Source organism: Dyadobacter chenhuakuii (assembly GCF_023821985.2).
Lineage (GTDB): Bacteria > Bacteroidota > Bacteroidia > Cytophagales > Spirosomataceae > Dyadobacter > Dyadobacter chenhuakuii.
The window spans coordinates 519,042-576,712 of sequence record NZ_CP098805.1 but is presented as its reverse complement, the minus strand read 5'-3'; the positions used below and the strand labels follow the sequence as shown (position 1 = coordinate 576,712).

General features: G+C 48.1%; 37 protein-coding genes (2 of these 37 cut by a window edge). 10 read left to right on the top strand and 27 right to left on the bottom strand.

Annotated features, from left to right (window positions below):
• From NFI80_RS02405 to NFI80_RS02385, 5 genes are all read right to left on the bottom strand, one after another.
• Positions 1 to 1,485, bottom strand: the 5' portion of a protein-coding gene (locus tag NFI80_RS02405; RefSeq protein WP_235165039.1) for a sensor histidine kinase. 273 nt of this gene lie to the left of the window's left edge; the window shows 1,485 of its 1,758 coding nt (coding positions 1-1,485); it begins with the start codon at positions 1,483 to 1,485; the stop codon falls past the left edge of the window.
• A gap of 28 nt (positions 1,486 to 1,513) precedes the next feature.
• Positions 1,514 to 2,161 carry a response regulator transcription factor gene (locus NFI80_RS02400; RefSeq protein ID WP_235165040.1) on the bottom strand — a complete coding sequence of 216 codons (648 nt, stop codon included), beginning with the start codon at positions 2,159 to 2,161 and terminating at the stop codon, positions 1,514 to 1,516.
• A 149-nt stretch (positions 2,162 to 2,310) separates the two neighbouring features.
• The gene (locus NFI80_RS02395; RefSeq protein WP_235165041.1) at positions 2,311 to 6,105 is read right to left on the bottom strand and encodes a hybrid sensor histidine kinase/response regulator; all 3,795 of its coding nucleotides are present in this window, start codon (positions 6,103 to 6,105) and stop codon (positions 2,311 to 2,313) included.
• Between the two features lie 185 nt (positions 6,106 to 6,290).
• The gene (locus tag NFI80_RS02390; RefSeq protein WP_235165042.1) at positions 6,291 to 6,791 is read right to left on the bottom strand and encodes a cupin domain-containing protein; all 501 of its coding nucleotides are present in this window, start codon (positions 6,789 to 6,791) and stop codon (positions 6,291 to 6,293) included.
• A 58-nt stretch (positions 6,792 to 6,849) separates the two neighbouring features.
• On the bottom strand, positions 6,850 to 8,511 hold the full coding sequence (locus tag NFI80_RS02385; protein WP_235165043.1) for a carboxylesterase/lipase family protein: 1,662 nt from the start codon (positions 8,509 to 8,511) through the stop codon (positions 6,850 to 6,852).
• Between the two features lie 294 nt (positions 8,512 to 8,805).
• Between NFI80_RS02385 and NFI80_RS02380 the strand changes: the two genes are divergently transcribed.
• The 4 genes from NFI80_RS02380 (at position 8,806) to NFI80_RS02365 (ending at position 10,740) form a co-directional block, all read left to right on the top strand.
• Positions 8,806 to 9,465, top strand: coding sequence for a flavin reductase family protein (locus NFI80_RS02380; RefSeq protein WP_235165044.1), 660 nt, complete (start codon positions 8,806 to 8,808; stop codon positions 9,463 to 9,465).
• A gap of 165 nt (positions 9,466 to 9,630) precedes the next feature.
• Positions 9,631 to 10,059, top strand: coding sequence for a helix-turn-helix domain-containing protein (locus NFI80_RS02375; protein WP_235165045.1), 429 nt, complete (start codon positions 9,631 to 9,633; stop codon positions 10,057 to 10,059).
• A 66-nt stretch (positions 10,060 to 10,125) separates the two neighbouring features.
• A complete protein-coding gene (locus NFI80_RS02370) occupies positions 10,126 to 10,404 on the top strand; it encodes a type II toxin-antitoxin system RelE/ParE family toxin (RefSeq protein ID WP_235165046.1) in 279 nt (92 codons plus the stop codon).
• A 12-nt stretch (positions 10,405 to 10,416) separates the two neighbouring features.
• Positions 10,417 to 10,740 (top strand): HigA family addiction module antitoxin, encoded by a 324-nt coding sequence (locus NFI80_RS02365; protein WP_235165047.1) that lies wholly within the window; start codon positions 10,417 to 10,419, stop codon positions 10,738 to 10,740.
• 111 nt (positions 10,741 to 10,851) lie between these two features.
• Here the strand turns inward: NFI80_RS02365 and NFI80_RS02360 are convergent, their stop codons facing one another.
• The 4 genes from NFI80_RS02360 to NFI80_RS02345 are packed head-to-tail and all read right to left on the bottom strand — an operon-like array spanning position 10,852 to position 14,399.
• A complete protein-coding gene (locus NFI80_RS02360; protein WP_235165048.1) occupies positions 10,852 to 11,814 on the bottom strand; it encodes an alpha/beta fold hydrolase in 963 nt (320 codons plus the stop codon).
• A 14-nt stretch (positions 11,815 to 11,828) separates the two neighbouring features.
• The gene (locus NFI80_RS02355) at positions 11,829 to 12,758 is read right to left on the bottom strand and encodes a ClpXP adapter SpxH family protein (RefSeq protein WP_235165049.1); all 930 of its coding nucleotides are present in this window, start codon (positions 12,756 to 12,758) and stop codon (positions 11,829 to 11,831) included.
• Between the two features lie 4 nt (positions 12,759 to 12,762).
• Complete coding sequence (locus tag NFI80_RS02350) at positions 12,763 to 13,332, bottom strand: DJ-1/PfpI family protein (RefSeq protein WP_233796421.1); 570 nt, start codon at positions 13,330 to 13,332, stop codon at positions 12,763 to 12,765.
• Positions 13,333 to 13,376: 44 nt separating this feature from the next.
• Positions 13,377 to 14,399, bottom strand: coding sequence for an LLM class flavin-dependent oxidoreductase (locus NFI80_RS02345; protein ID WP_235165050.1), 1,023 nt, complete (start codon positions 14,397 to 14,399; stop codon positions 13,377 to 13,379).
• 136 nt (positions 14,400 to 14,535) lie between these two features.
• On the opposite strand from NFI80_RS02345, the gene NFI80_RS02340 reads away from it, so the two are divergent.
• Positions 14,536 to 15,561, top strand: a complete 1,026-nt coding sequence (locus NFI80_RS02340) for an LLM class flavin-dependent oxidoreductase (protein WP_235165051.1) — start codon at positions 14,536 to 14,538, stop codon at positions 15,559 to 15,561.
• A gap of 32 nt (positions 15,562 to 15,593) precedes the next feature.
• On the opposite strand, the gene NFI80_RS02335 is transcribed toward NFI80_RS02340, so the two are convergent.
• From NFI80_RS02335 to NFI80_RS02270, 14 genes are all read right to left on the bottom strand, one after another.
• The gene (locus NFI80_RS02335; protein WP_235165052.1) at positions 15,594 to 19,040 is read right to left on the bottom strand and encodes a VCBS repeat-containing protein; all 3,447 of its coding nucleotides are present in this window, start codon (positions 19,038 to 19,040) and stop codon (positions 15,594 to 15,596) included.
• Positions 19,041 to 19,185: 145 nt separating this feature from the next.
• Positions 19,186 to 20,727, bottom strand: coding sequence for a RagB/SusD family nutrient uptake outer membrane protein (locus NFI80_RS02330; RefSeq protein WP_235165053.1), 1,542 nt, complete (start codon positions 20,725 to 20,727; stop codon positions 19,186 to 19,188).
• A gap of 28 nt (positions 20,728 to 20,755) precedes the next feature.
• Positions 20,756 to 23,899 (bottom strand): SusC/RagA family TonB-linked outer membrane protein, encoded by a 3,144-nt coding sequence (locus NFI80_RS02325; RefSeq protein WP_235165054.1) that lies wholly within the window; start codon positions 23,897 to 23,899, stop codon positions 20,756 to 20,758.
• Between the two features lie 228 nt (positions 23,900 to 24,127).
• Positions 24,128 to 26,305 carry an alpha-glucuronidase family glycosyl hydrolase gene (locus NFI80_RS02320; protein ID WP_235165055.1) on the bottom strand — a complete coding sequence of 726 codons (2,178 nt, stop codon included), beginning with the start codon at positions 26,303 to 26,305 and terminating at the stop codon, positions 24,128 to 24,130.
• An 18-nt stretch (positions 26,306 to 26,323) separates the two neighbouring features.
• Positions 26,324 to 28,993 carry a sialate O-acetylesterase gene (locus NFI80_RS02315; RefSeq protein ID WP_235165056.1) on the bottom strand — a complete coding sequence of 890 codons (2,670 nt, stop codon included), beginning with the start codon at positions 28,991 to 28,993 and terminating at the stop codon, positions 26,324 to 26,326.
• Between the two features lie 22 nt (positions 28,994 to 29,015).
• The gene (locus NFI80_RS02310; protein WP_235165057.1) at positions 29,016 to 30,101 is read right to left on the bottom strand and encodes an endo-1,4-beta-xylanase; all 1,086 of its coding nucleotides are present in this window, start codon (positions 30,099 to 30,101) and stop codon (positions 29,016 to 29,018) included.
• Between the two features lie 24 nt (positions 30,102 to 30,125).
• Positions 30,126 to 32,060, bottom strand: coding sequence for an alpha/beta hydrolase-fold protein (locus NFI80_RS02305; RefSeq protein ID WP_235165058.1), 1,935 nt, complete (start codon positions 32,058 to 32,060; stop codon positions 30,126 to 30,128).
• A gap of 37 nt (positions 32,061 to 32,097) precedes the next feature.
• Positions 32,098 to 32,610, bottom strand: a complete 513-nt coding sequence (locus NFI80_RS02300) for a VOC family protein (protein WP_235165059.1) — start codon at positions 32,608 to 32,610, stop codon at positions 32,098 to 32,100.
• Positions 32,611 to 32,619: 9 nt separating this feature from the next.
• Positions 32,620 to 34,299 (bottom strand): glycoside hydrolase family 43 protein, encoded by a 1,680-nt coding sequence (locus NFI80_RS02295; RefSeq protein ID WP_235165060.1) that lies wholly within the window; start codon positions 34,297 to 34,299, stop codon positions 32,620 to 32,622.
• 33 nt (positions 34,300 to 34,332) lie between these two features.
• A complete protein-coding gene (locus NFI80_RS02290; protein WP_235165061.1) occupies positions 34,333 to 36,765 on the bottom strand; it encodes a glycoside hydrolase family 95 protein in 2,433 nt (810 codons plus the stop codon).
• Positions 36,766 to 36,803: 38 nt separating this feature from the next.
• The gene (locus NFI80_RS02285) at positions 36,804 to 37,892 is read right to left on the bottom strand and encodes a Gfo/Idh/MocA family protein (RefSeq protein ID WP_233796434.1); all 1,089 of its coding nucleotides are present in this window, start codon (positions 37,890 to 37,892) and stop codon (positions 36,804 to 36,806) included.
• Between the two features lie 48 nt (positions 37,893 to 37,940).
• Positions 37,941 to 38,999, bottom strand: coding sequence for a glycoside hydrolase family 43 protein (locus NFI80_RS02280; RefSeq protein WP_374759675.1), 1,059 nt, complete (start codon positions 38,997 to 38,999; stop codon positions 37,941 to 37,943).
• Positions 39,000 to 39,012: 13 nt separating this feature from the next.
• Positions 39,013 to 40,827 carry a RagB/SusD family nutrient uptake outer membrane protein gene (locus NFI80_RS02275; protein ID WP_235165062.1) on the bottom strand — a complete coding sequence of 605 codons (1,815 nt, stop codon included), beginning with the start codon at positions 40,825 to 40,827 and terminating at the stop codon, positions 39,013 to 39,015.
• Between the two features lie 7 nt (positions 40,828 to 40,834).
• Positions 40,835 to 44,074 carry a SusC/RagA family TonB-linked outer membrane protein gene (locus NFI80_RS02270; protein ID WP_235165063.1) on the bottom strand — a complete coding sequence of 1,080 codons (3,240 nt, stop codon included), beginning with the start codon at positions 44,072 to 44,074 and terminating at the stop codon, positions 40,835 to 40,837.
• 316 nt (positions 44,075 to 44,390) lie between these two features.
• On the opposite strand from NFI80_RS02270, the gene NFI80_RS02265 reads away from it, so the two are divergent.
• The gene (locus NFI80_RS02265; RefSeq protein ID WP_235165064.1) at positions 44,391 to 48,503 is read left to right on the top strand and encodes a hybrid sensor histidine kinase/response regulator transcription factor; all 4,113 of its coding nucleotides are present in this window, start codon (positions 44,391 to 44,393) and stop codon (positions 48,501 to 48,503) included.
• On the opposite strand, the gene NFI80_RS02260 is transcribed toward NFI80_RS02265, so the two are convergent.
• Together NFI80_RS02260 and NFI80_RS02255 are read right to left on the bottom strand one after the other, a co-directional pair.
• Positions 48,476 to 49,330 carry a helix-turn-helix domain-containing protein gene (locus tag NFI80_RS02260; protein WP_235165065.1) on the bottom strand — a complete coding sequence of 285 codons (855 nt, stop codon included), beginning with the start codon at positions 49,328 to 49,330 and terminating at the stop codon, positions 48,476 to 48,478. The two genes, NFI80_RS02265 and NFI80_RS02260, sit on opposite strands and share 28 nt — an antisense overlap.
• A 108-nt stretch (positions 49,331 to 49,438) precedes the next feature.
• Complete coding sequence (locus tag NFI80_RS02255) at positions 49,439 to 50,455, bottom strand: SDR family NAD(P)-dependent oxidoreductase (protein ID WP_235165066.1); 1,017 nt, start codon at positions 50,453 to 50,455, stop codon at positions 49,439 to 49,441.
• Between the two features lie 181 nt (positions 50,456 to 50,636).
• On the opposite strand from NFI80_RS02255, the gene NFI80_RS02250 reads away from it, so the two are divergent.
• Together NFI80_RS02250 and NFI80_RS02245 are read left to right on the top strand one after the other, a co-directional pair.
• Positions 50,637 to 51,188: a YciE/YciF ferroxidase family protein gene (locus tag NFI80_RS02250; RefSeq protein ID WP_026629808.1), complete on the top strand. Its 552-nt coding sequence runs from the start codon at positions 50,637 to 50,639 to the stop codon at positions 51,186 to 51,188.
• Positions 51,189 to 51,209: 21 nt separating this feature from the next.
• The gene (locus NFI80_RS02245) at positions 51,210 to 53,399 is read left to right on the top strand and encodes a catalase (protein ID WP_235165067.1); all 2,190 of its coding nucleotides are present in this window, start codon (positions 51,210 to 51,212) and stop codon (positions 53,397 to 53,399) included.
• A gap of 85 nt (positions 53,400 to 53,484) precedes the next feature.
• Here NFI80_RS02245 and NFI80_RS02240 read toward each other — a convergent pair whose 3' ends face one another.
• Together NFI80_RS02240 and NFI80_RS02235 are read right to left on the bottom strand one after the other, a co-directional pair.
• Entirely contained in the window at positions 53,485 to 54,240 is a 756-nt protein-coding gene (locus NFI80_RS02240; RefSeq protein ID WP_235165068.1) for an SDR family oxidoreductase, read from the bottom strand.
• Positions 54,241 to 54,431: 191 nt separating this feature from the next.
• The gene (locus tag NFI80_RS02235; protein ID WP_235165069.1) at positions 54,432 to 56,045 is read right to left on the bottom strand and encodes a sigma 54-interacting transcriptional regulator; all 1,614 of its coding nucleotides are present in this window, start codon (positions 56,043 to 56,045) and stop codon (positions 54,432 to 54,434) included.
• A gap of 140 nt (positions 56,046 to 56,185) precedes the next feature.
• Here NFI80_RS02235 and NFI80_RS02230 point away from each other — a divergent pair, with 140 nt between their 5' ends.
• Positions 56,186 to 57,067, top strand: a complete 882-nt coding sequence (locus NFI80_RS02230) for a lysophospholipid acyltransferase family protein (RefSeq protein WP_235159963.1) — start codon at positions 56,186 to 56,188, stop codon at positions 57,065 to 57,067.
• A gap of 149 nt (positions 57,068 to 57,216) precedes the next feature.
• Positions 57,217 to 57,671: the 5' portion of a DUF808 domain-containing protein gene (locus NFI80_RS02225; RefSeq protein ID WP_233796444.1), read on the top strand. Its footprint extends 430 nt past the window's final position; 455 of the gene's 885 nt are visible here — the first part of the coding sequence; it begins with the start codon at positions 57,217 to 57,219; its stop codon lies off the right edge, out of view.

Sequence of the window (57,671 nt, the reverse complement as noted above, 5' to 3'; positions counted from 1 at the left end):
GACCCGGTAAATCATCACGGCAGCTTCGTCGCTCAAAGGCGGCATTTCGCCATAATGGTCTAAAATAAGGTTTGTTTGATTAACGAGATTCAGTTTTTGCACCAGATCTTCCAGCGCCGGAACGAGGCCGAATGTCGACAGCGCATACGGGCGCAGATCGTTTGAGATCAGCCGGGTTTCGGCGCAGGCTTCATCCAGAAACTGGTTCAAGGGTTCTTTGACGGTTGAAGGCAATTCTTCCTGATGTGCTTCAATGAACAGTTTAATTCGTGACAATTGAATTCCCAGACCATCATGCAGATCGCGGGCGATCCGACTCCGTTCGCCTTCCTGACCTTCGATCATGGCCCGAAGCGATTTTAGCTCTAATTGCCGGATTTGTTGCTGGGCGATGACGGTGTGCTGATGATCGATCAATGTTTGCTGACGTCTTAAATACACAAGTGTGAACACACCTATAACGCTGATGATCAGACCAATGAAAAGCGCCGAGTTTAAAACATGCTGGTTGCGACTTTGTTCTTCAACGAGTTGCTTTTCAACTGCCAGCGTCTTGATCTGACTATCCAGTTCCTGCAAACGAATACTTTTTGTTTGCTCGGATGCGTAAAATTGAACCGTATAATCTAGCGTTTTTTGTGACCAGTCATATGCCTTATTATAGTCGCCCATGCGCGAATAACTGTCTGCTGTATGCCGTGACAATTCCCGCATCATGCCCAGACTATTTTCCGCCTTCGATAAGTTGTAGCTCTTCTGATATTCTTCAATAGCAGCCATACTATTATTTCTAAACTGCTCAACCAGGCCCAGGTAAAAGTGATTTAATGCAATTAACCAGTTAACTTTTAATTGATTAGATATGATCAAACTTCGGCTGGCAAAATAATATGCAGAATCGGGCTGCTTGTCCCTGGAATAGGTATTGGCCAGCAAACTAAGCGCATAAGCCTGAGAATAAGGTCGTTGGTACTTTACGCTAAGTCGTTCCGTTTCGCGCAGGTGCGTTTTCAAACCGGGCGGCGTGGGTTCTATATGTTGGGCGATATTGTCCAAACCCAATCGAGCCTCGATGACTTTCGGCATGTTTTGGGTTCGCTTGAAATATTGCTGGGCTTTTTTGAGATATTTTTCGGCGTAGGCATGCATAAAATAGTCCTGCGAATAGTAGTCTCCAATCACCAGATACTGATTGAAATACCCCAGTGAATCGCCCATCAGACTGTAATATTTCAAGCTGCTTAAATAAGAATCCATCGTGTACTTGTTGTACCCGTACTGCCGGTGGTAAATCTTGCCCAAAGAATCATAAGCCTTTGCAGCCTGACTGTAATGCTTATCCTGAACCAACAGATTGATCTGTTTTTTCAAGCTGTCAACGGACGTTGTGTCAGATTCTGCCTGCACAGATTGAAACCCGCCATTCAGGAAAACCAGGAAGAGCAGAATGATCCGCCAACCAGACCGGGGAGAACAAAATCTCATGAGCATCGCTTGTTTTGCCAAAATAAAACTAATCGATCATTTGCATCTCCATAGCCGTCTTGATCAACAGGGCTGTGTTGGGAACGCCGAACTTCATCAGCAGACTGCTTCGGTGAAATTCGATTGCTTTGGCGCTCACAAACAACTGAGTGGCCATTTGCTGCGTGGTCAATCCTTGCGCAATGCGGGTCAGCACTTCCGATTCGCGCGGACTGAGGTGCGGTTTCACGCCATTACCGGCCGTTGACCTTCTGGTCTTTGGGCTATCGTTCAGCAGAATTTGCGTAATTGATTCGTTGAAATATTGCTTGTCGTTGTGAACCGCCTGGATAGCTTGAAGCAACTCTATTTTTGTAGTATTCTTTAACAAATAACCTTTCGCGCCTTTTTTCACGATCCGCTTAATGAGACTCGCATCGTCGTGCATGGTCAATGCTACCACTTTCGTTTCCGGAAACGTGCGGCCTATATACTCACAAAGCCCAAGCCCGTCTTCAATGTTAGGAAACGAAATATCAAGTAACACGACATCGATCGCCGTCTGGCTTAACCGCTCAATGACCGACTTTACCGTGTAGCAGCGCGCAGTCACTTCAATGTCGGGTGACCCTGAAATAAGCGACTCAATGCCTTCAACAAAAACATTATGGTCATCCGCGATGAGGACTCGTATCATGAATGTATACAATATAAATTTATATCACTCCATCGAAAGTACGATGAATCAGCCGTTAACATAAAGCAAAAAGTCCCTTTCTCATAATTCTTAGGGAAAACCCTATTAGGGCACAGGCCATAAGAAGTTGATCGGTGATTAACTGTGCATTAGCCGTTGATAGCTGCCTGCATCTTCTGCGACAGCTCTTTCAGCATCTCCATCAAATCTTCCAGATCAACCGGCTTACTGATATAATTATCCATCCCCGCAGCCGTGCATCGTTTCCGGTCCTCCTGTAAGGCGTTGGCGGTCATGGCGATGATGTAAGGCCGGGTTGGGTTCTCTGTTCTGATTTTCCGGGTTGCTTCCAAGCCATCCATGACGGGCATTTGGACATCCATGAGTATGAGATCAAATGCTTTTTGCTGGTTCCTATTCACTGCTTCCAGGCCGTCAATGACCAGTTCAGCATGATAGCCCAGCTTGGCCAGCACATTCATGATCACAATTTGATTCACCTTATTGTCTTCTGCAACCAATATTTCCAATGGGTATTTTGACGAAAAACTGGCATATAACAGCTTCCCGGGAACGTCCGGGTGTGGCAGTATTGTGGCGGGCCCAACAGCAGGCTGTAAAAATTCCCCATCAGCCAAAACTTGCTTCCGCAAAAGGATTGAAAATGAAAACGTGCTACCTTTCCCTTCCTGGCTTGTCACACCCATCGTCCCACCCATCATATTTACAAGCTTTTGACAGATCACCAGCCCCAGCCCGGAACCGCCGTATTGACGGCTTGTGGAGGAATCTACCTGCGAAAACGATTTAAACAGACGGCCCATCTTACTCTCGGAAATGCCGATCCCTGTGTCGCGGATTGCAAAATGCAGCCCTACCAGATCACCGTCATCTTTGCCGTTACGGCTTACGGTCAGGGCTACCTCGCCCTCTTTGGTAAATTTAATGGCATTGCCGATCAGGTTGATCAGGACCTGACGAAGCCTTTGTCCATCGCCAATGAGCTGTTCGGGCACATCCAGACCGATGTTATATGACAGATTGAGCTGATATTTAACTATTTTGGGAGTAAAAACGGCCATCACATCTTCAATGCAGCTTCTAAGATTGAATGCCCTTTCTTCCAGCTCCATATTTCCGGACTCTATTTTGGAAAAGTCAAGAATGTCATTGATCACAGCCAGCAAGCCGCTGCCGCTTGACTGTATACTTTTTGTATAACCGAGCTGTTCCTCATCCAGATCAGTCTCCGCTAACAAGGAGGCCATACCCAGCACACCATTCATAGGCGTGCGTATTTCATGACTCATCACTGCCAGAAAAGAGCTCTTCGCCTGGCTTGCCAGCTCAGCCTGCTGCTTGGCTTTTTTCTCTTCTTCGATAGCGACTTCCGCCATACGCTTGGCTTTCCGCTCTTCCTCGATCGCCACTTCAAGTTGGATAGTGCGCTCCCTGACCTTCGTCATAAGCAACCTTTTCTGCCTGCGGTTGGATTGGGTGCGGAGTTTATAAATAAAGATCAGCAAACCTGCAATGCCTATCACCGAAATCAGCCTGAACCACCAGGTAAGCCAGAATGGCGGGGTAATCGTAATGGTCACGAAGTTTCCCTTCATGTTCCATACACCGTCGTTGTTGGATGCTCTGAACCGGAACGTGTAAGTGCCGGGGTCAAGATTGGTGTAAGTTGCTGTTCGCTTTTCTCCCACATAGCTCCAATACGGATCAAATCCTTCCAGTTTATAGGCGTATTGATTTTTCTCAGGAATGATATAACTGAGCGAAGCGAATCCAAATGTGATGACAGACTGCTTGTAAGATAGCGTAATGGACTTCGTGCCGCTGATATCACTTTTCAGAATGCCCGATTTATCACCTACGGAAACCGGTTTGTTAAAAATCTGGAAGCTGGTCAGATAGACAGGAGGAACAAAGGTGTTATACTGGATACTATCGGGGTGAAAAGTACTGAACCCGTTCACTCCCCCAAAAAACATTTGTCCGTCTGCCGTAACAAAGCACGAATTGTCCCTGAATTCATTGCTCTGCAGCCCATCCCGCACACCAAAATTACGGAAGGATTTCCCGGCGATATTAAACCGTGAAATGCCTTTGTTTGTACTCAACCACAGGTTTTTATGCCGGTCTTTCAGCATGGCAAAAACAACATTGCTGGCCAGGCCGTCCTTTTCGGTAAAAGCTTTAAATGTTTGTGTGTGGGTATCAAAATAATTGAGTCCGCCGCCCACAGTGCCGATCCACAAGTTACCGCCATCGGCTTCCCGGATGCATTGCACCTTGTTTTGTGACAAAAAAGAGATGTCTTTGGGGTTTTGCTGATAATGCGTAAAATACCGGCCCGTGCTATCCAGCTTGTTCAGTCCGTTATAAGTCCCCACCCATATTGCCCCATTCTCATCCTGAAAAACACAAGTCACAATGTCGGAGCTAATGCTGGTGCGGTCATCCGGATCGGCACGATATTGCCTGAATTGCTTGCTTTTGACATTATAGTAATTCAATCCGCCTCCCCAGGTTCCTATCCACAGGTTGCCGTCCTTGTCCTTGAAAAGATTGTTTACATCAGCAATGGATAGGCTGTTCGGGTCCCTGGGATTGGGCAAATGGTGTTCTGCTATGCCCGTTTTAGTATTAAAAAGATCAAAGCCGCCATCGTGAAATCCCAGTGCAAGAACATCGGTGGAAACCTGTACAATGGAGATAACAAAGTCATTGCTGATTGAATTTTTATTCTTTGGATCGTGCCGGTAACTGGCAAAAGTGTTGTTTCGATGATCAAATACATTCAGCCCGCCGCCATCGGTCCCGATCCAAATTCTCTCGCCCGAGCTGTCCCCGCACAAGGCGAGCACCACATTGTCGGTGAGGCTGTTCGGATCTCCCTGTATGTGCCTGTAAGAGAGAAATTTTTCACCAAACTTCGGCAGCATGTCTACGCCGCCGGCATAGGTTCCTACCCACGTGTTTTCCGCGTTGTCCTGGTAAATCGCATACACAGAGTTATTGCTGAGCGACGTTGGCTGGTTGGCCCGGTGCTCATAAGTCTCGAATTGTCCCTTCCCGTCATAGACGCTGATCCCTCCATTTTCGGTCCCTATCCATAGCTTGCCGTCTTTGGTTTGAAGAATAGAAAGAATGTCGTTGTGGGCGACGGAGTTCTTATCGGATGGTTTGTGCAGAAAATTGCGGAAAGACCGGTCTTTCAGATTATATCGAAACAAACCGCTTCCCTTCGTACCGATCCACAAATGGCCCTCACGATCCATCCGCAACGCCCTGATCGCGGGTGCCGGAGCACATTGTACGCAGTTAATGTCAACCCTTCTGCTGGTATACGAGTCGTCGCCGATTGTGATTTGAAAAAGTCCTTTCTCAGTTCCTGCCCACAACGAACCATCGCTATTTTCTTCAATGCGGTAGACTGGGTTTCTGGTTTTGCTGCCTTTGGTCTGCCCTGCGTTCAGAAGGAGCCTGAAACGCTTTTTATTTGGGTAAAAAACAAACAATCCTACCTGAGTGGCCAGCCATATCCTGCTCTTGCTATCCTCAAAAAGGTCGTTGATATCCTGGGTAATGTAATGTTTAAAGCCATTTTTCGTCCGGTCAAATCGGTCCAGTCCGTTGGAAGTGGCAACCCATAAATTGCCCTGCTTATCTTCCAGTAAATCCTGAATATAGCTATCAGAAATGCTGCTTTTGTCGTAAACGTCATGTTTGTAATGCGTAAAAACATAACTGTCATACTTATTCAATCCATCTTCGGTCCCAAACCACATGAAACCCTCCCTATCCTTTAATATCGCCGAAACGTGGCTTTGAGCCAGTCCTTCATTGGTGGTAAGGTGGTTGAACTTTACATTTTGCGCTTGTGAAAGACTATGTTGTATCCACCAAATCAATGCGATAGCTAGTGCGTGCCTCATATCATTTTGTTATGAACAAAAATCTAGTGTATAGATACTCCGGATTCATTCATTGCTGCATACTCAAAAAAGAAGCTGGCTTACAACAATTCTTTCAAGATATAAAATTAGTTCTATGAAAAAAAGTGCTGCGGAAGCAGATATCTTCACGCAGCACGATTGTTTTGCATAACCGCCAAACCGGGTCATTGTTTATTTAATGCATTGTATTCCTTGTCGGTAACGGGTTGCAGCCATTCAACAATCCCTTTTTCCGTGTTGGGAATAATGTACATTTGGTGCAGAGCGCTGTTGGGACTCGCACCATGCCAGTGCTCCACATTAGGCGGACATTTCACAACATCGCCTTTCCTCATTTTTTCTATCGGCCTTCCCTTTATCTGGTGATATCCCTCGCCGGCCGTAATAACCAGGATCTGACCGGCCGGATGCCTGTGCCAGTTTGAGCGGGCACCCGGTTCGAAATAAACGTTTCCTACGACTGTATGATAGGTAGAGTCATTTGCTACCAGCCCGTAGTTAAAGGCTTTACCCGTAAAATTTGAAGCGGGTCCTTGTTCGCCTTTTGGAAAAATAGCCTGCTTGGCGTCTGCATTGGATTGCGAAAATCCCTGAATTGTGAATATTAAAGCCGCAGCCAAGGTCAATATAAGTTTTGTACGCATCTTATTTCTGGTCTTTTTCATTTGTTAATTTTTAGGTGGAACATTGGCGCTGGATTATCTATTCCCCATAGCCATAAGGTTAAAGCTTCCCAAGTGCTCTCCACGTGGCGAGCTCCTGTGCGAAGCGGTCGTTGATGATCTCGCATTTTGTATCAATGCGCATCGTGGGCCGGTCTTTCAGATTGTAAGCGGGCCATTCAGGGACGTCCTTTGCGGCTGGTTTGCCGGTTCTGGCGAATGTAGTCCAGAGCTCAGCGAAATGATTGGAAGCAACAAAACGGTCGGGATTGTTTCCACCGAAGAAACTTTCCTTTGGCGCAGAGCCGTCGCGCGGCGGGATCTCATTGTTGAATTTGAATGAAATGTCCATCGCATGCGGTGTGCCCATGGCGTAGTCCGTGCCAGGGATCTTTTTCTCAGATTTATATCCGAAATTATACAGGTAAACGGGTGCCCCGCCTTGTTTAACTTTTCTTTCTGCAATGGTCACGGAGCCTAGTCCCATCATGGCAATGGAAGAGATCGCCACAAAAACATCCGGTGCCGAGGCATTGGGATTGGCTTTCCGATAGGTTTCAATCAGCTTGTCGGTATTCTCGCCATATCTGGGTTCGAGTTTCTTTTTCAGTCCTTCAAAATCGATTTTAAACGATTCCGTATCCTTGCGTTCCCAGGCAAAAAAAGTGTGCTCATCCTCATTCCAGCCAACCAATAACGGTTTGCTTTTGGAGATCTCAGGCGCCACCGGATCAAAAGGATGCTGCGGCAAAACAACGCCATCCACAACCGGCCCGAAACCGCCTGCGCTGCGCTGCATAGCTTCCCTATTATTCGTTTTTTCAATAAATGGCGGAACAAACGGCAGCTTAGCCTGCATCGCCAGTAAGTCAGCAGCCGGAATGTTGAGTAATTTTTTCCAATCTTTTGCAGCAATGTTCAACTCCTTCAAAAGCATTGCCGTTGTCTCTGCCGCAGTTTCCTTGGTCGTCATCCGCACACCCGGTCCACTTTCGATAGAGGCTTTGTTGAAGTAAGGCGCTGCGGCCGGCATGGTGTACAAGCAGGATGTTTTGGCTCCCCCACCCGATTCCCCGAAAATCATGACATTATCAGGATCACCGCCAAATTGCGCAATGTTCTGATTCACCCATTTCAATCCGTCCGCAATATCGAGCATGCCCATGTTGCCCGAGCCTGCATATTCAGGACCGGCGATTTCGTCCAGATAAAGGAAGCCAAGCAAACCCAGGCGGTGATTGGTCTGCACGACAACGACATCAAAATTCCGGGCAAGATTGGACCCATCCTGACTCTGCGAAGCCCCCGATCCGCCTACAAAACCGCCTCCGTGACTGTAAAACATCACAGGCCGCTTCCTATTGTCATTCGCCGGTGTCCATACATTCAGAAACAAACAATCCTCCGAAGGCGCGGGCTCATTCCGCCTGGGTGGCTGCATGGCGGGTGCCCCAAATTGCGTGGCATCCCGCACACCCGTCCACGGCTGCAAAGGTGCCGGTCGCCGAAACCTTCGGTTCCCTGAAATCTTACCGCCATAAGGCACGCCTTTGAACACATTCACACCATCATTGCGAACACCCTTGATTTTTCCTGTATTAATCTCTGTTTCAATAAACTCGTCAGGCCTGCGCGCTGATGTAAAACCGAATCCTGCCGTAGCGGCCGCGGCGCCTGCCAACGAGAGTTGGGATAGAAAAACTCTTCTGTCAATGATGTTCATAGTAATCAAAAAGGATGGTTAGGTTCAAAAGCTGGAAATGCCTGAATAGCAAGAGTGCAAGATAATACAGAAAAAGTCTAATCGACTTATACATATTACTGAATCCCCTACCACTTTTACTGGTTATGCTATTTTGTTAAAGGTTGAAAAACTGATCTTTTAGGGATACTTTTTATTTATACCAAAACATTCCAACACCCATATTTGTAATGCGATATCGTGTTACATTTGGAATAAAGACACGCGTGATAGTTATCATAACAAGGCGGTCTGGGTAAATAAAAGGAGATTAACATGAGTAATATCAAAAGCGGGAAAGTAAGCGCAACAGACATTGCCGCAATGGAAAAACAATATCGGATTTGCCTGATCAACAGTCTGCTAAGCTACAAATCACTGAATTTACTGGGCACGATCAGTGAGGCCGGAACGACAAATTTGTGTGTGATCAGCTCTGCTTTTCACCTGGGTGCCAACCCGCCGCTCATTGGAATGGTCATGCGGCCTGCACGCGAACACAACGACACGCTTCGCAACATCAAAGCAACCGGACAATTTACCCTGAACAATGTCCTGCCCGACTGGTATAAGCAGGCGCATCAGACCAGTGCCAGCTATCCTTCCGGTGTTTCGGAATTCGGGACGTGTGGATTTGATGAACACTACGTCGCCGGGTTCAATGCACCTTTTGTGGCACAATCAACCGTCCGTGTTGGCCTGCAACTCCGCGAGATTATTCCGATGGAAATCAACCAGACCAGCATTGTAATCGGGGAAATTGTTGAAGTTATAGTAAACGATGTCCTGATGGGCAAGGACGGCACCATCGATCATGTTGAGGCTAAAACAGTGACCGTAGCAGGTCTGGACGCTTATTTTCTTCCGCAATCCATCGCAAGGCTGGCCTACGCCAAACCCGGGATTGAGCCACAGGAATTAAACCAGCCTAGCTGAAAGATGATGATCCTAACCAGATTTTCATGCAACAAGCTTCTTATCGCGACGGGTCAGCTCGCTGTACATTATGGAAAAACGGCTCGGCTGATCTGAGAACAAAATATCCGGAAGGATTCCGGCGGATTTACATAAATTGCTTTTTTTAATCAAACAGCCTTTCACATGACACATGCTAACGCCAACCCAAAAATTCACGAAGGCCGTAACATCAGGCGATTCCGGGAAATGCTGGCGATAAAACAGGACACCCTCGCATTTCAGCTTGGCCAGGATTGGAACCAGCAAAAAGTCTCTTTACTCGAACAAAAAGAAAAGATTGACTCTGATATTTTAGAACAAATCGCTTCAATTCTGAAAATTCCGGCTGAGGCGATTCAAAATTTTGATGAAGAGAAGGCGGTCACAATTATTTCCAACACATTTAATACCCATGACCAATCGAATGGGATGAATGTGTATCCGACAATCTACAACAATCCCGTTGAAGAAATAAGAAAGCTGCATGATGAAAAAATGGACCTGTACGAGCGAATGTTGAAAGAAAAGGATGAGATGATTGGGAGGTTAGAGCGCTTGATTGGCAGGGAATAATAACAAATCAAAAAAGCACACTATAAAATCGATGACACGTGACACGTTTCGTGTTGCACTTACGTTATGATTATAAGTTTTCGACATAAAGGTTTGCAGCTTTACGCAACCAAAGGTGACCGCTCAAAGCTACAACAAAACCACGTTTCAAGAATCAGACTGATTATTAGCCGTCTTAACAGGGCAACGGAACCAGAAATGATGAACCAAGCCGGATATTATTTTCATGCTCTAAAAGGCGATTTTAAGGGTTACTTTTCGGTTAGAGTATCAGGAAATTGGCGTATTATCTTTCGTTTCGATGGAGAGAATGCCGCAGACGTTGACTACATAGACTATCATTAGAAAAAAAATACTATGGTTTTATTTGACCCCGCCCATCCGGGCGAACTGATCCGTGAAACGCTTGATGGGATTTACGAGGAGACAGGGAAAAGACTTACTGTCGAGCATGTTGCCGAAATCTTAGGGACTACCCGTAAAACCCTGTCCGCTATTATTAATGGAAAATCTGCAGTGTCGCCTGAAATGGCAATTCGACTGGGTGCAGCCTTCCCTAATACTACTGCGGAATTTTGGCTAGGTGTGCAGAAAGACTATAACCTGGCGCAAGCTAGAAAACGCGTAGATGCATCTAATATTCGTGCAATATGGGAACCAAAGGCGATGCAGCCAGCATAATAATTGCAAAGTCGGATCTGCCACAAGCCTTGCTCTCACCAATGCCCGTGCCAAGATTTACCCTCGACGCTGTATGACCGATGGAAACTCTTCTTCATAACAAATTCACACCTACCTAACCGACCCTACCCAAGAACTTATCGCATTTAAAAATGCCTCCTGCTGGTCAATGAACAATGTGTGGGAGCAATTATCGAGGTATTTAATATGGTTATCTCCGATTATATTGCTGAGTTCGGAGATCTGGTCGGTTGAATAGAGACCGTCCTGTTTTCCATATAGGGCAAATATTGGGAGTCCTTTTTGATGTAAATATTCCAATTGTGGCGTAACATCAATGTTGTGCCTGGGTTCGTGCTCCCAGAACGTTGATACGGCGCGCTCGTTTTTTACGTATCCGGTGATCAGCGGGTTAGTTTTGTAAGTTTCGTAAATGGCTTTTGCACGGTCGTTTGGCTCTTTCAGGTTGAAGAATCCGTTCGCTGATGCGTGTTTGAAAACCAATGTTCGATAGGCCAGCGAGTTTGTATCCATCTTTGCTATCGATGCGAGCTCGTTTAAGTTTGAGGAGTCTTTTTTGTTCTCATAAATGGCTCCCACAGCACGAAGAATTGTATCATAGGATTTTTGCTGTGATACCAACGCGCTGCACAATGTCAGTGATTTCACCATATCGGGATGCTTTTGAGCAAATTGCGCAGCAACCAAACCGCCAAAGCTGAAAGCAAGCAACGAAGCCTTTTTTAAATTATAATGCTTGTAAATCCCTCTCAGATCATCAAAAGCTTCATCAAAATTCATTTCTGCATTACCATCAGCAGACCGACCTTCGCCCCTGCGGTCATATATGATGACGTAAAATCCTCTGTCAGCGAGTAACTGAGCCGTAGTTGCCTCGAAAAATACGCTGCTGCCGCCCGGGCCGCCATGCAGAAATATGACAGGATGCGCTTTTTTATCACCAAATGAACGACTATACAAGGCCTGTGACAGACTTACCGTTGGAAATGCAAAAATGAAAATGACAATTAGCCGGATGAAGGCCGAAATACCTGATGGTGACTTTGGAAACATTCTTTTTTTGGTGATTATGAGCCGTGCTGGCCCAATATACGCCATAGCGAACCATTCTTCGTGACCACTTCATCTAAGTTTCCGGACTTGACCAATGTTTGCAGGAACTGCCCGGCCTGCTCCCGCGGCATTTCGGAAAGTTCAGAAAACTCTCTCGCAGTCAGCGTGTTGTATTTGGTGAATAGCTTTTGCCAGTCCGTGTCAATGCTCTTTTTGGATGCGGCGGGGAATTGTTTTAGCAATGCTTCTTCGTATACGGCATAAGGTTTGGTACCATAAACTTTTTCCTGATTACCCTCGCTGTCAACGAAAAACATGGTCGGGAAACCTCTGACGCCCAGTTGTGCTGCTAATTGTAAATCCTCCTCAAACAGGCCCTTGGCCTCACCATTGTAATCAATCTCAAACTGTTCCACATTCAGGCCGGCCTTTTCTGCTGCCGCTGCCATATGTTCCCATTTTGCAATGTTGATCTTTTCCAAAAAAAGCATTTCTCTCGACAACCGGAGAAAGTGGATGGCCTTGTCGTGACCTTGCAATTGGGCTGCCTTAAATGCGATGGATGGAGGATAGGACGAATTGAGCGGATCTTCCAGCCACACGTCCCCATCGATAGGCATGTCATAATGCCGGCTTACCTCATCCCAATGATGCGCCACGTCGGAAGGTTTACTGATCCCGCCGCTGTTATAACTCCAATCCGGCAGCAGGCCGCCCATACGGTAATCGATCTCGAAGTAATCCCCATACTCCAATTTCAGCTTACGCAGCTGAGGCTCAATGCCCCAGCAGGAAGAGCAAATCGGGTCGGTGAAATAAATGACTTTAACTGGCTTATGAGTGGCAGCTTCCGTTTGCACGGTTGTTTCTAAAGAAGAATCAGGCATTTCACAAACGCCTGATTCTATATCGCATAAAAGCGGATTACTATTTGTCGTTTCCATGATACTACGCTTGCACTTCCTCCACCTCTTTGAAACAGGTAAAAACTTCGCGATAAAAATCCGGGTGCGATTGCCAGGTTTGGCCGGTCACAATGTTCCCGTCGCGCACAGCTTCCAGCGTCGAGTAAGTGCCGCCACCCATTTCAATTTCAGTCCTAACGTGCTCATAGGCGGTGAGCGTCCGGTCCTTGGCTAATCCGGCCGTAACCAGGATCTGTATGCCGTGGCAGATGGCGAAGACCCATTTACCCTGTCTGTCAAACTCACGGACCACTTCCAGCAGCGCGGCATGGTTGCGCAGATATTCCGGAGCGCGGCCTCCCAGCAGCAGAATGGCATCGTAGTCGCTTACTACAACGTCCTCAATCGTCAGGTCCGAAGCCAGGCAGTAACCAGGGCGCTCCACATATGTATCCCAACCAATTTCAAAATCGTGCATTACCAGATTAAGCCTGCGCTTGCTTGGGGCGGCTATCACGGCAATGTCACCTTCTTCCTGAAAGCGGTGAACGGCATAGAGGGTTTCGTAACTTTCGCCACCATCACCGGTAACGATCAATATTCTGCGATTCATAGTAAAAGGATTTTAAGACAATTCTGTTTGAACTTTACCTACTTTCATCGCCATCCCAGCCCTGGTACAACGTGCTCCAGAATCGACGACAGCACATGCACATTATAATCCACTCCCAGTGTATTCGGAATGGTTAAAAGGATTGTGTCCGCTTCCTGAAGTGCTTCGTCCTGTGACAATTCTTTGATAAGCTTATCCGGCTCTGCGGCGTAACTTCTGCCGAAAATAGCGCGTTTATCTTGTTCGATCATGCCAATCTTGTCACGATCGCGGTTTTCATGCCCGAAGTACATGCGGTCCTGATCGTTCATCAATGCAAAAATCGACCGGCTCACCGAAACCCTCGGTTCCCGTTTGTGACCCGCTTTTTTCCAGGCATCTTTGTATAACCTGATCTGCTCGGCTTGCTGCACGTGAAAAGGCTTGCCGCCTTCATCGTATTTCAATGTTGAACTTTGCAGGTACATCCCGTTTTCGGCAGCCCATACAGCAGTAGCATTGGAAGCCGCGCCCCACCAGATACGCTCGCGCAGACCTTCGGAGTAAGGTTCCAGACGCAGTAAGCCCGGCGGGTTCGGGAACATCGGGTAAGGATTAGGCTGTGCGAATCCCACACCATTCAGCCTTTCCAGAAATTCAAGTGCTTTGCGACGTCCCATTTCTGCGTCGGTTTCTCCGTCAGCGGGTTCATATCCGAAATAGCGCCAGCCGTCGATCACCTGCTCCGGCGATCCTCTGCTGATGCCGAGTTGCAATCGCCCTTCGGAAATAAGATCCGCAGCGCCTGCATCTTCAACCATATAGAGCGGGTTTTCATAACGCATATCAATGACGCCCGTTCCGATTTCAATCTTGCTTGTTTTGGCACCAACGGCCGAAAGCAAGGGAAAAGGCGATGCTAACTGAGATGCAAAATGATGTACCCGAAAATAAGCACCGTCTAAACCGATCTCCTCGGCCGCAACAGCCAGATCAATGGATTGAAGCAATGTATCGCTCGCAGTTCGGGCGTTGTATGCCGGATGGTTTGACCAATGCCCGAATGATAAAAATCCTATTTTTTTCATAAGTTCCTTTCACAGTCATTTACATATTAGACAGATAATCCAGCCTTAAAAGTTCCTGACAGCAGTAAGCCGAACGCGTTATCTTTGGGTGAAGAACAAGTACATTTGCAGCGCTTTTAAACAAAAGGTAAATAAAATGGAAATTGGAATTGATAGTTTCGCATCCGCCATGTACGGCAGCGATGCCCTCGAAGGTGTGGACGCAATGGAGCAGTTACTGGATAGGATCTCAATGGCAGATCAGTCCGGACTGGACGTCTTCGGCATTGGTGAACATCATAAAAAAGAATTTCTGGATTCGGCCCCTGCTGTAATCCTCGCGGCAGCTGCCGCCAGAACAAAAAATATTCGCCTTACCAGCGCTGTAACCGTTTTAAGCACGTCCGACCCTGTCCGGGTTTATCAGAGTTTCGCCACACTGGACCTCATTTCCAAAGGACGGGCAGAGCTCGTGGTAGGTCGTGGCTCAGCAATTGATGCCTATCCGCTTTTTGGATTTAACCTCAATGACTACGATGCACTGTTTAAAGAAAAACTGGATCTCTTGCTGAAAATCCGGGAAAACGAATTTGTCACATGGTCAGGCAAATTCAGGCCGGCTTTAAATAATCAACCTGTTTACCCAAGATCGCTTCAAGAGAAATTGCCTGTATGGCTGGGTGTAGGCGGCACGCCCGAATCATTCGCCAGAGCGGGGAGATTGGGTTTGCCGTTAATGGTGGCAATCATTGGCGGCGAAACGGAGCGCTTCCGTCCGTTGATCGATCTGTATCGCGAAGAAGGTCACAAGGCAGGTTTCAGACCGGATCAATTGAAAGTAGGGTTACATTCACCAGGCTATGTTGCGGCAACGGACGAGCTGGCCATCGACGAATATTATCCGGGTTATGCCGAACTCTGGACCAAGCTGGGCAGAGAAAGAGGCTGGCCACCGGTTACGAGACGGCAATTCGACGCACTGATCGCGCCCCGGGGCGTTCTGGTTGTTGGCGGACCGGAAAAAGTGGCGGAAAAGTTGCTTAACCACAGCAAGGCACTCGGCGGTGTCGACCGGTTTACATTTCAAATGGATAATGCAGGACTTACGCACCAGCAGCTAATGCGTTCCATTGAACTGATCGGCACAAAAGTTATCCCGCTGCTAAAAAGGAATGTTGACTGAGCTGAATTGAATGACGCGCCTGCCGGATGATCTTATCGGGATGCGGCTGCATGCGCTGCCTGGACTAAGCTTCCTTTTTTAGGTTTTACACTATTTAATCTGCTGACCTGTATCGTGCCCGAATTGATCGCCGTCAATAGGAGCCGTTGCTGGTCAGCAGTTTTTATAAAAATACTTTTCCGGGCATCGCCTCTGATCATCAGCCCGCTTTCGGCGCAGTTTGTTGGTGTAAACTTCCCTTTTCCATTCCCTAGCAACAGCAATCCCGTGGATGCATCCTGTCTGCCCATATTTACTTCATTGGGATAAAAGTTGCCGGTCAGGATCACATCTTCATGCCCGTCTGCATTCACATCGGCCGTCGCAATGCCAAATACGGGTGATTTTTGCGCTTCGACAGGCAATGCTCGTATCTTAAAATTCCCTTGTCCGATGTTCTCAATGTAAGCGCTTTGGAGGTAAGTCGCTTCTGCGGAATAGGCATCTTTAATTTCATCGCCCGAAAGCAAATCGTCGAAAGTAACCTGCGCATAGTCTGCATAATGCGGGAATTTGCGACGGAACTGTATCACCTGCTGATTCAACGCGTCGCGGGGGACGCTTGGATAGCGCTTACCCTGAATGAAATAGCCCATTAAGGGGTCAAAAGTGCCATCACCGTTGAAATCTTTTGCCACAATCTTGATCGGTTCCTTCTCAGAAGCACGATAAAATGTATTCAAACCCTCATTACCGGCAACAAAATCAATGTCTCCATCATGATCAAAATCGACAGCTGCAATGCTGTTCCACCAACCCGTGAATTGACCCAAGCCGGTTGTCTTTTGAGATTGCAGTGATTTTCCTTGTTTGTTCTCAAAAATGCGGATCGGCATCCATTCACCCGCCAGCACGAGGTCATCAAATCCATCCTGATTGGTATCAGCCCACAATGCACTGCATATCATGCCCACATTGCGGAGCTCGGGACAAAATTGGGAGGTGACATCGCTGAAATGCGGCTGACCGTTTTTCGAGTCATTCCTGAGCAGATAGCTGCTGGCAGGAAGCGGATATTTCCCCGGGATACTGCGACCGCCAATGAAAATGTCCAGGTCGCCGTCTTTGTCAAAATCACTCGTTACCAGACAGGAACTGCTTAATGAAATCGCCGGAAAGGCCGATTGCGCTGCTGGCGTGAAGTTTCCCTTACCATCATTCAGGTATAATTGTACATTGTAAAAAACCTTTTCAGTCACAGGCAGTTCATTTCCCCCGTTTGAGACCAGCAGATCGAGGTCACCATCTTTGTCCGCGTCCAGGAAAACAGCGGCAGCATTTTCGTGCAAAGAATCCTGAGAAACAATGCGCTTTTCAAACCTACCGAAGGTCGTTTGCAGGAACATTGCGGGCTTCGCTCCCCGATAACTTCCTCCTGCAAAAATATCCTCCAGACCATCCCCATTCACATCGCCCAACGCGATCGCAAAGCCGTTTTTAGACAGCATTTTGTGCATAGTAGCAGTCTGTTTGAAATCAATAAAATTGCCTTCCTTGTGCTGAAAGTCAATGTTCATTTGTTTTGAAATGTCGGTAAAATAATGTTGCGGCTTCGGCTTGGTTAATGCTGGCTTTTCGGATTGCAATGCATCTTTCTGGTTTAAAATCAACCGCTTATTGGCAGCAATGCCAGAAAGTTTCTGTGACCTGCCCCCCGGCCACACCACTTCCAGACTATCAATGAATGCATGGTTTCCGATCCCAAAATGCAGCACCGGGTCCACGGAAGACTGAAATCCCCTTACAACGCTCATTTCAGCATATTGCTTTGTTTTGCCCGTCCAGATCATAACCTTGCTTCCAATCCCGGACAAGTTGCCCTTTGCTCCATTAAATGCAATGGACAGGAAGTTTGATGTTCCTTTTTCCCGGCTATTGTTCTGGTATATAAATGCTTCTGAATCAATATTATTGACAACCAGATCGAGGTCACCATCGCCGTCCAGATCGGCGTAGGCGGCACCGTTGGAGTAGGAAAGTTCGTCGAGCCCCCATGCTTTGGAGGTGTTGGAAAATGTAAGGTTATCAGCATTCTTATAGGCATAATTGGCGATCTGCACCTCAGGCACTTTTTTGATCAGTTCCAATGCATTCTGCTGTTTGAAATTATTGGTGCCAAAATTTGAGAAATCTTCTTTGAACTGGATAAAGTCCCGGTCCGTCACGTCGCGGCGGTAACCATTGGTGATGAAAATGTCTTTATTCCCATCATTATCAAAATCCGCGATCAGCGGCGCCCAGCTCCAATCTGTTTTGGCAATGCCGGCCAACAAACCGATCTCACTAAACACGGGCACGCCACCCGGTCCTGCACCGGCTCCCTGGTGCAGCTGCAACATGTTTCGCATATACTGCAACTGATAGCCATACTGATCCGAAATACTCATTTCCTTCCGGTCGTAATCCTGCCCCGCCAGCATTTTTTTCTGCCGAAAATTGTCCTCTGGAAGCATATCCAGCTGGAAAATGTCGGGGTAAGCATCATTGTTAATGTCGGCCACATCCAATCCCATTCCGTACAAGCTCGTATGCGCAGTCGCTTCCCGGATCACATTGTTGAAACTGGGCATTCCTGCATTTTTGATACCGTTGTTCAGGTAAAATATGTCGCTGCTGATGAAGTCATTGGAGCAATAAATATCAGGATAACCATCTTTATTCAAGTCGCTTACCGCTAATCCCAGGCCTAAGCCTTCAAATCTGACACCGGCTTCTTTTGAAACATTGGTAAAAACAGGAATCCCATTTTCACCTGCTCCATCGTTGCGAAACAGCTTGCCCGTGCTGGGATAAGAGCCGTCATGGTAGGTTTTGCGGAGATAATTAGGGTTTTGCAGGTCCGGCGCAGAATTCATCATAAAAGCATCCAGGTCGCCATCCAGGTCAGCATCGAAAAAGGCAGTCTGAACCGTGAACGAAGCATCATTTAAACCATAAGCTTTGGCCATTTCCTTGAATACAGGCGTTTGATGTTTGCCCAGGCCCTGATTTACAAAAAGCAGGTTTTCCGTGTCTTTGGCAGGAATCTTCATGTGTTTTGCCACGGAAACATAAATGTCCAGCAAGCCATCCTGGTTAATGTCCACCATAGAGATGCCCGTGCACCAGCGGTTAGTCTTCACACCGGCAGCCTCAGTAATATCTTCAAATGCCCATTTTTTAGAAAGCGTATCAATCTTGCTCAAATACAACCGGCAGCTTACCTGGTTGCCCCCAAAGAAAATATCCGGCTTCCCATCATTATTAACATCCCCGATCCCGACGCCGCCGCCATTGTAGAAGTTGGTGAATGTAAATGGGTTGATCGAGTCGTTGGGGGTTAATGTATTAGAAAAAGAAATCCCCGTTTCCGAGGATTTATGAGACGTAAAAAGGGTCTCCTGCTGTTTTTTGCAGGAAAAGATCAAGAGCAGGAAGGATAGAATGGTAAATCTTCGCATACTTTAAATGCTGTTGTTCGTGGCATTATAACCCTGACTAGCCCTGTCGCCTGTCACCCTGAGCGGAGCCGAAGGGGGGCGTCACTCCTAGGTGATGACGCCCCCTTCGGCTCCGCTCAGGGTGACAGGCGTGATGATGGGCTTACTAGTACCCCGGATTCTGATCCCCGGGCTCAATCTTCGCGTTGTTATCCACTTCTTGCTGAGGAATGGGTAGCAACTCGTGTTTGTTGGCCTGGAAGTAAGCTAGCGGTTCGGATTTTAGCTTTTTATTTTTCCTCCACCTTACAATGTCCCGGTTGCGGATTTGTTCGCCGCTTTGCTCCACACGTTTTTCGTGAACGATGGCTGCGAAGACCTGGTCTTTGGTCGAAACAGGAAATCTTGCCGTTGGATAGGCTGGCATACTTACGCTTTTGCGGGCGCGGATCATGTTCAGGTATTTTACAGCTTCGGCTGTGTTGCCCAACTCATTTTCCACTTCGGCCAGTGAAAGAATGGTTTCTGCAAAACGCATGATCCGCTGGTTGATCGCTCCTGTCAGGAATGATTCGTTCATCTTGTACATGAGCGAATATTTCTGCCAGCTCACTTTTTGAGTCATACCATCCACCACCGATGCGTTACCATTCTGCTGACCGTCCGTTAATGTGTTGGCGCCTTTGTTATATTTCTCTCCTGTGAAATAAAAGGAATCATCATAACGCGGGTCGGTTTTGGCATCACCTTTCTTGGTTTTTTCAAATTCCGAAAGCAAGCTGTTGGACGGGATCACGTTACGCCATCCGATAGCCGAATATTCCTGCGTCCGCACGGTTTCTGTTCCTGCCGTAGCGCCGTTTCCGTCACCATCCCAGTTGTACACACCGCCCGAAGGAAAGAAGTTAACCTCGAAAATAGACTCTTTGTTGAATTCAGTTTCTTCCAAAAAGTTGTCGTTGTAATTATCAACAAGCGCATAAACGCCTGAGCTGTAAACTTTGAGCAGTTCTATTTTCGCATTGGCATAATCACCTTTTTGCATATGCGCCCTGGCCAGAAGCATCTGTGCGGCACCTTTGGTGATCCGGCCCTGGTTCGCTGCATCGTAAGTCAATGGCAGATCGGCCTGGATTGCCGCCAACTCGGAAATGATAAATGCGTACACTTCTTCTTGCGGGGAACGGGGAAGGCTGCCGTCAACCGTTAACACATAATTTTTATAAAGCGGCACATCACCCCAAAGGCTAACGAGCTCATAGTAAGCATAAGCTCTCAAAAAACGCGCTTCTCCCAGCAGCCTTTTCTTGTCCGCATCAGCCAGGTCCGTCACCTTTTCCGAATTATCCACAACGGCATTGGCGCGGTGGATCAAACGGTAATAAGCCAGCCAAACTGTTCCCAAAACCGAATTTCCCGTGTCATGCGTCCCGAGCAAGAGCTGGTTACGCGGCGTTTCGAGCTGCCCGCCGCCTGCTGCCACATCGTCGCTGCGCAGGTCATGCAGGAAGAACCATTCCCTGGCGACGAGGTTATTGGATTTGAGCATGGAATACACGCTGGTAACGCCGCTATTGAGTTCCGCCCCGTTTTTATAGTAACCTTCCACGGTCACCCCATTGGGGTTTGTCTTTTCCAAAGTGTCGTCATTACAGGCGAACACGATTCCGAAAAGGCAGACATATATAATGATAAGTTTCTTTTTCATTTCAGTTTCCTTTTATAAAATTATTATATCAAAACCCTACGCTCAATCCTACCTGCAAGGTTCTTGGCTGTGGATACATACCGTAATCGATGCCGTTGATGAGCTGCGTTGCTGTATCCGTGGAAGAACCGTTCACACCGATTTCAGGATCCAGCCCGGAATATTTGGTGAAAGTCAGCAAGTTGGTTGCCGAAACATAGAAACGCGCTTTGGTAATCGTTTCTTTCGTCAATGCTGACAGGATCTTCGTCGGAATGGTGTAACCTATGCTCAGGTTTTTGATCCGCATATAAGATCCGCTTTCTACAAAACGGTCGCTGGTGCGGCTGTTGTTGTTGGGATCGCCGCTTACTGCGCGTGGCACATCGGTGTTCGTGTTGGTTGGTGTCCAGGCATTCAGCACATCAGTTCCGGCATTGAACAAACGCAACATGCCCTGCTCGATAACCTTTGTTCCATTGTAAATTTTATTTCCCTGCACTCCTTGCAGATACAATGTAAAATCGAAGTTTTTGAAATTTCCTCCCAGATTGGCTCCGTAGCTGAACTTCGGAATGAAGCTGCCCAGGTAGGTCCGGTCGGAAGGCGTGATGCGGCCATCGCCGTCACGGTCTTTGAAACGGATATCGCCCGGTGCTGCCGCGTCCAGATACTTGGTTTTGTCATCGCCATCCAATGCATTGGCCGCATTGATCTCAGCCTGATTTTGGAAAATACCATCCACTTCATAGCCGAAGAATGATTGAATGGGGTGGCCGGCTTCCGTTTTTGTAATGTCACCGCCTCCAAAATCAGCATTAGATCCTGAGAAAAGTGTTGCGCTTTGGGTTGCAAGGCTCAACACCTTGTTTCTGGTGATATCCAAATTCGCCGAAGCATTCCATTTGAAATCGCCGTCATTTTTGCTGTAACCCAACTGGAATTCATAACCCCAGTTTTTCATGCTTCCAATGTTCGACAGCGGCGAGGTTGAGTAACCCACCGAGTTGGGGATCGGGACTTGCAGCAACAATCCATCTGTTTTGCGGTTATAGGTTTCCGCAGTGAATGTGACGCTGTTATTGAACAGGGCCAGGTCAATACCGAGGTTGGTCATGGTTGTGCTTTCCCATTTCAGCTGCGTATTGGCCAGTGAGCTGAAATACGAACCCAGCACTTTGTTGCCGCCAAAAACATAATTGCTGTTATCGGCCGATACAAGTGCTTGCCATGCATAGCTTCCGATGCCGTTAAAACCCGTTTGTCCGTAGCTGGCGCGGATTTTCAACTCGGAGATTTCCGGGAGTGATTTCAAAAACTCCTCCTCACTGATCCGCCATCCCAGCGAAAGAGACGGGAATGTTCCCCATTTGTTCCCTGGCGCAAAGCGCGAAGAACCGTCACGGCGGATAGACCCGCTAAGCAGATATTTTCCGGCATATTCATAATTCAAACGTCCTACATAAGAGATCAGCGAGCTTTCGTCCAGCGTGCTTGTAGCATTTGGATTGGAGGCGCCTTGCAGCTCGTCGATGTCATTGTTTGGCCGGTAACCGGATCCGTTCAGGGTGCTGGCCCGGAAGGTTTGCTTGTCAACAATCGCTGTTACATTAAGTAAATGTTTGCCAAAATTCTTTTCAAATGTCAGCTGGTTTGTCAGCACGGGTGAGAAGAAATTGGTGCGGTTATCCTGGATCTCATATTGTGTACGCGATTTGAAACCATCATTATAAATCGGGAACTGATTGACGGTGTTCGCGGAAACGATATCTGCACCAAAGCTGAAACGGTATTTTAGAAAACTGGCCAGCTTAACCTCAGCAAACAAAGATCCCAGCAACTTCAAACGCTGGTTACGCGTCACATCCATTAATGCAATGCGGACCGGGTTATCCGGGTCACTTCCATCGGCAGCGGTTGGCGAACTGTAACCACCTGGTTTTGTTGGGTCGGTAACAGGCCAGTATGGCAGGTTACGGATCATCTGCATCACAGCAGTACGCCCTCCCCCAAATCCCTGCTCGCCGCGTGATTTGTCAAATGATACGGTCAAAGTCTGTCCAATGCTCAAAAATTTGGCGACCTGGTGATCCGAGTTGAGACGCACATTGGCACGTTTGTAATTTGTGCCAATCAAAATCCCTTCCTGGTCAAAATAGCCAGCCGATGTAAAGAAACGGGAAACAGCATTGCCTCCTGAAACTGAAATCTGGTGCTGCTGGATGGGCGCGCTGCGGAACATCACGTCCTGCCAGTTGGTATTTGTTTGGGCAAAAGTTTGCGTGGCTCCCGGATAAATGGGCTGGTTCAGATCATTCAGCCTGCCCGGCAAGGCGATCCCGGCGTTACCAAGCAAGGCCGTTGCATATTGCTTATATTGGTCTGTATTCAGCACATCCAGCTTTTTCCAGGCCGACTGCGTGCCATAATAAGTATCCAGGTTCACATGCAGCTTACCGTCTTTCGATCCTTTTTTGGTTGTGATAATGATCACACCATTTGAAGCGCGTGAGCCGTAAATGGCGGCTGAGCTTGCATCTTTCAAAACCTCCAATGATTCAATGTCCTTCGGATCCAGGTTGTTCAGGTCCCCGGCAGGAATTCCGTCAATCACATAAAGCGGCCCAGAAGCATAGTTAATACTACCGATACCCCTTATACGTACAACCGGAGTTTGGCCCGGACTACCGTTATTCACTACCCGGACGCCTGGCACTCTTCCCTGCAAAGCTTGTTCCGCACTAACCACCGGCAGTGCTGTCAGCTCTTTGGGAGAAACCGAAGATACGGCTCCGGTAAGGGATGATTTCTTTTGCGAACCATAGCCGATTACCACCATTTCTTCCAAAGCCTGGTTCTCAGCGGCCAGCCGGATTTCGATCCTGGTCTTGTTGCCCACTTCGACCTCCTGTTTGGCATACCCTATAAAGCTGAATACCAACACACTGGTTTCCGAAGGAACACTTAGTGAGAACTCTCCTTTCGTATCCGTAGTGGTTCCTACGCTACTGCCTTTCAAGGTAACATTCACACCCGGCAACGCTTCTCCATTATCGGCCGTGACCTTGCCTGCAACCTGCTTGTCTGCGAACCGGGCGGCATAACTGACCTGCATAGACAGCGCCAGTAATATCACAGCCCCGCTTAACCATGTACCCCAGAGGCGGGTAAAAATTTGTAATCGATTTTTCATAGATCCGACTTAAATGTTAAGATGACACTTGTTGAACAGCACAAAATATTCCCGGATGGGAATCAAAAAAAGACAGCTAAACGCAACTTGGAACGCAGATTAAGTCCAATTTTTAATCAAATCAATCCTATATACAAATATATAATCTTTTAGATATTTGTCAAGGCTACACTTAATAAAAATGTGAATTTTTTATGATTTTTTGCGATTCTTTGAACAGCCGGGGATTTATCTCATTAAGTACACATTAACCGACTTCTTTACCTCCTCCAATGTCTGTTTTGGTGGTTCAAAACCTGCGGGAACAGGTTGCTTCGTAAATGTTTGTAAATACAGAACCCACGCATCACGCCACCAGATCGCTTCCCTGCGCTGCACCTTCAACCGTTCTGCAACATCCGTATAAATTTGTGGATCAAGGCTCGGTTTGGCTAGGTCCCATTGCTGCTGCATCCATACAACAGAGTCCGCGCCAGTATAAAAACGGGTGCAAAGTTCCTCCCACAATGTCCTGCCAGTGCTCAGTTTTTTATCCCAGCGAACGTGATGGAACCAGAGCAGGTAAGGAAGTGGTGTTTGGTCAGGATTGTTCCATTGTTTCTGAACTTCCGGCCGGTACTGGGCCAATGCGTTGCTTCCGGAAGCTGTCCGGTCGAAACCCAGCCCGATTGAGTCAGCACGATGATAGTAAACGGCGGTCCAATCCGGGCGCGAGCCCTTGTTTTGCCAGGGTTCGGGGGCGAAATGGACGCCCATCCAGGGACGGGAGAGGCCGAGCGGCGTGTTGTAATCGACGTAAATTTCGCGGGAACGAAGCATTAATGCGGTAATGTGCCCGCTTGCTTTTGGATTTTGGGTCAAGGTCAAGGCAATCCATTCTCTGGCGATCTGTTCTGAGGTTAACTGATGGTCCCAGCTTAGTCTTCCGAATGCATACCAGTTGGCCTGCGCCAGCGGATGACCCGTCCAGTTGCGGCTGTTGCCTGTATTGGCCACGCCAGCAATAAGTGTGCGCTCATAACCGTGCAGGCTGCCATCAACAATCTTGGCAACCGTAGATCCGGCTCCGTTTACATAAGTGTCCGAATCCAGACATTCTTCAAAAATGGGCGCTTCATAAACTGCGTGGGTTGCAAAGCCCAGATATTCCTGCGTGATTTGAAATTCGATGCCCAGCGGCGTTTTGGGCATATTGCCGAACAGCGGCGAGAATGGTTCGCGGGGCTGGAAATCAATAGGACCGTTCTTGACCTGAACAATTACTTTGGGATCAAATTTTCCATCCAAAGGCACAAATTCCTCGTGCGCCGCTTTGAAGCGATCCGCATTGGGATCGGCTTTGTAAACAAACGCACGCCAGATCACAATGCCGTCATAAGGCTTGAATGCTTCGGCCAGCATGTTGGCCCCGTCGGCGTGGATGCGGCCGTAATCCTGCGGGCCCGGTTCTCCTTCTGAATTGGCTTTAACCAAAAACCCGCCGAAATCAGGAATTTCCTTGTAAATCTGGGCAACCTTCTCTTTCCACCACGCGCGCACCTGCGGGTCGAGCGGATCAGATGTTTTAAGTCCACCTAATGTTTTGGGCGCAGCAAAATATACGGACAAGTAAGTTTTGATCCCATATTTCCGCATCACATTCGCCACCGCCGCCACCTTCACAATGTATTCCTGTGACATGAACCGAGCGCTTGCATTCACATTGTTAAGTACAGTTCCATTAATGCCCAAAGAAGCATTGGCACGCGCATAATCCGCATAACGCGGGTCCACGCGCTCGGGCAGCTCATACCATTTCCAGAGCGATTGTCCCGCATAGCCGCGCTCAATCGTGCCATCCGGATTATCCCAATGGTTCAGCATCCGGTAACGCACTCTGGGGCTGCTGGCAAGGTTTAATCCCTTGACCGGCAACTGCATTTGCATATGGCGCAGCAGGGCAAATGTTCCATACAAAATCCCCTGCTCCGATTTTGAACTAATGATCATGTTGCCGCCCGACAACTGGATCCGATAACCTTCAACCGGCTGTGCAGTATCAGCGCTCGTTTCTATTTTGAAAACTATTCCACCCGACTTTCCGGCAAATGAGTTTGTGATGTTTACAGATTTACCCAAAAGTTTACCCAATCCCAATTGCAGCTCCTGAGATGCACTCTGCATGATTTCACCGCTCGCGGGCCTACCAATGAATGCTGCATATTTCAGATATTCCGATTTCACCGAAGCATTCCTGACCGGCTCATAGTTAAGCCATAACCGATAACCGTCATTCCCGTCAGAAGCTAACGGTTCGGCGTCCGACGCTTCGGCGCCCGACGCTTCGGCGCCCGACGGATCAGCTGCAAGCAGTTTGAAGCCAATCAACAGGCAGCTAAAAAGCATTAAGAAAGGGCTCTTGGTCATGATTGGTGTTTTACATAATTATTTTTTCAAACTTTGAATATGCTCTGCGACATTGCGCATTGTATCCACGTAAATTTCTTTTTCATTCTCTTTCAGATAATGCAGCAACTCACTGTGCGCCTGGTTTGACACATTCAAAGCATGCTCCCCGCCCACGCCGTGAAACAGAAAAACGAGCAACTTTCCGCTCTGCTGCGCCTGCTTTACCAGCTCGATCATATCCTTGCCCGATTGTTCCACCATCGAATAGCAGTCAATGTCCATCAGTTTTTGTTCCTCAAATGTGTGCATTTCATGTCTGACCGCTCTGGCGGCTATAAATTCGCTGGAAAGCGTTTGTATAAATTCGCCCTCTGCCACCTTTTTATGTCCGCAGGTGAAGGCGAATGTGCGTTTATCAAGCCCGTCAATTGATTTCAAAAATGCATTGCACATCCGGACCTCATCCTGGATGCGGCCCATGCTATACTTGCTGAGATCATATTCCGGCTTCACCCAGCTCATGCCCGGTCCGGTTGCATCGCAGGGGTGATAAAGCGTATGGTTGCCAAGTTCGTGCCCGGAGGTTGCCACGGCGCGCCAGTCTTTGATGCGGTTTCGGGCGGCGTCCGAGGAAGCGGTTAAATAAAATGATCCTTTTAAGCTCAGCGAATCAAGGGCCGGAATAACATTGTCCAGATGGACATTCAAGGCATCATCATAAGTCAATACGACTGCACATTTTTTCCCTTTCCACGGCTTGCTTTCATCCGGCTGTTCACCGTCCGTGCGGAATGGCGAAGCGGGAAGGTTGGCTGAGTTATAAAAATTGATTCCCTCAGGATTATCCTGCCAGGCATAGCGGATGTCTTTGGGCGTTTTAACCATTTCGCTGCTCAGCTCAATCTGATCTTTTCCCAGAATCTTTGCATTAGCCCAAACGAATTTCTTGTCATCGCCAGCCATAGCAAACCAGCGCAATGTTTGCTCATCAATTGACTTAATCCCATCAGCGACATTGTCAAATGTGAGAACAATCTTGTCGGCTGCTATGCTTTGCGATTTCAGTGTCGGGCCGCTGTGAACTACGTTTTTGTCGCCATAAGCGAGGTTTTTGGCAGATAGCGCCAGTCTCTGGCCAATTTCCTTTTTACTCAACGGGTGAATATCGTTCCACTCTCCCAGGTCCAATGTTACCGCGACAGCCGTGTTTTTTAATGTTAATGCGCGGTTCTGCGCTTCCCTTAGCAGCGCCATGTTACTTTCGGCAGGCAAGAAGTCAATGTCCTGAAAATTAGGCAACTGCACCACTAAAAAAGGCAAATTATCATCATTCCAAAGCTTGCGGCGATCATTAATCAATGCGGGCAAAAGCACATTGTAAGGCTCGGGATCATGCACATTGGTCTCGCCCTGATACCATAAAAAACCTTTCAATTTCATCGGCAGCACGGGCGCGATCATCGCATTGTACAGGGCAGCAGGTTGGTTTTGCGCAATAAAGGGAGCTGGGCTGTCATCTGACCTTTTTGCCGGCTCAAAAACCTGCCCTACTTTATATTGCCACGTTCCTTTCAAGTCAATTTCCTGATCACTGGCTGTCATGAAGTAAGGCTTGTCCGGCACAAAACCGCCTTTTCCAGCGGTATTGGTAACACGAATCACAAATGTATTTTTGCCTGCTTTCAACAAACCGGCAGGAATTTCATAACGCCTCGGCGGATATTGGTAGGTTACGCGACCTATGCTTTTTCCATTGACAAACATCTCGTCCGCATCCACAATGCGGCCCATATACAGCTTCACGGGCTTGCCGATCCAGCTTTCGGGCAAATCAAATTCCCTGCGGAACCATACCACTCCATTTAAGTCTTTCAGCCCCTGATCTTCCCAGTAACCAGGAATGTTGAAGTTCCGCCAGCCTTTGGGCTGATAGGAATCGATTTCCCAATGTTCGGTCAGTCCCGGATCTGTTGATTTACTTGGCTTCGGCGCGTTAGCTAGCGTGCTCTGCTTCCTTTCCTGGACGTAGGCAGTGTCTTTATTTTCATTGATAACCTTTTGAATGTCAGCAAAATCCTTGTAACCACCTTCACTGATCCAGGCTTCAATGGGCGTGCCGCCTACCGAGCTGTTAATGATGCCGATGGGCACTTTGTACTGGTCGTAAAGGTCTCTGGCAAAAAAGTAAGATACAGCACCAAAACCTAACACATCTTTGGGATTGGCTGCCTTCCATTCGGCGTTTGGAAAATCCTGCTGCGGGCCTTTCAGATCGGTTAATGTGGGAATGAAAAAATTGCGGATGTCGGGGTAACTGGCGGTGGCAATATCGTCAGGATAGCGTTCTTTCACACGCTCCATGTTGATCACCATATTGCTCTGTCCGTTGCAAAGCCACACATCTCCGAAGGCTATATTCCTGATCGTAAGCTGGCTTTTGCCTTTTATGACCATTTCAGAACCAGTTCCCGCCGGTTGTGCCGGCAGCTGGATTTTCCATTTACCATCCTCACCGGTCAATGTGCTTTGCTTCTTGTTTTTGAACGTTACCGTCACCTTTTCCTTAGGCTTTGCCCAGCCCCAAACCGTAATCGGCTGGTCGCGCTGCAACACCATATTGTCCGAGATCAGCTTAGGCAGGCGGACTTGGGCAACCGAGTTTGTTGAAAGAAAGATCAGGAAAAGTAAAAACCGGGTAAAGCGCATTGGATATATTGAGAAATAGCTTTTAAAAATTCACAACTCCGTCAAATGCCTTCTTGGGTTTAAAATTCTGATCAAAAAGCAACGGATAGTCCTTACGGCCCGGAACCGGAAAGTTATCCAGCCAGGTTGTTTTATCCGAAACATTCCAGAATGTGACGCCAGTTATCGCTCCTTTGTGCTTTCTGAATGTGTCAAAAATCATTTTGTAATGTGCTGCCTGCTTTTGCTTCATTTCCGGCGTAAATGTGCTTCCTTCGCCCTCCTTTTTTTGTCTTCGTTCATGTTCTTTGGGGTAAACCGAAACATCCAGCTCCGTAATCTGAACGGCCAGACCTAAGCTGGCAAACTGCATGATCGACTCTTCCAGCTCGGCCTGTGTCGGTTCATAAATTGACCAATGTGCCTGCAATCCTACGCCATGAATCGGGACATTTTTCTCTTTTAATTTTGTGACCAATTGAAAGATCTTATTTCTTTTAACCGCGCTCTCCGTGTTATAATCATTGTAAAAAAGCTTTGCATCCGGGTCCACGGCGTGGGCGTATTCGAATGCTTTTTCAATGTAATCTTCGCCTATGATCTGGTAAAATTTGGATTCCCTGTAAATGCCTTTGCCCGTGTCGGGAACAGCCTCATTAACAACGTCCCAGGCGTAAATCTTGCCTTTGTAATGCGTCATTACATCGGTAATGTGCTGTTTCAGACGTGCCAGCAATTCTTCCCGCGAAACCTGCGCACCGAGTGAATCGGTGAAGAACCACTTGGGCGTCTGGTTATGCCAGCAAAGCGTGTGACCGCGCACCTTAATGCCATTGGCTTCCCCGAATGCAACAATGGCATCGGCATCCTTCCAGTTGTATACATTTTTTTCAGGATGGATCGGCCCCATTTTCATTGCATTTTCAGGCGTTATGCTGCTGAACTGCTGCTTGATCAATTCCACTTCCGGCCCGGCCACGCTTCTGGGTGAAACGGCGACGCCGATGGGGAAATAATCCTTATATGCTTCTTTAAGCGATTTTTGCGCCAGAAGATTGGTAGACGACAACAACGCAGCCGAAACCGCAACTGTCTTGACCCAAGTGCTTAATAGTGATCGAGTTACCATAACAATGTTAATGTTGATGAGTGATTATTTAAACAAAACCTGCGAAAACCCATGCAGATCATGACGCCACACCGGCCACGTATGCCCGCCGGGATATTCGCTGTATTGATATTTAATGCCCAGCTCGTCGTACTTACCCAGCATGATCTTGCAGTTTTTGTAGGCAATATCCGCTTCGCCGCCCATGGAGATCCAGAAGTTTTTCAGGTTGCTGTTGATCGTCTTTGCATTGTCTTTGGCAAATGCATAATGCGGGCCGGATAATGCGTCGTTGTTGGCAAACCATCCGGAACTGAAAACGCCCAGGGATGAAAACATATCTGTGTTTTTGACACCTGCGTATAATGTCTGTATGCCACCCATGGACAAGCCTGCCAATGCGCGGTGTGCGGCGTCAGCCTGCACCCGGAATGTGCTTTCGACGAACGGAACGGCTCCTTGTTTCAGCTCATTTTCAAATAGTTTGAGAAAACCGTCACCGGCTGTGGCCATGCTGCCCGGCCCCATCGGACTGCCAAGGTTTCCATCCATCATGACCACGATCATAGGTTTGGCTTTTCCTTCTGCAATGAGGTTATCAAGAATCAGATTGGTTTTCCCTTGCGTGGCCCATCCGCGCTGGTCCTCACCGCCGCCGTGGAGCAGATAGAGCACAGGATATTTTTCGGTAGACTGGTCATAGCCGGGAGGCGTGTAAACATACATTTCGCGCCAGGAGTTGCTGGCTTTGGATAAGTATTTTTTGACGCGGATATCGCCGTGCGGCACGTCGCGCATGGCATAGTAACCTCCGTTGCGGAACGGAATTTCGATGCCGCTCGCCATGCGGCCCATTCCATAAAACGTCTCGCTGGCAGGGTCAGCCACTGCAACGCCGTCGATCATTAGCGAGTAATAATGAAAGCCTTCACCAATAGAATCCGTCGTTACCGACCAGACCCCGGCGGTATCCTTGACCATATCATACTTTTTACCCAGATCCACCTGGACTTTTTGCGCATCAGGCGCTTTGGTGCGGAACACAACCCGGTTGTCCGGCAGGATTTGCGGGTATTTTGCATTCCGGATGTTTGTTGCCGCGGGCGATCCCAGAATGGTGTATTTGGTCAAAGAAGGAACATTGACCGGTTTGAACAAAAACTGCGAAAACATGTATAAACCATTTTTCCAAACCTTGAAATCATGTACGCCCGGCTCAATGTAAAAAACGTGGGGAACATTGTTTTCAAACAGATAATCATGCGTCCGCTTGCTGAATGTGATCAGCCGGTCCTCATCGCCGCAGGAGAGGAAAAGCAGTTTCAGCTTTTTTTTGGCCTCTTCCGGATTGGGCATCAGCTCGGCAGGCGCTTTCGTATTCGGCGCGGAAGAAAACCCTCCTACCCACGCAAACTGATCGAGATTTCCCAAACCAAAGTTCAGAGACTGCCCGCCGCCCATCGAGAGCCCCGCAATTGCACGGTGCTCGCGGTCCTTCAAAACCGGATATTTACTTTCAACAAAAGGGATCAGATCTTTGAGCAGATCCTGTTCGAATGTAGCAAATGCAGCCACCTTATCGGGCGCCATAATGTTGCCCGTAGCGCGGTCGTCCTTCATCGCACGGCCATTCGGCATAACGACGATCATGGGCTCAATTTTCTTTTCGGCATACAGATTATCCAGGATCAGCTGCGGATTGCCGCCTTTCAGCCATTCCTTCTCATCGCCGCCAATGCCATGCAGCAGATATAAAACAGGATACTTTTTCTTTTTGCTAAAACCCGGAGGGGTGTAAACCAGCATTTTACGCTTGTTCCCCACCGTTTTGGAATCATACTGAACCGTATCGATCTTTCCAGCCGCCACACCAGTCTGCGCCGTATCGTACCCTTTGGGCATTTCTTTTAAAATCTCCTGCGCCTGACTCACGGGAGCCAGCAGTGCGAGGCACATTATAATGGGTAAAAATCGTTTCATGGGTTGTTGAAAGATATTGGTTTAGTGATGATTTCGATTACATAGGGCCGATCAGCTCCACAAATGTTCCATCCGGATCCTGGACCAGGACGAAGTGCGATTCTTTGGTCAGGGGGGTGGGCGTGCTGCCGAGGAAAGTCACATTTTGCGCTTTCAGCCTGTCGATAATGGGCGTTAAAGATTTGACCTGAATGGTAATGTACTGCGGACCTGTATCGTCCTGGATGAATTTAGGTTTGGGATGACTGGCCTTTTTGCCAAAGCTCATCAGCTTCCAATCCGTGCCTTCGGGGCCATTTTCGAGTTTCAGAATGTTGACTTCAACGGCTTCACCGCCTGTCAATCCGCCCCTTTTCCCGAATTCGGCATTAATTGTAAAATTGCCGGTTTTGACCATGCCAATTCCTTTAACATAAAAATCAAGGGAGCGCTGCATATCCGCTACCACGACGCCTACGCCGATGGATTTGCTGGTAAAATTGGATTGCGCATGAACAAAACCGCCTATCAGCAGCGCTGTAACGGTCAATAGCTTCTTAAACGTGGACATATTCACTAGTTATTTAATTGTTTTGAAAATAGGATCATTGCCGCTGTATTTCAAGTATTTGAATGAAGCGGAGTTGGTTGTAGGCTCGCCCGAAGAGGTTGCGTACATGCCGAACAAACAGCCAATAAAGCCGCCGGCCACTTCGGTGCTCAGGAATTTGGCGTCGACTTTGTCTTTGAGCAATTCCCAGGAAGTGCCTTTGGAAAAATAGAAGCTGTAAGTGTCGCCTTCTGCTACAATGCGCAGCTTAACCGGCCTGGAAGAATCCGGAACGGGTATTTCGGACATTAACTCCATTTCTTTTCCCGTTGCAGCACTTTTGAAAAGCTGCACCATGGGCTTTCCTTCTTTTATTGATTTACTCAAAAAATAGAAATGTGCTTCATCCTGGAAAATGCTCAGGCCAGCTTTTTCTTTTTCTGATTTGGGAGAAAAATCGAGTTCTACTTCGGTTGTGCAGAACAAATGCTGCTGGCGTTTTCCGATAAACGAAGGGTTGCCCAGTTCCATGATGGTTTCGGGTTTCAGCTTCATCGTCAATCCTTTCTGCTTCGATAAAGCGAAGGAGCTGCTGTCGATGGTCCGCATGAAAAGCAGCGCGGGATCAAGTTTGCTTTCAAATGTTAAAGTGTAAGCGAAGTTTCCAGCCTGCGGAAGCGCGTCTTTTTGTTTTACTTCCTTATAATTGACTTTGTATTCGTAATCCACATTTTTTGTTGGAGGGTTAATCACCGGCCAGTCGTTTTTCCATTCCACTGGCGCGATGAATGTTTCGCGGCCGGTGTTGTAATAATTGCCTTCATAAGGGCGCACGGCCAGGAAAATGGCGTAGGTTTTTCCATCCGGGCCGTCTACAAACTGCGCGTGACCGGCTGACGTGATCGGATCTTTGCGGTCTTCGGGTAATCCCTTTTGGGTTAATATCGGGTTATTTTCATAAGGCACAAATGGCCCCCACACCGATTTGCTGCGGAAAACAACTTCCGTATGGTTCACCGACGTGCCGCCTTCGGCTGCGTACAGATAATACCAGCCATTACGCTTCATGATATGCGGTGCTTCAATCCAGACCGGTTTTTTGCTTAGATCCACACCACCATTCACAAGCTGTTTTTCCTCGCCCACAACCTTCATTGTGGCAGGATCCAGCTCATAGATCCGGATCGTTCTGTGGCCGGAATACAAGGGTTTACGGTCCGGCGCGTCGCTGTTGTAAATGATATAGGCTTTGTTATCATCATCAAAAAACAAGGAAGGATCGATGCCGCGGGCTTGTGGAATGCGGATCGGGTTACTCCACGGGCCAGCCGGATTTTTTGCCGTAACTACAAAATTTCCGTCATGGTCAATGTCCGTGCAGGTCACGTAAAATGTGCCGTTGTGATGGCTGATCGCGGGTGCAAAAAGTCCTCTGGTCAGCTTCTCACCCATGAAATCCATTTGTGAAGACCGGTCGATGACATTGCCGATCTGCTTCCAGTTTTTCAAATCCTTGCTGTGAAAAACCGGGATGCCGGGGAAGTAGGAGAATGTAGAGTTCACCAAATAGTAATCCGCCCCAACCTGCACGACGCTCGGATCGGGATAGAAACCGGTCAGGATAGGGTTAACCAATGTCGTTTGGGCCGACACAAGCTGTCCCATGCAAAGCCACGCAACACAAGCGGCGGAAATAAATCGTTTGATCATTATAATTTGACCTTAATCATTGATACTAATAACTTATTGAGCGACAAAGACATAAGACTTCCCAGCCTGTGTAGGAATGTCGTAAAGGAATGTTTCCTTGATCGTCGGCGCGGACAGATTAGCCTTAGGAGACAAAACGGCGCTGGCAACCGGCTCAACCTGGTAAAAAGCATTGGCATTCTGTCCCGAAGCTTCGCTTAGCGACTTGCCGCTGGCCATTTTCAATGTGTTTGGCGTCCGCAACCGGAGGTTTCCCCCGAGCTTCGATTTCACCTCCACTTTCGTGAGCTTACCTGCTTTCCATTCCATATTCACCACTTCAAAACCGCCCTGCGCGAGTAATCCGCCAATGTTTCCGGCTTGCCAAACGTCGGGTAATGCAGGAAGTAAATGCACCGAGCCGTCTGCGCTTTGCATGAGCATTTCGGTGATTCCCGAGGTGCAGCCAAAGTTGCCGTCGATCTGGAATGGCGGGTGGGCGTCGAAGAGGTTGTTATAAGTGCCTCCCCCTTCTTTGGACGTGCCTAATGGTGAAAGCTGGCTTTTAATTAATGTAAATGCGTGGTTACCATCCTGTAAACGAGCCCACCAGTTCACTTTCCAGCCCATGCTCCAACCCGTCGAAACGTCGCCGCGGTGCAGTAAAGTGGTGCGTGCTGCGGAGAATAGTTCGGGTGTGCGATAAGCTGAAATCTGGTCGGATGGGAACAGGCCGTACAGGTGGGAAACGTGGCGATGATGATCGTTGGGATCATCCACATCGTCGAGCCATTCCTGCAATTGTCCGTGCTGGCCTACGTGCATGGGCGGTAGGCGCTTGCGCATTTGCCTAAGCGAATCGGTGAATGCGGCGTCTTTTTTCAGGATTTCGGCCGCACGAATCGTGCTGCTGAAAACGTCGAATGCGATCTGGTTATCCATTGTCGTTCCGGCATCCAGCGAGGAGCCTTCGTGCGCGGCCGGGGCATTTTCGGGCGAGCTCCCGGGGTTTACGACGAGCCATTTGTATTTGGGGTGTTCAATCAAAAAGTCGGCATAGAATGTAGCTGCGCCTTTCAGGATCGGGTAAATTTTGGCGAGATACGCCTTGTCGCCCTGATACAGATAATGCTGCCACAAATGCTGGCTCGTCCAGCCGCCGCCTGCAATCCACATGCCCCAGAAGGCACCGTCGATAGCGCCGGTTGCGCGCCAGATATCCGTATTGTGATGCGCCATCCAGCCTCTTGCGCCGTACATGGTGCTCGCCGTTTCTTTTCCGGTTTGCGAAAGTTCTTCAACCATTTTCAAAAATGGCTCATGCAGCTCGCTCAGGTTGGTACGCTCAGCCGGCCAGTAATTCATCTGCGCATTGATGTTAATGGTGTATTTGCTATCCCATGGCGGCATCATTTTATTGTTCCAAATCCCCTGCAAATTGGCAGGCTGACCGCCCGGTTGCGAGCTGGAAATCAACAGGTAACGACCATATTGATAGTAAAGCGTAACCAGTTCGGGATCATTGACATTACGGAAGTTTTTCAGTCTTTCATCCGTCGGCAAGTTACCCAGTTCTGTTGTGCCAAGATCGAATTTAACGCGCTTGAAATATTTTTGATAAGCTGCAATGTGCGGGTTTAGCATGCTCGCGAACGATTTGGATGCAGCTTTATCAAGGTAAGCGGCAGCCAGCGCGTTTTCGTCGCCGCTGATGTCATTGTAGTTCTTAAAATTGGTCGCGATGGAAATGTAAATGGTCGCTGCATTAGCGCCGGCGACATTGAGTGCAGTGTCATTCGCGGTCACATTGCCGCCTTCGGTTTTGATCCTGGTAATCCCTTTGAAACGTACCTGACCTTTCACGCCCTCGTGATCCTGCGTCGTGCCGGCAATGGTAAGGTCTTTTGCGGTGTTTGTTTTAATGGATTTCGTTTTGTGTAAAGAGGCATAGGAAGCATTGAATGCCAGCTTACCCGGCTTGTCGGCGGTGAGGCGGATGACGATCACGCGGTCGGGGAATGAAGCCAGGACTTCACGGGTATAGTTGACGCCATCGACCTGGTAAGTGGTTTTGGCCACGGCGCGTTCAATGTCGAGCTCTCTGTAATAATTGGTAAAATTATCATGACCCGGAAATGTCAGCCGCAAGTCACCCAGCGGCTGAAACATTTGTCCGTGTGATTTTTTAGTTATGATGGCTTTGTTGGCCAGCTTCTCTGCTTCTTTTTGTTTATTTTCAAAAATCAGCTTGCGGATTTCCGGCAATGCAGCCAGCGCCTCGGGATTATCATTCCGGTTTGGTCCGCCCGACCATAATGTATGTTCATTGAGCTGAATCGTTTCATTCACCACATTGCCATACACCATAGCGCCCTGCCTGCCGTTTCCGACAGGCAATGCATTTTCCCATGTTTTGCCCGAAGGCTGTTTATACCAAAGCTTTTGCACGCGGGGCGTTTGTGCATAACCCGTCAACGTTATTGCCATTAACGAAAGACAAAATACTTCCTTCAAAAAATAACGCATCAGATTTTCACCATTTTGCCGCTCGCAGCAGATTTATAGATCGCTTCTACCACACGAATGTCCCGCAGCCCTTCTTCGCCGGGTGCGATAAGGTCCGCATTGGTCATCAGGGCAGTGCAGTCTTCATCCATTTGTTTGGCCTGCTGACTCTTGATAGGAAAATTGATGATTGTCCCATCCGACAAGCTGCCTTTATTGCCATTATAACCCGACTGCGGTTCCAGCTTGGCCCAGCCTTTTTCATAATTCACTTGCAGATAATTCATATTTATGCCAAAACTTGTCTGGCAGGATGCTTTGGCGCCGCTTGGGAAATCGAGCATGAACATCATCGTTTCTTCCACTTCTTTATAAATGTCGGGACGGGTTGTGGAAGCCTGGGCGAAAACACTGATGGGCTCCTCTCCCGTGGCGAGCCTGGCGCCTTGCAATGCATATACACCCATATCGCCCATTACGCCGCCGCCTAATGCTTTCTTTTGTTTCCAATGATCGGTCCGCGCATCAAAATAACCCGCTGCACTGCTCACCATTTTCACTTTCCCGAATTTAGGATCTTTGGCAATCTTCATAATGGCCTGGATGTTCGGATCGTGCTGGCAGCGATAACCGATGGCGAGCTTTACTTTATTGGCTTTGCAAGCCTGGATCATGGCTTCGCAATCTGCGACGGACGGTGCCATTGGTTTTTCACAAAATACATGCTTACCCGCCTTGGCAGCACGCACCACAAATTCCCTGTGCATGGATGGCGGCAAAACCACATACACGACGTCGATATCCGGGTTGTTGGCGATATCGTCGAAGTTTTTGTAGTTGTAAATGTTTTTGTCGGGAATGTTGTACTTGGCTTTCCAGGTTTCGGCTTTGGATGGGGTGCCTGTAACGATGCCGGCCAGGTAACATTTCTCCGTCATCTGCAGCGCGGGCGCAAGCAAGTCCGTGCTGTAATAGCCAAGGCCGACCAGCGCAATGCCCAGTTTATCCTTTTTGGGATTTGTGGAGGCCAGAAGGGAATTTCCTGTGAATAATGTGGCCGCGCCGGCCAGTGTCAATGTTGATATGAAATCACGCCTCTCGATATGCATAGGATGTTTTTTTATTTAATAAGCCAAAGGGAATGTTCACCTACTTTGTTAAGGATTGATGGTTGTAATGTTCCCGCTGGCATCCCTTAGCAATTCCCTGACCTTCACATTGCGCAAATGCGTTTTGCCTGAAAGCGCCGCATCGTGATAGAAAATATACCATTTGCCTTCGACTTCAACAATGGAATGATGTGTCGTCCAGCCTTCTACGGGATTCATAATCACACCTTTGTATTTGAATGGGCCATAAGGAGAGTCGCCCTCGGCATAGCATAGCAAATGTGTATCGCCGGTAGAATAGGAGAAATAATATTTACCATTGAATTTATGCATCCAGGCGCCTTCAAAAAAGCGGCGTTTGGTGTCAGACGCTAAGATCGGCTTCCCGTTTTCATCCAGGATCTGAACGTCTTTCAAAGGCTCGGCGAAGGATAGCATATCATTGCTCATGGCTGCTACCTTGGCGCTTAGTGCGGGCTCATTTTCATGGCCTTTGCCCAGGTCCGTCATCAAGCTCTTGTTATAAGTGCCTGTATGCCAGCGCTGCAACTGACCGCCCCAGATCCCTCCCAGATACATGTAACTTTTACCGTCCGTGTCTGTAAAAACGGCCGGATCGATGCTGTAACTTTCTTTTATCGGCTGAGGCTCAGCCTTGAACGGACCAGTTGGTGATTTACTGGTGGCCACACCCATGCGGAAGACGCCTTCCTTGTCTTTGACAGGAAAATAAAGGTAATAGGTGCCATTTTTGAATGCAGCGTCAGGCGCCCACATCTGCTTACCGGCCCAGGGGACATCTTTTACATCCAGCGCCACACCGTGGTCGGTTACTTTACCACCGATCTTATCCATGGAATAAACGTGGTAATCGCGCATTTGAAAGTGCCCGCCCTCATCGTCCTGCGGCACATCGGCCTCAATGTCGTGGGATGGATAAATGTAGATCTTCCCGTTGAAAACGTGGGCCGACGGATCGGCGGTGTAGAGGTCGGTGACCAGCGGTTTAATGCTGGTTCCCTGCCCGAAAGTGGTTTGAATTCCGAGGCCACCGAAGGCCAGCAACGACGCAGATATTACTGCTAATGCATTACGATTTATCATCATTGAATTTTTTTTATCAATATCCGGAATTTTGCGGAAACTTCGGACCTTCTACGACCCGGTCAATCTGCGACTGCGGAATGGGGCGCAGCATATTGAAATCTTTCACATATTGTGCTGCTTCCTGGTTCCACTCCTGCACCCTGCGCACGAGCGAGCGGGTCCGCACCAGATCATGCCAGCGCTGCCATTCGCCGAAAAACTCACGGCTGCGTTCGTCAAGAATAAAGTCCAGCGTAACCTGTGCTGCGGTGATCGTCATAGCGGTTGCGGCGGCGGCATTTTCGGCCGTTGTATTTGCTTTGCGGAATGCGGCGCGCTGTCTTACCACATTGATCAATGCGGCTGCTTTGGCGTTGTTACCTGCCTTGAAATAGGCCTCGGCGCCCGTCATATACACATCTGAAAAGCGGTACAGAACAGCCGGGCGTGTGGAAGGATCATTAAAATTGGCGCCACGGCTTGGATCCATGAATTTTTTCAAAGCAGGGAAAATACCGTTGTTCCAAAGACTTGGCGGCACCACAATGCCCTTGAATGGCCTCGTTCCCACAAACTGCGGCGCGCCCGGCACTTCATAATCGGGCAGCCAAACGGCCGTGTCCACGCCGGGAACCGTCGTATAGGAAATCCCGCGGAGGTTATTGGCAGTATTTGCCTCATTTTTCACCGCAGTATTTGAAATATAAACCGTGTAAAAGGAATTGGCATAACGTGAATCCACCTTGCGGTTGGTAAATGCCTGATCCAGAAAATAGTTCTTACCTGCACGAGGCCCGTTGGCGATTTTATCAGAATTCGGACGCATCCGAACATACGGACGGCCATAATAGGAATCCCGGATCATGCCAGAAGTGCCATTATTTACAAAAGCGCCTGCTGCATTTTTAATCGAATTGATGCCGCTGTTATTCGGGTAATTCCAGTTAGTAAACCATGGGCTCAAATTTTGCGCTGCTCCACCCCCAGCCTGTCCGCCGACCTGGTAATAGCCGTATTTCGGGTCCAGTACGTGGTCACTGACGAACATCGTTTCTTTGCCATAATCATTGGCAGGCACGAATGCATCGCCGTAATCCTGCCAGAGATCCAGCCCGTAGTCCGCTTTTTTGGCAATAATGTCGTCGCAGATCGCTGCGGCTTGTGTAAAATCGGAAGCCGTGTTGTTCAGCCAGCCGCGTGTCAGATATGCTTTTGCGAGCAAGAGTTGCGCTACGGGCTTGGTGGCGGCTTTGCCCAGGAAAGGTGCCGTTGGCTGGTTAGGCAAGTCGGCGGCTGCTTCTGTCAAATCCTGGATGATGAGCGCATACACGTCCGCTGCCGGCTGGCGTGATGCGGCTTGCGAAGGCACGGTGATAAACTCGGTATGCAAGGGAACATCGCCCCAGGTCTGTACGAGATAGAAATACCAGAATGCCCGCAAAAACTTCGCCTGCGCCAGATATTGCTTGCGCGTAGCTTCCGGCAGATCAATGGTCGCGCCGTATTGCAATACGCCATTCAATGTATTAATATCCTGAAAAGCAACGCCCCAGGCAGAGCCGAAGTTGCTGCTGTTGAGACCATTGTAAGTGTAAGCAGGACCGCCGCCCCCATTCACTCCCTGGATGAATTCGTCGGTCCCGGCCTGCATTTCGACCGTGAAACCTTCGGTTCCCCACTGACCGCGGATGTCATTGTAAACCCCGGCGATGCCGCCCAGCACACCCGCCGGGCTGTTGAAATAGGTAGGAACGATCTGAGATTGCGGATGTTCTTCGAGCACCTTTTCGCAACCCGTACTCAATGAGGCGATTAAGGCTGCTGTTATTATGTTTTTTATGGATTTCATAGTCGGATTAGAATTTAAGGTTTACGCCCACAGTGAATTGTCTTACCGGTGGAGAATTCAGGTTGACCGAGATCTGGCGTTCCGGTGCGCCACGGTCGCTGGCGCCTTGCGGGTTCAGCGTTGACTGGCCTGTTGCATAGCTGTTTCCTTCGGGATCAATCGCCAGGTCGTCTTTCACCAACGGTGCGTAAATGATGAACGGGTTGGTGAGGTTGACGTAAATTCTCGCCGAAGTCGCGCCGATTTTCTTGATAACATTGCTCTCAAATGTGTAACCGAGGTTGATGCTGCGGCATTTGATGAATGAGCCGTCATAGTAGCCTAATGTTGAGCCGAAGTTGGCCACAGCACCGCTTGCGTCGGGAGCCGGGAATGCGTTCGTGGGGTTAGTTTCGGTCCAGTAATCGGTTTTTACCTGATTTACACGGCTTTGGTTAAAGAATGCGAAACCGCCTGAACCTGTGGAGTTACCCGTTAAGTAAGGGACAAGCACTTTCATGCCCATTCTCGCATAGGTTACCACCGATGCATCAAAGTTTTTGAAGCTGAAACGGCTGGTTAATCCACCCTCCCATTTAGGCTGGAAATTACCCAGGATCTGGCGGTCATTGGCGTCGATCTTGTTATCGCCGTTTAAATCTTCCACCCTGATCTGTCCGGCGAACTGAACAGGTGATGTTTGCTGCGCTAATGTGCCGTTTTCTGCGTCTGCGGTCTGCCATATTCCTAATTTTTTATAATCAAAAATCACGGAAAGCGGCTGTCCTACAAACCATCCCGCACCCAGATTGGACTTTTCGTCGGGCGTGGTCAGCTGCGTGATTTTTTCCCGGTTAAAGAAATAAGTTGCGTCAATGCTCCAATTGAACCCTTTTGGTTTTCTGACAATTTCAAAAGTGGCAGCCACTTCCAATCCTTTGCCTTCTGTTTTACCCAAATTTTTCAATGTTGAGCCTGCACCATTGCTTGGCGGCAGCGGTACGGAGAGGAGAATGTCTTTGGTTTTCTGGTGATACCAGTCCACAGAACCCGTAATGCGGTTGTTGAACAAACCAAAATCAACACCAATGTCCAGCTGCGAGGTCGACTGCCAGCTCAGGTCGCTAGAAGGCAAACTTGTCACAGTGTAAGCAAGCTGCTGACCAGCCGTACCCAATCCAAAGTTGTAATAACCCGCGGATAATGCACCTAACGTCGAGTATGCGCCTACATTCCGGTTGCCGGAAATCCCCCAGCCGCCGCGTAGTTTAAGATTGGAAATGAACGGAGCCGATTTCATAAAACCTTCTTCCACCACATTCCAGCCTAAACCGATCGCGGGATAATTGAAATATTGATTTGCCGGAGATAAGGTGGACGAACCATCGCGGCGCAGCGTCAATGTCAGCAAATATTTGTCTGCATAGCTATAATTAAGCCTTCCCATGTAAGACAGCAACCCAGTCTCTGAAAACGAGTTTCCAAAATCCGACGGCGCGACCGGCTGGCCCGCAGCGAGCGAGAAGTTGGACGTTTTGATATAATCGGCAGGCACACCGGTTACCGTAAAGCGGCTTCCCAGCGAGTGGTTTTTGGTGTATTCGTAAAGCGCAGTGAAACCCAGCTTATGCTTGTCTGCAACTGTTTTATCAAAATAAAGCAAATGCTGCAAGTTCACGTCCCAATATTCGGTGTTGCTGATCTCGGCGGTGGATCCGGCTTGCGTCGTGGCCGTGTTGAAATAGGTCAGCGGGCCGTTGTAATTATTCAGGTTGGACTGACTGAAATTCAGACCTGCATTGAAACGGTATTTCAATCCTGGTAAAATATTAACTTCCGCATAAAGGCTGTTGAATGTCCGCAATGATCGCGTGCGGCCCAGGGCCGATTCCTTTTTGGACATAATGGTCAGCGGACTCACGATAGCAGCATCAATAGAACCTTCGGCCGGAAAATTATTTACGGTTCCGTCTGCATTGTAGGGCGATGCCAATGGAGTCAGTCGCACCAGCCCGCCCGGCACGCCCCCGCCGCCCGGCGTGTTGGTGTAAGTCAGCGTATTTAATGTATTCAGACCTATTTTGACGTTTTTGCCAATCTTCTGGTCAATGGTTGCGCGAATGTTCAAACGCTGGAAACTCTGGTTCGGAATGATCCCGGTTTCGTTGAAGTAACCCAATCCGAGTGAATACTGCGTGTTTTCAACGCCGCCCTGCACACCCAGCTGATGGTTGGTCATGAAGCCGGGTTTGTAAATCAAATCCTGCCAGTCTGTTGAAACACCATTGTCAAGTGCTTCCTGCTCTTTCTGGGTCAGCAAATAACCCGATGTGCCCGGCGCTGTGCGGTTATATTTGGCTGCATCGGCTTTGAATTGTGCATATTCCTGTCCATTCATGACATTGAATTTGCCCATCACCTGCGTTTGTCCGTGGTAACCGTCGTAGCTGAAAACAGGCTTGCCGACTTTTCCTCTTTTGGTTGTTACCAGGATTACGCCACCCGCTCCGCGCGAGCCATAAATCGCTGTTGCTGACGCATCTTTCAAAACTTCCAGACTTAGAATATCATCCGGGTTAATGTCATTCAAGCCACCGAACGGGATCCCGTCCACCACCACCAGCGGACCATCCAAGCCATCGCTGGAACCTGAGCTGGTGGTTAATGTACGGTTTCCGCGGATCCGGATCTGGCCCTGAGAGCCTGGTGTGCTTCCGTTGCTAATAATCGAGACTCCCGCCGCACGGCCCTTCAACTGGCTTACGAGGTTGGGCGCAGGCACTTCTTTCAATGTGCTTTCGCTCACTGAAACCACCGAGCCCGTCACGTCCCGCTTGCGCTGAACGCCATAACCCACGACAACTACTTCTTCGAGCGTCTTATTGTCGACCGCCAAAGTCACGTTAATGATCTGCTGCGTTCCTACAACCACTTCCTTGGGCGCGTAACCCACGAGCGAAAACACCAGAACGGCATTCGCATCCGGGACGCTGAGCCGGAAATTTCCATCCTGATCGGCGCTGGTGCCTCTTGTTGTGGACTTGATGAGCACATTGGCGCCAGGCAGCGCCTCACCGTCCGGGCCGGTTACTTTTCCGGTAACTTCAATGTCCGCTGCCAGAGCTGAACGATGCCGGTTGCCGTAATCTGCCCATGCTGCATTACCGGCAACTGCATCCATGGAAATGCTGCCGAGCAGCAGAATAGGTAGGCCAGAAAAACCCAGTATCCTGGCGAGCATGTTATTGCTTAATAAACGTTCATGCATTTTGTGTATGATTTGATGTTTAAATTAGATTGAATCATGTGGTCGTCTTGGTGTTGTTATGGAAGTGTCAATTTGACAATATTTAATTTGGGTGTAACTTTGGCTTTGTCGTCATTTTCAGTGCATCACTTTTTCCAGATATTATTTGATTTATTGTCGACAAAAGTAGCGCAGCAAGGCAGCCTGCTGTGAGCACATTTGTTCATATTAAGGATACAATTGTTCAAAAGGGCTAAAAAAATGCCCGATTCTGGGACAAACTTGCATTTTTGGGATAACTTTCGACTCGGGCTCTGTTTTTAACCCTATCATATCAATGCGTTCAGAGATTCTTCTCACATTCCGTTTTATCTGCCTGATAATCGCATGCTGTGCAGCGACATTTACAGCATGGGCGCAGCCTGCTGAGCCCAAGTTTACGTCGCTGACATCAACGGACGGGTTATCATCAAATACTGTGACGGCCATTCTGAAAGATCAGTATGGACTGATGTGGTTCGGAACGGACGATGGTTTGAGCAGGTTCGACGGCACGGATGTCATCGTTTACCGGCATGATAAGAAGGATTCAACCTCACTAAGATCCAATGATATTTCCTGCCTGCATCAGGACCGCAAAGGCCGGATCTGGGTTGGCACGATCGAAGGCGGATTGCACCTTTATAACAGAAGAAAAGATTCATTCGAGATCATTCCGTCCCCCCATAGCGTAACGAGCATCACCAGCGATGCCACGGGAAAACTTTGGGTCGGCACCACAGCAGGGCTGATCAATGTGGACCCGGAAAGCCATCAGATCAGCACATTCGCATCCAGGCCCAACATGCCTGACCAAATTTCCAAAGGAATGATCCTCGGCATTGCGATAGACAGCAAAAAAAGGGTTTGGATCGGATCCAGGAATGGATTGTTCAAAATGGATCCGGCTGATAAAAGCGAGGAATATATCAATTACCTGCAATCACTGCCCGACGAAGCCGGTGCGCGCACGGTGAAGTCTATTGTTGAAGACCGCGAGGGGAACATTTGGGCCGCCACATTCAGCGGAGTGTTCAAACTCAATGCGAATGGGCAGATTATCAAGCATTTTAAATATGACCCTAACAACAAGAATTCCCTGAGCACCAATATGGTGTTTGCTGTTACCTGGGAAAACGCCTATCAACTATGGATATGCACGGATGCCGGCTTGAATATGCTGGATACCCGAAGCGGCAACATTACGCGCTATGGCCCGGATGCAAGGACGCAGTTTAGTTTAAGCAACAAATCGGTGCGGAGTATACTCATAGATAATGAGGGCATTTGCTGGCTTGGCACTTATAAGGGCGGGGTAAATAAATACGATAAAAACCTGGCGATCTTTGGCTTGAAGCGGTCAGATGTGAATGACCCATACGGATTGAGCGCGCCATTTGTGACATCCTTCGCGGAAACCGGATCGGGCGAGCTCTTTGTAGGCACCGACGGCGGCGGGTTAAATGTTTATAACCGGCAAACGAATTTGTTCCGGAAATTTCCAATTAATCCAAAGAACAAGAATGCAGCGTCCGGGCTTGCTATCCTTACGCTGGAACTGGTTGCGGACAACGAGCTTTGGATCGGGACCTTTCAGGACGGGCTTTTTCAGTTTAACCCTAAAACGGGCGCTTATACCCAATATATGAGGGGAAAAGATTCATCCACCCTGAGTAACAACGAGATTTTCTGCCTGGAAAAAGATAAGTCTGGCCAATTGTGGGTGGGCACGAATGGTGGCGGTGTGCATTTGTTTGATCCTGCAACGAAACGGTTTACCAGATTTCACGATGCGGGGGTTCCCGTTTTGCAGCGCAGCATTCCCTTGAACGGCTATATCCGTGATCTCATGCTGGACAGTAAAGGCAAACTCTGGGTGGCGTCGCACGGCACCGGCATTGCTGTGTATGATCCGGTGACGAAGAAAACGCTGTTGCTGGACAAGCAAAGCAGCGAACTGCCCAGCAACATTGTTTTTTCTCTTCTGGAAGACAGCAGAGGGAACATCTGGGCGGGCACATCGGGTGAAGGGCTGGCGTTATACAACCCGCGTACCAGAAAGTTTTCAACTTATGGGTCAAAGGAAGGGCTCGCCAGCAACATTGTCAACAAAGTGCTGGAAGATGCGCAGGGGCGGATTTGGGTCAGTACCAACCAGGGAATCAGCTATCTTGATTTGAAAAATAAAAAATTCATCAACTACACTTCCTATAACGGCATTCAGGACCGGACATTCGTGCTTGGCTCGGGCATCCGCGCGGCTGATAACACGCTTTTTTTCGGTGGCATTGCTGGGTTTAACTACATCGATACACGGAGTTTGCCTGACAGCAAACGGATTCCGCCGATCATTTTAAAAGACCTGAAAATTGGTAATCGCAGCATTACACCCGCCGATTCGAACTTTATTGATGCTGATATTACCGTTGCCAGGACCATTAGCCTGGATTACAAACAGAATTTTTCAATCGGTTTTGCCGCCCTCGATTATACCAATCCAAAACAAATGCATTACCGGCACCGGCTGGTGGGCATGCAGTCGGAATGGAACGAAACAGGGCTTACCAACTTTGCCAGTTATACAAATCTGAGCCCGGGCAAATACGTTTTTGAAGTGCAGGCCAGCGGTGACGGCATTAACTGGGGTCCGCAGACCAAGTCGGTGGCGGTGATCGTGAAACCACCTTTTTACCTGACCATTTACGCTTACATTTTTTACATTCTTGCGCCATTCGCGATTGTATACTATATGCGGCGGCGCGGCATTCAAAAGCTGCAACGGCAATTTAAAGAGCAGCAGCAGCGTGCGGAAGTGGAACGTGCGCAGGAACTGGACCGGATGAAAATCAAGTTTCTGACCAATCTGAGCCACGAGTTCAGGACGCCGATCTCGCTTATCCTTGCCCCTGTTGACAACCTGCTCGTCAAGACCAGATCCACCGAGCTGCATCCGCCGGTTAATGCCATTAAGCGCAACGCGAAAAGGCTGCTGAACCTTGTGGACCAGTTGCTGGATTTTAAAAATATGCAGGAACAGGAAGTAAAGCTCGACCTGAAACGCCGTGACATTATTCTGTTTATCAAAGACACCTGCGACCAGTTTAGTGATCTTTCCATCCGTAAGGGGATTCAGTTCAAAATTGATAGTGCGCCGGATCAGCTTACGATGGATTTCGATGCGGACAAGCTCGAACGGGTTTTGTTTAACCTGCTTTCCAATGCATTTAAATTCACTCCAAAAGGCGGCGAAGTGGCTTTAAATGTTCAGCAGCAAACGGATGTTGAAGGAAAGCACTGGCTTCAAATCAACATTTCGGATAACGGAATAGGCATTGCAGAAGATCAGCACGAAAAGATCTTTGACCGCTTTTTCCAGAGCGATACGGACCTGACGGTTCTGAACCAGGGCAGCGGCATCGGCTTGTCCATTGTGCGCGAGTTTGTGCAGTTGCACCAGGGAAAAATAAATGTTGTAAGTCAGCCGGGCGCGGGCAGCACGTTTACAGTGGAACTGCCGATTGCAGAACAACTTATTCCTGTGACCGAACAGCCTGCCTCAACGCCTAAAACACTGAATGAAACGGAAAGTGGCTTCGCTAAATCGGAAAAGGCCAATCTGGAAGATCCGTCCAATGTGCTGATCATTGAGGACAACGACGAATTCAGACATTATCTGAAAGAAAGCCTGATGCCCTTCTATCATGTTATAGAAGCGAGCAACGGCAAAGAAGGCTGGCAAAAAACGCTCAGCCACCATCCCGAACTGATTGTAAGCGACGTGGCCATGCCCGAAATGGACGGCATTGCTTTGAGCCAGAAAATCAAGTCCGACAAGCGCACCAAACACATCCCTATCATTCTTCTGACGGCATCCACAGGTGAGCAGCAGCAGCTGGAAGGCCTCAATTCCGGAGCGAACGATTATCTGACCAAACCCTTTAATTTTGAAATATTAAATGCCAAGATCAACAATCTGATCCTGCTTAACAGGCTTCTCAAAGGTGTTTACTCGCGGCACATCCAAGTGTCGGGTGAAGCACCGCAGATGGAATCCAGCCAGGAAAAACTGCTGAAAGACATGCTGTCTTACATTGAGGACAACCTGCACACTGCCCAGCTTAGCGTGGAAAATCTCAGCAAGCACGTCGGCATGAGCCGGGGAACATTATACAGCAAGGTCCTGGAAATGAGCGGACAAACGCCCATCGAGTTCATCCGCTCAATCAAACTTGAAAAGGCAGCATTACTATTGGAAAACAGTGATTTAAGCATTTCACAGATCTCCTACATGACGGGTTTTACCGCGCCGAATTATTTTGCAAAATCCTTCAAAGCCAAGTTCAACATGCTGCCGACGGAATACAAGACAAAAAAGCGGAGGCATCATGAAGTAACAATGTCGGGACGATAAGAAGAGGCAGGGGTATGTGTCACATGCAGCAACTGCGTAGGTGCAATTCCGTATTTCTTTTTGAATGCAAAAGAAAAATGAGATAGATCTTCAAAACCAACTTCCAGATACACTTCTGTGGGTTTTTTCTTTTTTTCTGCCAATTGATAATGTGCCAGTTCGAGCCTTTTATCCGTCAGCCACTTTTGCGGAGTTACCTGAAATAACTTTCTGAAATCCCGGTTGAATGTCGACAAACTGCGGCCCGTCAGATAACCCCATTTTTCCATCGGCATATTGAACATAAAATTGCGCTGCATAAAATCAATCAGGTCGATTTTTCCTGGATCATCGAAGTTTGCGAGCACGCTGTCGACCGTTTTGTCGATTTCCCTCAAAATGGTAATGGCTTCGGTAATTTTCAAGGTGGCAATACTTTCGGGAAACTGGCCGGTAACATCGAAGTAAGGGACCAAGGAAGCCAGGCAACTTTCCAGAAACGGGTGATTGGTAAAGCTGAAAATCTTCCGCCGCGGGCCGCTCGTTTTATTAATCTCAATCTTTTCGTAAAATCGTTTGAGCCGCTCTTTGGACAAATGCATAACCACTGTTTTGTGCGGTTGTCCGTTTTTGGGATAATTTACAATGGTCGCCAGCTCATTTCTGGGAATCAGAAAAATGTCCCCTGTTTTAAAGTAGTAGGTTGTGTCTGCCTGTATGATTTTGGTTTCACCTGAAATAAACCAAATCAGCATATGATCATCGAACATAAGGTCCGATTTAAAAAGCTTGTCGTCATAGCTGGAAAGCTTGATCTCCCTGGTCAGGTATTTTGAAATGTGATCCATATAAGCGGGCCTCTGATGCCTGGGCGGCATGAGTGAGATTTTGAATGTAATAATAATCAACTAAAAATAATAGTTGCGGGTTGCTTCCGCTCCCCGCCCTGACAAGCTTTACGATTGCACAAGTGAAGCGCCCGCGCCGAATGGGATGCCGGTTACCTGTTCGCTCCATACCCACAATTTCCTGGCACTTTCCATATCCAACGAATAGGCCTGGACACCACTTTGCCCTGTATCTCCTTTCGGGCTGAGCCGGGCTATGTCTGCATCTTCGCAATACACGCCGCCCATGTTTTCGAGCATCGGACTGGTAGCGCACCAAACGGTGGTTGCTGCACCTTGCGGGATCGTTTTCAATGCTGCTAAAACTTCGGGCAACAAATTACCTGCTGAATCCATAAAACCCATTTGCTGAAATAATTCCAGAGAGGCTTCCCTGCCCAGCTCCGTGCCGTGTATGGAGCCGGGATGTAACGAGTATGCACACACATTAAACTGCTCACCCAGGCTATTGAGCGCCAGCGTAAATAAGTTGCTGGCCGTTTTCGATTGCCCGTAAGCCTGCAGGGTCTGATATTCGCGATGAACAAAATTAGGATCTTCAAAATCGAACTGTGCCATCTGATGCCCGAGCGATGACACGTTAACGACCCGTGCGCCGTTGGCCTTTCTGAGGGCTGGCCATAACCGCGCGGTGAGTTGGTATTGACCTAAATAGTTGGTTGCCAGCTGTGATTCTATTCCCCGGACATCCCGGCGTAAAGGCACCCACATAATGCCCGCATTGTTGATCAATATATGGAGCGGCCTGTTTGTTGCCATAAAACTTTCGGCAAATGCATCAATCGAAGCTGGATCCATAAAATCGATTTTCCCCAACTCTACATTCGGAATGCCTGCGAGATTTTTCCGGGCCTTCTCTATGTCCCTGGCCGGAACGATCACCGTTGCGCCGGCTGTGGCCAGAACCCGGGTGGTTTCCAGGCCTATACCCGTGTTGCCGCCAGTTACGATTGCGATTTTTCCCGTCAGGTCGATTCCTTTGATTACGTCGTTCGCAGTTGATGTTGCATGAAAGCCCGAGCCAATTGGCTGTTGTAAAGCTCCCTGATCATTGTTTTGTCCCATGTCATTTTTATTTAATTGTGATAGGACAAAATTACCCGTTCCGGTGCGCGTTCATTTTGTTCAAAACTTCAAATTACTTTGCTTAGAATGTCATACTAAATAAAAAACAACTATTCTCAGAGCAATCCCCGAACGGGTACGGGTTTTGCTATAAGAGTGGCTCAACTAACGACAATAACATATGGACGCTAGCACGGGCTCTGAGCCAAAATTTAAAACAAAAACTTCCGCAGGCGCTGAGCCGGCGTTGATGGAGCTGTTTCTGGACAGTCTTCGCGATATTTACTGGGCTGAAAATCATTTAGTTAAGACACTACCAAAAATGATCAAGTCTGCCACATCGCCAAAACTGGCTTCTACAATTGAGCAGCATCTTGAACAAACTGTTGAGCATGTAAGCCGGTTGGTCGTGATTTTCGACTTACTGGGTGTGGATGCAATTGCCAAAAAATGTGATGCTATGGAAGGCCTTTCGAAAGAAGGCGAAGGAATTATCGAAAGCACGGATGAAGGAACCGCTACGCGCGACGTAGGGATTATCCTGGCTTCTCAGAAAGTGGAACATTATGAAATTGCTACCTATGGCGGCCTGGTGCAGCTGGCAAGCACTTTGAACCTGACAGATGTGGCCGAAATTCTTGCCAAAACATTGGAAGAAGAGAAACTGGCCGATCAACTTTTGACCGAGGTTGCTGAAAATGATGTCAATTACAAAGCGTCTGAGGAAGCTTAATTAAAACCTTCAACGAATATTATGATAGATAATAAAGAATCAGAGGGCTCTAACGCCAACCAGGAAAACGAAAAAACGGCAAACCTGGCGCCCCATACAACCGATAGTACCGGTGAGTTTATGACCACCAACACCGGACTTCGGGTCAACGATGACCAGAATTCCCTGAAAGCGGGAGACCGTGGCGCAACGTTACTGGAAGACTTTATCCTTCGCGAAAAGATCACCCATTTTGACCACGAACGTATTCCTGAAAGGGTTGTTCACGCACGTGGGTCCGGAGCGCATGGCGTATTTAAAGTTTACGAGCCAATGTCGGCCGTCACCAAGGCCGGATTCCTGAATGATACATCGATCGAGACGCCTGTATTTGTACGGTTTTCGACAGTTGCCGGTTCTAAAGGTTCTACGGATCTTGCCCGTGATGTCCGGGGATTTGCTGTAAAGTTTTATACTCAGGAAGGCAATTTTGACCTTGTAGGCAATAATATGCCCGTGTTTTTTATCCAGGATGCCATCAAATTCCCGGATCTGGTTCATGCTGTGAAGCCTGAGCCGGACAATGAAATGCCGCAGGCGGCGTCAGCTCATGATACATTCTGGGATTTCATCTCCCTGATGCCGGAGTCTGCACACATGATTATGTGGCTCATGAGCGACCGTGCTATACCGCGCAGTTACCGGATGATGGAAGGCTTTGGCGTCCATACTTTCCGTTTTATCAATGAAGAAGGCGTTTCACATTTTGTAAAATTCCACTGGAAGCCGCTGTTGGGTGTGCATTCCGTTGCATGGGACGAAGCGCAGAAGATCTCAGGGAAAGATCCTGATTTCCACAGAAGAGATTTATGGGATGCCATCGAATCGGGTAATTTCCCTGAGTGGGAACTTGGCGTGCAGATTGTTCCGGAAGAAGATGAATTCAAATTTGATTTCGACTTGCTGGACCCAACGAAGATCATTCCAGAAGAACTCGTTCCGGTGCAGCGCATTGGTAAAATGACCCTTAACCGCAATCCCGACAACTTCTTTGCCGAAACAGAGCAGGTTGCATACCATTTGGGACACATTGTACCGGGAATCGATTTCACCAACGACCCGCTTTTGCAGGGCAGGTTATTCTCATATACCGATACGCAGCTGTTGCGCCTGGGTGGACCTAATTTCCAGGAGATCCCCATTAACCGGCCGATCGTTCGGGTTGACAACAACCAGCGCGACGGGCATATGCGCCAGACGATTAACAGAGGTAAATCCAGCTACAATCCGAACACATTAGGCGGCGGTTTCCCTGCTCAGGCCAAGGCGTCGGAAGGTGGTTTTACTTCTTATCCCGAAAGGATTGATGCGAAAAAAATACGGGCAAGAAGCAAAAGCTTCTTCGACCATTTCAGCCAGGCCAAGCTGTTTTTTGACAGCCAGTCTGATCCGGAAAAAAACCACATTGTGGACGCGCTTAGCTTCGAACTGGGGAAAGTGAAGACTGTTGAGATCCGTCAGCGGATGGTAGGCATTCTTTCGCTGATAGATAAAGGTCTTGCTGCAGAGGTTGCATTCGCCCTTCGTGTACATGTGCCTCAGGATCCGGAACTTCCGATTAACCACAGCATACCAGCAGATGGCGATCCGGCTGATTACGATTCAGTAATGCAGGAATCAGTGGTTACCATTTCAGATGCGCTGAGCATGGTAAATACGCCGAAAGACAGCATTCAGACGCGTAAAATAGCGTTTCTTGCTGCTGATGGTGTGGACGAGAAGTCAATAACGACCGTAAGAGATGCACTCGTGTCTGCTGGGGCAGTTGTGGAAATCATTTCGACCCGTCACAATTATATTATGACCGAAAGTGATACCAAGCTTCCAGTCGACCATACATTTCTGACGGCAGCATCTGTCCTTTACGATGCGGTATATGTGCCCGGAGGAACGAACTCGGTCGCCAGCATCGAGGCAGAAGCAGACGCAGTCCATTTCCTGAATGAGGCGTTTAAACATTGTAAGCCTATTGCTTCCGATCTTTCCGCGATCCAGGTTTTGGAAGCGACTTATTTCAGCAAAAAGCTTCCGGCTGATTATGATGATGCAACCATCCTGAAAGAAGGGTTGGTTGTTTTGGATGACGTTGATCAGCTAGCGGATAAATTTATTCTGGCAATCTCCCAGCACAGGTTCTGGGAACGTGAAAAGCCAAGAAAAATCCCGGCTTAATTGTCGAACATTAGAAGGGCCGCCGGTTTTGAAACTGGCGGCCCTTTTTTAATGCTAACCAAAATAACTCCCGTTACGCTTAACCCTAAGCTTTAACCGCCAGCGAATCCAGAAAATCGCTGAAACGGATTTTGCCCAAATTTGCCGTTCCTTCTGGAACCAATGCAGACTTAGGAATCACAACTCCGAAATATTCATTCCGATCATTTGCCACCACGGTTTTCTCATCTCCGGATTTATCCAAATATTTTGCAACAAAATCGCTCATAAAAGCCCTGTCTGGACCAGCGATTTCAACAATGGCATTGGCTGGCTCCGACACGGCGAATTGCGTAACAAATGCAGCAACATCCTCAGCAGCAATGGGCTGAAAATCAACGGTTGAAATGTGCACAGCGTCACCGGAAGCAGAGCCGGCTGTAATGGTAGGAACAAATTCCTGGAACTGCGTGCTTCGGATGATGGTATAAGGAACACCCGACTTTTGAACCAGGTCCTCCTGGATTTTCTTCGCCCGCATATAACCCATGCTGCCCATTACGTGCGTGCCTACAATAGAAAGTATCAAGTGATGTTTTACACCTGCACTGGTTTCTGCGGCAAGAATATTGCGACCCACGGTTTCAAAGAACTGTATCGCAGGGCCTTCTTCGAAAGAAGTTGAATTGGACAAGTCTATAACGACATCTGTATTTTCGAGCGCATCGGAAAGGCCCTCGCCCGTTAATGCATTAATGCCGGTTGAAGGAGATCCAGCTATAACTGTGTGACCCAGCTGGCGAAGTTTTTTGGCAACATTTGAACCGATTAACCCTGTTCCGCCGATAATTACAATTTTCATAACTTGAAATTTTAGTGTTTAAAGTCTTGCAAACACTATGTAATTATCATATATAATGCCAAAGAGCCAATCTGTTGAATTTCAATTATTTACAAAAAATAATGACATTTCATTTTCACTAAATACAGTGAAAACACGATGTAATTCACTAAATAAAGTGTTACGAACAACACCGACAAATCGGGCAGCACTCATTCTCCGTAGTATTCGGCTTTGGAAATATCCAGTTTCTTCATCTTGGAATGCAGTGTGTTTCCAGGGATATTCAATATTTCTGCGGCGCCTCCCGGTCCTGAGATTTTTCCTTTGCAGCGTTTGAGGACCTGGATAATGTAAGCCCGTTCCATTTCCTCCAACGAACGGCCGGGAAGCATTCCGGCCAACTCGGTGTTATCGTTGGATCTTGGTGACAAAAACACTTCGCTGATCACATTACCCGTAGCAAGCAGCACACTGCGTTCGATAAGGTGTTCGAGTTCGCGTACATTTCCAGGCCAAACGTAGCTTTGTAATTGCCGCAATGCATTCGCCGAAATACGCATGCTCTTTTTGCCTGCGTTTTTACTGTATTTGGATAGAAAAAAGCCGGTCAGGTTCTCAATGTCTTCTGCCCGGTCGCGCAAGGGCGGCAGATTGATGGGAAATACATTGAGGCGGTAATATAAGTCGGAACGGAAACGACCTGCCTTCACTTCTGCTTCCAGATCCCGATTGGTTGCGGCAATGACGCGTACATTGAGCTTGATGGTGCTTTTGCCCCCTACCCGCTCCATTTCTTTTTCCTGCAAAACCCGCAGTAATTTCACCTGTGCTTCGAGCGGCATTTCACCAATTTCGTCCAGAAAAAGCGTGCTGTGATCGGCCAGCTCGAACTTCCCGATCCGTCGTTCCACAGCACCTGTAAAAGCGCCGCGTTCATGCCCGAACAGCTCACTTTCAATCAGACTGGCAGGCATTGCGGCGCAATTAACCTTGATCATCAACTTCTTACTCCGCGGCGACGCGTTGTGTATAGCCCTGGCTATCAACTCTTTGCCTGTGCCAGTTTCTCCTAAAAGCAGCACAGTGGAATTGCTGCTCGATACCAGAGAGATTAATCGGTACACTTCCTGCATGGCCTTGCCGCTGCCTACGATTTCAGCAAAACTGCTGGTAAGCTGCTCTTTGAGATAATCATTCTCTTCTTCTAACTGCCGCTTATAATGCAGTATTTGTTCGTTGGCTACAATATTGGAAATGGCTGTGGAAATCTGCGCGCATATCCCTTGCAGAATCGGAATATTGATCTCATCAATGCTTAGCCAAAGCAATCCAATGTTGCTGTTATGGTTGCGCAGCGCAATGCCAACCATCGTTTTGAAATTCATATTTTTCCAAAGCTCGAGATATGATAATCTGTTGCCCCGGGCCAGCTCCCGCTCGACATTGAACAACAAAGGAATGTTGCTGTCCAATATGCGGTTCTGCAGACCATCCTCGATGGGGTGCTTTTCCGCCAGCACGCTATCCATTAAAGCCGGATCAAATGTTGATGATCCGGGATCGTGCAGGTAAGCAGTCATCGTTTTCCCGTCCGGATTCATGCACCGGATCACATAACCACCATGCGGGTCCAGCTTTCGCAATGCTGTTTTGATCACCGCTGCAAGCTCGTCTTTCGTGCGGACGGCAGTCATATCATTACTAAAATCCAGTAAAAACGACTTTTCTCTTTCGCTTTTCTGAATTTCTTGCAGCACTTTCCGCTCTCTTTCCAGGATCAGATGATCGTTATTTTCGAATGGTTTTTCAGAAGGGTAGTCCATGTTCAGCAAGTCGTATTCTGATGCAAGAAATGCGTTTTTCGGGACATCGCATTTTATCTTTAGTAAAAAAAGGAAACATAGCTGTCCCGAATAATGTTCTTAGAGCAATACAATGCAAAAAGTCAATCCCTTTACAACATATGGAATTCATTAAGCCTATAAAAAAATGGCTTACTTCTGCCTTCTTTAACTTGCTGCTCACCATAGCGGGAGCATTATCAGCTATGGTTTACTTTATTGTTTTCCATGTACTTAAATACAGGTATGACGTAATCCGGAAAAACCTGTCCAGCTCTTTCCCCGTGCGTGGAGAGCAGCAGATAAAAGTCTTTATTAAGCATTATTACCGGCATCTGAGCGACCTTGTCGTCGAACCGTTTCTGCATATGATTATAGGTGCAAAAAGGCGAAAAGAGCTCGCTAACTACACAAATCCGGAGCTGTTGGAAAATTTTTACAGCGATAACAGGAATGTTGTTCTACTAGCTTCACATTATGGTAACTGGGAATATCTGATCAATCTGCCTAAGGTCGTAAAATTTAAAGTTTTTACTGCTTTCACACCCGTATCTAATCACTGGCTCAATGCCAAGCTGCTTAAAATGCGCTCTTTTTTTGGAGTCAATCTGATTGCCAAACAATATTTTTACCGCGGTGCATTGTCGGCGTTGAAACAACTCAAACGGCCATCGCTGGTTGTTGTGATCGCAGACCAGCGGCCGGCGCCTGCCAGCGGGAAGCACTTCGTTAGTTTTCTGGGCCAGAAAACTTCTGCCCAGATCGGCGCCGAGCGGCTGGCCGTCGTATCCGATGCGGTTGTGGTATATCTGGAATGCATTAAGAAGGCGCGTTTTCATTACGATTACACTTTCCACCTTGTTTCCGATCATTCTTCACAAAGCCTTCCCCTGAACATTACGGCCAGCTATTATAACTTACTGGAAAAGAACATCATCCGCGCACCTGCACATTGGCTCTGGTCACATGACCGCTGGAAACATATTCCGGCAGACGAAAAATAGTCGGCCCGAGGACGTTGGAATGCATCCTGCTGGCATGATGGTATAATATTTTAAATTACATTAGCCTGTTATTAGCACCGGAAAGGTGTTCTGACAAATCCTGACGGTGAAGTCCGGTCTTGAATGAATCTTGTAATTTAAATATCAATATGGCGTCCGGTTTCTTTGCAATTTTAGATGATATCGCTTTTCTGATGGATGACGTTGCGCTGGCAACGAAAGTGGCAACTAGAAAAACAGCGGGCATCCTGGGGGACGACCTGGCGGTAAATGCAGAAAAAGCAACCGGTTTTTTGTCCGACAGGGAATTGCCGGTCTTATGGGCGATCACAAAAGGCTCGCTGATCAACAAGCTCATCATTGTCCCCATAGCATTGCTGCTCAATGTGTTTCTGCCAGCGGCGATCAGTTACGTCCTTATCCTGGGCGGGCTATACCTGGCTTATGAAGGTGTTGAAAAGATAATTGAATACTTTTTTCATCATCCCAAAAAAGAACATTCCGTTATCAAAGAAACGGAACAGGGAGAAACAATCGCGAAAACCGATATAGAGAAGACGAAAGTTAAATCTGCAATCACTACTGACTTTATTTTATCAGTGGA

Coding starts and splice junctions, on each gene's coding strand:
- NFI80_RS02400 (WP_235165040.1), bottom strand. CDS start 2,161: ATGATACGAGTCCTCATCGCGGATGACCATAATGTTTTTGTTGAAGGC.
- NFI80_RS02395 (WP_235165041.1), bottom strand. CDS start 6,105: ATGAGGCACGCACTAGCTATCGCATTGATTTGGTGGATACAACATAGT.
- NFI80_RS02390 (WP_235165042.1), bottom strand. CDS start 6,791: ATGAAAAAGACCAGAAATAAGATGCGTACAAAACTTATATTGACCTTG.
- NFI80_RS02385 (WP_235165043.1), bottom strand. CDS start 8,511: ATGAACATCATTGACAGAAGAGTTTTTCTATCCCAACTCTCGTTGGCA.
- NFI80_RS02380 (WP_235165044.1), top strand. CDS start 8,806: ATGAGTAATATCAAAAGCGGGAAAGTAAGCGCAACAGACATTGCCGCA.
- NFI80_RS02375 (WP_235165045.1), top strand. CDS start 9,631: ATGACACATGCTAACGCCAACCCAAAAATTCACGAAGGCCGTAACATC.
- NFI80_RS02370 (WP_235165046.1), top strand. CDS start 10,126: ATGATTATAAGTTTTCGACATAAAGGTTTGCAGCTTTACGCAACCAAA.
- NFI80_RS02365 (WP_235165047.1), top strand. CDS start 10,417: ATGGTTTTATTTGACCCCGCCCATCCGGGCGAACTGATCCGTGAAACG.
- NFI80_RS02360 (WP_235165048.1), bottom strand. CDS start 11,814: ATGTTTCCAAAGTCACCATCAGGTATTTCGGCCTTCATCCGGCTAATT.
- NFI80_RS02355 (WP_235165049.1), bottom strand. CDS start 12,758: ATGGAAACGACAAATAGTAATCCGCTTTTATGCGATATAGAATCAGGC.
- NFI80_RS02350 (WP_233796421.1), bottom strand. CDS start 13,332: ATGAATCGCAGAATATTGATCGTTACCGGTGATGGTGGCGAAAGTTAC.
- NFI80_RS02345 (WP_235165050.1), bottom strand. CDS start 14,399: ATGAAAAAAATAGGATTTTTATCATTCGGGCATTGGTCAAACCATCCG.
- NFI80_RS02340 (WP_235165051.1), top strand. CDS start 14,536: ATGGAAATTGGAATTGATAGTTTCGCATCCGCCATGTACGGCAGCGAT.
- NFI80_RS02335 (WP_235165052.1), bottom strand. CDS start 19,040: ATGCGAAGATTTACCATTCTATCCTTCCTGCTCTTGATCTTTTCCTGC.
- NFI80_RS02330 (WP_235165053.1), bottom strand. CDS start 20,727: ATGAAAAAGAAACTTATCATTATATATGTCTGCCTTTTCGGAATCGTG.
- NFI80_RS02325 (WP_235165054.1), bottom strand. CDS start 23,899: ATGAAAAATCGATTACAAATTTTTACCCGCCTCTGGGGTACATGGTTA.
- NFI80_RS02320 (WP_235165055.1), bottom strand. CDS start 26,305: ATGACCAAGAGCCCTTTCTTAATGCTTTTTAGCTGCCTGTTGATTGGC.
- NFI80_RS02315 (WP_235165056.1), bottom strand. CDS start 28,993: ATGCGCTTTACCCGGTTTTTACTTTTCCTGATCTTTCTTTCAACAAAC.
- NFI80_RS02310 (WP_235165057.1), bottom strand. CDS start 30,101: ATGGTAACTCGATCACTATTAAGCACTTGGGTCAAGACAGTTGCGGTT.
- NFI80_RS02305 (WP_235165058.1), bottom strand. CDS start 32,060: ATGAAACGATTTTTACCCATTATAATGTGCCTCGCACTGCTGGCTCCC.
- NFI80_RS02300 (WP_235165059.1), bottom strand. CDS start 32,610: ATGTCCACGTTTAAGAAGCTATTGACCGTTACAGCGCTGCTGATAGGC.
- NFI80_RS02295 (WP_235165060.1), bottom strand. CDS start 34,299: ATGATCAAACGATTTATTTCCGCCGCTTGTGTTGCGTGGCTTTGCATG.
- NFI80_RS02290 (WP_235165061.1), bottom strand. CDS start 36,765: ATGGCAATAACGTTGACGGGTTATGCACAAACGCCCCGCGTGCAAAAG.
- NFI80_RS02285 (WP_233796434.1), bottom strand. CDS start 37,892: ATGCATATCGAGAGGCGTGATTTCATATCAACATTGACACTGGCCGGC.
- NFI80_RS02280 (WP_374759675.1), bottom strand. CDS start 38,999: ATGATGATAAATCGTAATGCATTAGCAGTAATATCTGCGTCGTTGCTG.
- NFI80_RS02275 (WP_235165062.1), bottom strand. CDS start 40,827: ATGAAATCCATAAAAAACATAATAACAGCAGCCTTAATCGCCTCATTG.
- NFI80_RS02270 (WP_235165063.1), bottom strand. CDS start 44,074: ATGCATGAACGTTTATTAAGCAATAACATGCTCGCCAGGATACTGGGT.
- NFI80_RS02265 (WP_235165064.1), top strand. CDS start 44,391: ATGCGTTCAGAGATTCTTCTCACATTCCGTTTTATCTGCCTGATAATC.
- NFI80_RS02260 (WP_235165065.1), bottom strand. CDS start 49,330: ATGGATCACATTTCAAAATACCTGACCAGGGAGATCAAGCTTTCCAGC.
- NFI80_RS02255 (WP_235165066.1), bottom strand. CDS start 50,455: ATGGGACAAAACAATGATCAGGGAGCTTTACAACAGCCAATTGGCTCG.
- NFI80_RS02250 (WP_026629808.1), top strand. CDS start 50,637: ATGGACGCTAGCACGGGCTCTGAGCCAAAATTTAAAACAAAAACTTCC.
- NFI80_RS02245 (WP_235165067.1), top strand. CDS start 51,210: ATGATAGATAATAAAGAATCAGAGGGCTCTAACGCCAACCAGGAAAAC.
- NFI80_RS02240 (WP_235165068.1), bottom strand. CDS start 54,240: ATGAAAATTGTAATTATCGGCGGAACAGGGTTAATCGGTTCAAATGTT.
- NFI80_RS02235 (WP_235165069.1), bottom strand. CDS start 56,045: ATGGACTACCCTTCTGAAAAACCATTCGAAAATAACGATCATCTGATC.
- NFI80_RS02230 (WP_235159963.1), top strand. CDS start 56,186: ATGGAATTCATTAAGCCTATAAAAAAATGGCTTACTTCTGCCTTCTTT.